The organism is Ventrimonas faecis (assembly GCF_040096075.1).
Lineage (GTDB): Bacteria > Bacillota > Clostridia > Lachnospirales > Lachnospiraceae > Brotaphodocola > Brotaphodocola faecis.
Genome location: NZ_JBBMFJ010000007.1, coordinates 57,672 through 111,623, shown reverse-complemented (window position 1 = coordinate 111,623; position 53,952 = coordinate 57,672). Strand labels below are relative to the sequence as shown.

At 49.5% G+C, this 53,952-nt stretch carries 50 protein-coding genes and 1 pseudogene (1 of these 51 cut by a window edge); 6 read left to right on the top strand and 45 right to left on the bottom strand.

Annotated features, from left to right (window positions below):
• Window positions 1–164: 164 nt before the first annotated feature.
• From WMO41_RS05400 to WMO41_RS05375, 6 genes are all read right to left on the bottom strand, one after another.
• Complete coding sequence (locus WMO41_RS05400; protein ID WP_349228880.1) at window positions 165–1,520, bottom strand: amidohydrolase; 1,356 nt, start codon at window positions 1,518–1,520, stop codon at window positions 165–167.
• A gap of 10 nt (window positions 1,521–1,530) precedes the next feature.
• Entirely contained in the window at window positions 1,531–3,249 is a 1,719-nt protein-coding gene (locus WMO41_RS05395) for an adenine deaminase C-terminal domain-containing protein (RefSeq protein WP_349228879.1), read from the bottom strand.
• Window positions 3,250–3,265: 16 nt separating this feature from the next.
• Window positions 3,266–4,378 (bottom strand): ABC transporter substrate-binding protein, encoded by a 1,113-nt coding sequence (locus WMO41_RS05390; RefSeq protein WP_349228878.1) that lies wholly within the window; start codon window positions 4,376–4,378, stop codon window positions 3,266–3,268.
• Window positions 4,379–4,627: 249 nt separating this feature from the next.
• Window positions 4,628–5,668 (bottom strand): ABC transporter ATP-binding protein, encoded by a 1,041-nt coding sequence (locus tag WMO41_RS05385; protein ID WP_349228877.1) that lies wholly within the window; start codon window positions 5,666–5,668, stop codon window positions 4,628–4,630.
• Between the two features lie 13 nt (window positions 5,669–5,681).
• Window positions 5,682–6,464 carry an ABC transporter permease gene (locus tag WMO41_RS05380; protein WP_015552827.1) on the bottom strand — a complete coding sequence of 261 codons (783 nt, stop codon included), beginning with the start codon at window positions 6,462–6,464 and terminating at the stop codon, window positions 5,682–5,684.
• The gene (locus tag WMO41_RS05375) at window positions 6,457–7,290 is read right to left on the bottom strand and encodes an ABC transporter permease (protein ID WP_015552826.1); all 834 of its coding nucleotides are present in this window, start codon (window positions 7,288–7,290) and stop codon (window positions 6,457–6,459) included. Before WMO41_RS05375 ends, WMO41_RS05380 begins: the two co-directional genes overlap by 8 nt.
• A 175-nt stretch (window positions 7,291–7,465) precedes the next feature.
• Here WMO41_RS05375 and WMO41_RS05370 point away from each other — a divergent pair, with 175 nt between their 5' ends.
• Window positions 7,466–8,389 carry a LysR family transcriptional regulator gene (locus tag WMO41_RS05370; protein WP_349228876.1) on the top strand — a complete coding sequence of 308 codons (924 nt, stop codon included), beginning with the start codon at window positions 7,466–7,468 and terminating at the stop codon, window positions 8,387–8,389.
• Between the two features lie 766 nt (window positions 8,390–9,155).
• On the opposite strand, the gene WMO41_RS05365 is transcribed toward WMO41_RS05370, so the two are convergent.
• Window positions 9,156–10,088, bottom strand: coding sequence for a GGDEF domain-containing protein (locus tag WMO41_RS05365; RefSeq protein ID WP_349228875.1), 933 nt, complete (start codon window positions 10,086–10,088; stop codon window positions 9,156–9,158).
• Between the two features lie 167 nt (window positions 10,089–10,255).
• Here WMO41_RS05365 and WMO41_RS05360 point away from each other — a divergent pair, with 167 nt between their 5' ends.
• The gene (locus WMO41_RS05360) at window positions 10,256–10,555 is read left to right on the top strand and encodes a helix-turn-helix domain-containing protein (protein WP_349228874.1); all 300 of its coding nucleotides are present in this window, start codon (window positions 10,256–10,258) and stop codon (window positions 10,553–10,555) included.
• A gap of 11 nt (window positions 10,556–10,566) precedes the next feature.
• Here the strand turns inward: WMO41_RS05360 and WMO41_RS05355 are convergent, their stop codons facing one another.
• From WMO41_RS05355 to WMO41_RS05305, 11 genes are all read right to left on the bottom strand, one after another.
• The gene (locus tag WMO41_RS05355) at window positions 10,567–10,839 is read right to left on the bottom strand and encodes an acylphosphatase (RefSeq protein ID WP_349228873.1); all 273 of its coding nucleotides are present in this window, start codon (window positions 10,837–10,839) and stop codon (window positions 10,567–10,569) included.
• Between the two features lie 9 nt (window positions 10,840–10,848).
• Window positions 10,849–11,427 (bottom strand): M48 family metallopeptidase, encoded by a 579-nt coding sequence (locus tag WMO41_RS05350; RefSeq protein WP_349228872.1) that lies wholly within the window; start codon window positions 11,425–11,427, stop codon window positions 10,849–10,851.
• A gap of 126 nt (window positions 11,428–11,553) precedes the next feature.
• A complete protein-coding gene (locus tag WMO41_RS05345; protein ID WP_349228871.1) occupies window positions 11,554–14,901 on the bottom strand; it encodes a TRAP transporter large permease subunit in 3,348 nt (1,115 codons plus the stop codon).
• On the bottom strand, window positions 14,898–15,389 hold the full coding sequence (locus WMO41_RS05340) for a TRAP transporter small permease (protein ID WP_349228870.1): 492 nt from the start codon (window positions 15,387–15,389) through the stop codon (window positions 14,898–14,900). The genes WMO41_RS05345 and WMO41_RS05340 overlap by 4 nt, the downstream gene beginning before the upstream one ends.
• A 627-nt stretch (window positions 15,390–16,016) precedes the next feature.
• Complete coding sequence (queF, locus tag WMO41_RS05335) at window positions 16,017–16,499, bottom strand: preQ(1) synthase (protein ID WP_022098312.1); 483 nt, start codon at window positions 16,497–16,499, stop codon at window positions 16,017–16,019.
• 15 nt (window positions 16,500–16,514) lie between these two features.
• Complete coding sequence (gene queC, locus WMO41_RS05330) at window positions 16,515–17,198, bottom strand: 7-cyano-7-deazaguanine synthase QueC (protein WP_349228869.1); 684 nt, start codon at window positions 17,196–17,198, stop codon at window positions 16,515–16,517.
• 12 nt (window positions 17,199–17,210) lie between these two features.
• A complete protein-coding gene (gene folE, locus WMO41_RS05325) occupies window positions 17,211–17,783 on the bottom strand; it encodes a GTP cyclohydrolase I FolE (RefSeq protein ID WP_349228882.1) in 573 nt (190 codons plus the stop codon).
• Window positions 17,780–18,445 carry a putative 7-carboxy-7-deazaguanine synthase QueE gene (gene queE, locus WMO41_RS05320; protein WP_349228868.1) on the bottom strand — a complete coding sequence of 222 codons (666 nt, stop codon included), beginning with the start codon at window positions 18,443–18,445 and terminating at the stop codon, window positions 17,780–17,782. Before queE ends, folE begins: the two co-directional genes overlap by 4 nt.
• A gap of 15 nt (window positions 18,446–18,460) precedes the next feature.
• Entirely contained in the window at window positions 18,461–18,880 is a 420-nt protein-coding gene (gene queD / locus WMO41_RS05315) for a 6-carboxytetrahydropterin synthase QueD (protein WP_349228867.1), read from the bottom strand.
• Between the two features lie 278 nt (window positions 18,881–19,158).
• Window positions 19,159–20,178 (bottom strand): glycosyltransferase family 2 protein, encoded by a 1,020-nt coding sequence (locus tag WMO41_RS05310; protein WP_349228866.1) that lies wholly within the window; start codon window positions 20,176–20,178, stop codon window positions 19,159–19,161.
• On the bottom strand, window positions 20,175–21,002 hold the full coding sequence (locus tag WMO41_RS05305) for a CPBP family intramembrane glutamic endopeptidase (RefSeq protein ID WP_349228865.1): 828 nt from the start codon (window positions 21,000–21,002) through the stop codon (window positions 20,175–20,177). The genes WMO41_RS05310 and WMO41_RS05305 overlap by 4 nt, the downstream gene beginning before the upstream one ends.
• Before the next feature lie 197 nt (window positions 21,003–21,199).
• Here WMO41_RS05305 and arcC point away from each other — a divergent pair, with 197 nt between their 5' ends.
• The gene (gene arcC, locus WMO41_RS05300) at window positions 21,200–22,138 is read left to right on the top strand and encodes a carbamate kinase (protein WP_349228864.1); all 939 of its coding nucleotides are present in this window, start codon (window positions 21,200–21,202) and stop codon (window positions 22,136–22,138) included.
• A 128-nt stretch (window positions 22,139–22,266) separates the two neighbouring features.
• Here the strand turns inward: arcC and WMO41_RS05295 are convergent, their stop codons facing one another.
• The 16 genes from WMO41_RS05295 to WMO41_RS05220 form a co-directional block, all read right to left on the bottom strand.
• Window positions 22,267–23,217 (bottom strand): TIGR03943 family putative permease subunit, encoded by a 951-nt coding sequence (locus WMO41_RS05295; RefSeq protein ID WP_349228863.1) that lies wholly within the window; start codon window positions 23,215–23,217, stop codon window positions 22,267–22,269.
• Between the two features lie 76 nt (window positions 23,218–23,293).
• A complete protein-coding gene (locus WMO41_RS05290) occupies window positions 23,294–24,544 on the bottom strand; it encodes a CobW family GTP-binding protein (RefSeq protein WP_349228862.1) in 1,251 nt (416 codons plus the stop codon).
• A gap of 147 nt (window positions 24,545–24,691) precedes the next feature.
• On the bottom strand, window positions 24,692–25,057 hold the full coding sequence (locus WMO41_RS05285; protein WP_349228861.1) for a metal-dependent transcriptional regulator: 366 nt from the start codon (window positions 25,055–25,057) through the stop codon (window positions 24,692–24,694).
• Window positions 25,058–25,176: 119 nt separating this feature from the next.
• Entirely contained in the window at window positions 25,177–27,267 is a 2,091-nt protein-coding gene (locus tag WMO41_RS05280; protein WP_349228860.1) for a heavy metal translocating P-type ATPase, read from the bottom strand.
• Between the two features lie 200 nt (window positions 27,268–27,467).
• A complete protein-coding gene (locus WMO41_RS05275) occupies window positions 27,468–27,788 on the bottom strand; it encodes a DUF6110 family protein (protein ID WP_177292666.1) in 321 nt (106 codons plus the stop codon).
• A gap of 216 nt (window positions 27,789–28,004) precedes the next feature.
• Complete coding sequence (locus WMO41_RS05270) at window positions 28,005–28,280, bottom strand: transcriptional repressor (protein WP_177292667.1); 276 nt, start codon at window positions 28,278–28,280, stop codon at window positions 28,005–28,007.
• A gap of 87 nt (window positions 28,281–28,367) precedes the next feature.
• Window positions 28,368–28,532, bottom strand: coding sequence for a FeoB-associated Cys-rich membrane protein (locus tag WMO41_RS05265; RefSeq protein WP_177292668.1), 165 nt, complete (start codon window positions 28,530–28,532; stop codon window positions 28,368–28,370).
• Window positions 28,533–28,619: 87 nt separating this feature from the next.
• Window positions 28,620–30,803, bottom strand: a complete 2,184-nt coding sequence (gene feoB / locus WMO41_RS05260) for a ferrous iron transport protein B (protein ID WP_349228859.1) — start codon at window positions 30,801–30,803, stop codon at window positions 28,620–28,622.
• 47 nt (window positions 30,804–30,850) lie between these two features.
• Window positions 30,851–31,069: a FeoA family protein gene (locus tag WMO41_RS05255; protein WP_118541053.1), complete on the bottom strand. Its 219-nt coding sequence runs from the start codon at window positions 31,067–31,069 to the stop codon at window positions 30,851–30,853.
• Between the two features lie 110 nt (window positions 31,070–31,179).
• Window positions 31,180–31,392 carry a FeoA family protein gene (locus tag WMO41_RS05250; RefSeq protein WP_118534225.1) on the bottom strand — a complete coding sequence of 71 codons (213 nt, stop codon included), beginning with the start codon at window positions 31,390–31,392 and terminating at the stop codon, window positions 31,180–31,182.
• Between the two features lie 517 nt (window positions 31,393–31,909).
• A complete protein-coding gene (locus tag WMO41_RS05245) occupies window positions 31,910–32,737 on the bottom strand; it encodes a metal ABC transporter permease (protein ID WP_349228858.1) in 828 nt (275 codons plus the stop codon).
• A complete protein-coding gene (locus WMO41_RS05240; RefSeq protein ID WP_349228857.1) occupies window positions 32,734–33,444 on the bottom strand; it encodes a metal ABC transporter ATP-binding protein in 711 nt (236 codons plus the stop codon). The genes WMO41_RS05245 and WMO41_RS05240 overlap by 4 nt, the downstream gene beginning before the upstream one ends.
• Window positions 33,444–34,646 (bottom strand): metal ABC transporter substrate-binding protein, encoded by a 1,203-nt coding sequence (locus WMO41_RS05235; protein WP_349228856.1) that lies wholly within the window; start codon window positions 34,644–34,646, stop codon window positions 33,444–33,446. Before WMO41_RS05235 ends, WMO41_RS05240 begins: the two co-directional genes overlap by 1 nt.
• A gap of 169 nt (window positions 34,647–34,815) precedes the next feature.
• Window positions 34,816–36,627 (bottom strand): subtype B tannase, encoded by a 1,812-nt coding sequence (locus WMO41_RS05230; RefSeq protein WP_349228855.1) that lies wholly within the window; start codon window positions 36,625–36,627, stop codon window positions 34,816–34,818.
• Window positions 36,628–36,960: 333 nt separating this feature from the next.
• The gene (locus tag WMO41_RS05225; protein WP_349228854.1) at window positions 36,961–37,386 is read right to left on the bottom strand and encodes a flavodoxin; all 426 of its coding nucleotides are present in this window, start codon (window positions 37,384–37,386) and stop codon (window positions 36,961–36,963) included.
• Between the two features lie 27 nt (window positions 37,387–37,413).
• Complete coding sequence (locus tag WMO41_RS05220; protein WP_349228853.1) at window positions 37,414–38,004, bottom strand: DUF3793 family protein; 591 nt, start codon at window positions 38,002–38,004, stop codon at window positions 37,414–37,416.
• A 245-nt stretch (window positions 38,005–38,249) separates the two neighbouring features.
• Between WMO41_RS05220 and WMO41_RS05215 the strand changes: the two genes are divergently transcribed.
• Window positions 38,250–39,083, top strand: coding sequence for a MerR family transcriptional regulator (locus WMO41_RS05215; RefSeq protein WP_349228852.1), 834 nt, complete (start codon window positions 38,250–38,252; stop codon window positions 39,081–39,083).
• Window positions 39,084–39,190: 107 nt separating this feature from the next.
• On the opposite strand, the gene WMO41_RS05210 is transcribed toward WMO41_RS05215, so the two are convergent.
• A complete protein-coding gene (locus WMO41_RS05210) occupies window positions 39,191–40,615 on the bottom strand; it encodes a cell wall-binding protein (protein ID WP_349228851.1) in 1,425 nt (474 codons plus the stop codon).
• 191 nt (window positions 40,616–40,806) lie between these two features.
• Here WMO41_RS05210 and WMO41_RS05205 point away from each other — a divergent pair, with 191 nt between their 5' ends.
• Entirely contained in the window at window positions 40,807–41,238 is a 432-nt protein-coding gene (locus tag WMO41_RS05205) for a DUF5684 domain-containing protein (protein WP_349228850.1), read from the top strand.
• A gap of 78 nt (window positions 41,239–41,316) precedes the next feature.
• On the opposite strand, the gene WMO41_RS05200 is transcribed toward WMO41_RS05205, so the two are convergent.
• From WMO41_RS05200 to WMO41_RS05165, 8 genes are all read right to left on the bottom strand, one after another.
• Window positions 41,317–42,348, bottom strand: a complete 1,032-nt coding sequence (locus WMO41_RS05200; protein WP_349228849.1) for a PfkB family carbohydrate kinase — start codon at window positions 42,346–42,348, stop codon at window positions 41,317–41,319.
• Window positions 42,349–42,377: 29 nt separating this feature from the next.
• Window positions 42,378–43,028, bottom strand: a complete 651-nt coding sequence (locus WMO41_RS05195) for a bifunctional 2-keto-4-hydroxyglutarate aldolase/2-keto-3-deoxy-6-phosphogluconate aldolase (RefSeq protein WP_349228848.1) — start codon at window positions 43,026–43,028, stop codon at window positions 42,378–42,380.
• Window positions 43,029–43,135: 107 nt separating this feature from the next.
• Window positions 43,136–43,900, bottom strand: a complete 765-nt coding sequence (locus WMO41_RS05190; RefSeq protein ID WP_349228847.1) for an IclR family transcriptional regulator — start codon at window positions 43,898–43,900, stop codon at window positions 43,136–43,138.
• Window positions 43,901–44,150: 250 nt separating this feature from the next.
• A complete protein-coding gene (locus WMO41_RS05185; protein WP_349228846.1) occupies window positions 44,151–45,161 on the bottom strand; it encodes a DUF308 domain-containing protein in 1,011 nt (336 codons plus the stop codon).
• A 101-nt stretch (window positions 45,162–45,262) separates the two neighbouring features.
• On the bottom strand, window positions 45,263–46,702 hold the full coding sequence (locus WMO41_RS05180; protein WP_349228845.1) for a carbon starvation CstA family protein: 1,440 nt from the start codon (window positions 46,700–46,702) through the stop codon (window positions 45,263–45,265).
• A 157-nt stretch (window positions 46,703–46,859) separates the two neighbouring features.
• Window positions 46,860–47,642 carry a LytR/AlgR family response regulator transcription factor gene (locus WMO41_RS05175; protein WP_349228844.1) on the bottom strand — a complete coding sequence of 261 codons (783 nt, stop codon included), beginning with the start codon at window positions 47,640–47,642 and terminating at the stop codon, window positions 46,860–46,862.
• 40 nt (window positions 47,643–47,682) lie between these two features.
• Window positions 47,683–49,386, bottom strand: a complete 1,704-nt coding sequence (locus WMO41_RS05170) for a LytS/YhcK type 5TM receptor domain-containing protein (protein ID WP_349228843.1) — start codon at window positions 49,384–49,386, stop codon at window positions 47,683–47,685.
• A gap of 44 nt (window positions 49,387–49,430) precedes the next feature.
• Window positions 49,431–50,207, bottom strand: a complete 777-nt coding sequence (locus tag WMO41_RS05165; protein WP_349228842.1) for a Cof-type HAD-IIB family hydrolase — start codon at window positions 50,205–50,207, stop codon at window positions 49,431–49,433.
• Window positions 50,208–50,549: 342 nt separating this feature from the next.
• Here WMO41_RS05165 and WMO41_RS05160 point away from each other — a divergent pair, with 342 nt between their 5' ends.
• A complete protein-coding gene (locus WMO41_RS05160) occupies window positions 50,550–51,437 on the top strand; it encodes an aldose 1-epimerase family protein (RefSeq protein WP_349228841.1) in 888 nt (295 codons plus the stop codon).
• 74 nt (window positions 51,438–51,511) lie between these two features.
• On the opposite strand, the pseudogene WMO41_RS16050 reads toward WMO41_RS05160, so the two are convergent.
• Window positions 51,512–53,118 (bottom strand): annotated as a pseudogene (locus WMO41_RS16050) (AAA family ATPase).
• Window positions 53,119–53,199: 81 nt separating this feature from the next.
• Window positions 53,200–53,952 carry the final stretch of an AAA family ATPase gene (locus WMO41_RS05145; RefSeq protein ID WP_349228838.1) on the bottom strand. Its footprint extends 834 nt past the window's final position, so 753 of the gene's 1,587 nt are visible here — the last part of the coding sequence; its start codon lies beyond the right edge, outside the window — the gene reads right to left on this strand; its stop codon occupies window positions 53,200–53,202.

Sequence of the window (53,952 nt, the reverse complement as noted above, 5' to 3'; positions counted from 1 at the left end):
TGTTTAATAGCATAAACTAATTATACCACGAACGCCGGGCTTTTCGAAGCTCGGCGTTTTGTGTTGGATATATAAAATGAGCTGCCGCACGTTAGTGCGACAGCCCCTTGTCCTATATTCAGAATTATATGTTCTTTTACAGTTTCCGTCAAGATATTTATCTTCTACACCAGATTCTTCATATCCTTAAACGCTGTCTGCTCCATCTTCTCGCGAAGGTCATTCCTGATCTTCGCGAAGTCCTCACGGACAAGCTTCTTTTCCTTTACGAGGCACTCACCCGCAACGTAAACATCTCTCACATTCGATGCAATCGCGCTGTACACAAGAGCCGAATACGGATCGTATACCGGGAACATATTCGGGGAGTCGGTCTCTACGAGGACGAGATCCGCCTGTTTTTCAGGCTCGATGGAACCGGTGATGTCACCGAGTCCCAACGCTCTTGCTCCCTCGATCGTTGCCATGGAAACAACCTCTTTTGCCGGGAATGCGCTGCGGTCACGGAGTTCATTTTTGTGGAAGTTCTCACACATCCGCATCTGGATGAACAGGTCTAACGTATTTCCGCTCGCCGGACCGTCGGTGCCGAAGCCGACGGATATGCCGTGCTTATGCATCAGTGACACCGGGGCTACGCCCTTTGCGGCCTTCGTGTTGGAGGCGATGCAGTGGGCCACGGACGCGCCATGTTTCGCGAGGATCTCCACGTCATGCTCCGTCGTGCGGATGCTGTGAGCCGTCAGCGTATTCGGACCGAGGACTCCGATATGTTCCATGAACTCAATGGGCGTCATGCCATACTGTTCCCTTAACTGGGTCATCTCGTAGTCCATCTCCGCCACATGAAGCGTAAATACGGTTCCCGCCTTTACATCCTCCTCATAGGCCCGCTTTAAGGTCTCCGGTCTGCAGGTCGTCGTTCCGTGGGGCGTGATCGCTCCGGAAACGCGCGGGTGATCTTTGTACGCTTCGATGAGTGCAATTCCACGCTCGATGGCCTCATCCGCGTTCTTACTGTCGCAGGAATCCTTTTCCATCACCGTCTCACCGGCGATTCCGCGGATCCCCATCTCGTCCATGACCTTCGCCACAGCTTCCTCGAAATAGTACATATCAAGCACCGTCGTCACGCCGGAAAGCAGCAGCTCACCGATGGCATATCTCGTGGAAAGACTGGCCATCTCCGCGTCCATTGCCTGATTCTCCATCGGAAGCAGGAACACCCGCAGGCGGTCCTTGCAGTCGTCCCCGAGACCGCGGAACGGGATCATTCCGAGGTGGCAGTGGGTGTTTACGAGACCCGGGATCACGATGGCGCGTTTCGCATCGATCTCTTCGAATGTCTCCCCGGGCTTTAAAATGCCCTGTGCAGTAAACTCCTGAAGCTTCTTTTCAAGGTCCTCCTCCGGTCCTGCTGCCAGGATCTTCGTGTCCTCAAACATTACATAACCATGATCCCAGACATCACCTGCCGCGTTCATTGTCACAATAATGCCGTTTTTGATAATCTTCTTCATCGTTCTAATTTCATCCTTCATATTTTTCAACCAACGGCACATGCTCCTGCCCCGGCACCGTCAGCAGCCCGTGATCTGTGAGCTTCAACTTCGGAGACACCGGAAGACAAAGCGTGGACATGGACATGATCACGTTGTTGTTCACATATCCAAGACCTTCCATCGCCGCCCGCACTTCCTTTAATTCCTGTCCAAGAACCTCGACTGGCTGATCCGACACGATGCCGCCGATCGTGAGTCTCGCCTCTGCCAGGGATCTTCCTTCAGAGAGCACCACATATGCCCCCTGGAGCTCCAGGACGCGCCTCTGGGCCAGTTTCATATCGTTCTCATCTGTTCCCAGGACAAACAGGTTATGGCTGTCGTGGGACCACGTAGTGGCCACAGCGCCCGGTTTCGTCAGCGCTCCTTCCACAAGACCATATCCGATATTTTCATTCTTGCTGTACCGCTCGAAAACGACTGCAAGGGAAAGTCCCGCCGACTTCCAGTCAAGCACACCGTCCTTCACCTCGACTCTGCGCTTCACCGGCGTGGTCGCCGTTCCGAAGGTGCCGATCTTCATGACATTGACTTCCGCCCATTTCGCGTCCGGATCTTCCGCCTTTAACACAAAGTCGGAGATCTCCGCCGGACGGCAGTTGATCGTGTGGTAAAAAGAAGCCGGGAAACTGCACGCCGCAGCTGCCACCGCACCACACACCTCATCAGCCTTACAGTACACGCACTCGCCTTTCTTATAAACCACAACCGGATCGATCCCATCCAGACTGTCCAGCAGCATAAAGTCTGCGATCTTTCCCGGCGCGATCATCCCTCTGTCATCCAGGTGCATCCGCCGCGACGGTGTCCAGGTCGCGCAGTAGATCGCCTTCTCCATCGGCATTCCTGCCTTCACAGCCGTCTCGATGATCTTGTTAAGATGTCCGGTCAGAAGCTTATCTGCCATCGTGTCATCCGTCACCAGCGCCACATTCTCATAGAGTTCATGGTCGCAGACGGTCTTCACGACCTCCGGCGTCAGGGATTTAAACTGCAGCTCCAGAAACATCCCAAGCTCCGTCTTCTCCATCACTGACTGCGGTGTCTGCTGGGTGTGGTCCGCGTCGACACCTTCATAGATAAAGCGGTTGAGGTCCTCCCCCGTAAGTCCCGGGCAGTGTCCCTCGATTCGGAGATTCTTCCCCGCGTTCCGGCACACATCAATGAGGTCCCTCGTCCGGCTCTCGCCTTCCGCTGAGAGGTCCTTATAGTTCATGATCTCTCCAAGGCAGAGAACTCCATCTAAGGATGCCATCTCAGAGATTTCCTTTACACCAAGTGACGCCCCGGCTGTCTCTAACTTCTCATTCGTCGCCGGTACACTGGACGGGATCGCCCAGAAGATATCCTGCTTCGTCTTCTGTGCCATAAATGCCCGGATGCCGTCCATGCCGAACACGTTCGCCATCTCGTGGGCATCGGCAACCACCGTTGTTACTCCATATGGAAGCGTGATCCTTGAAAACTCGCCCGGATATGTCATCGAGCTCTCGATGTGCATATGGATATCCACGAGACCAGGCAGCATGTATCTGCCTTTGCCGTCGATCTCCCGCACTCCCGGATATGAAATTGCAGGGGAAATGCAATAAAACTTTTCCCCTGCAACTGCCACATCCCGCTTTTCAAAACACTGTCTGAAGGTCTGATAGACCATGACATTTTTCAGAATGAAATCGGGTCTCATATAAAATTCCTCGTTATTAGTTGTTGATCGTTCTGTTCCACTGGTCGATCCAGTTATTTAAGATCGGGTTTACAAAAGCATAGTCAACAACCTTAACTTTTGCAGCCTTGTCGCCGTAGGTCATATCCTTGGACTCTTCCTCAGTGAATGTAACGTCCTTGTTTGTCGGTGCCTCGTTTAATGCCTTACCGGTCTTTGTCTGAAGCTCCTCGCTGATACGGTAGTTGATGTACTCGTAAGCAAGCTCTTTGTTCGCACAGTTCTTTGTTACGTTGATGGTGTTGAAGTTAGCGTAAGCTCCGTCCGGTGTAACGTAAACAAGTGTCGGGTTAGCGGCTACGATCGTCGGAACACCGAAGTCACCGACAACTGCTGCAGCAACCTCACCGGATGTGAACATGTTGATCAGGTCGGAAGACTTTGTGTAAGTCTTAACAAGATTCGGCTTTAAGTCCGCAAGCGCCTTGAAAGCTGCCTCGCCGTTGTCTGTTGTTACGTCAACGCCGGCGTGGTCGCTTGCAACGTAAACCATAGCCGGTCCGAATGTTGTTGTGATCTCCGGGATGGAAACCATGCCTGCAAGACGCTCGTCCCAAAGGTCATCAAAGCTTGTGAGCTCAAATCCTGTAAGCTCCGGGTTGTAGATGATGCCGATGCTGTTGATGGTGTACGGAACACCCTGTCCTGCCTCTGCAATCTCCTTTGCAGCCGGAATCAACTTCTCAGCGTTCGGGATCTTGCTTAAGTCGATCGTATCGAAAAGTCCCTCGTCAGTGCCCTTCGCTGTCATAGCCTGGGAGAGCTCGATCACATCGATGGTGGAGTTCGGGTCTGCCGCTAACTTTGTATAACGGTCGTTTGTACCGCCTGTCTCAGTAACGATCTCACAGTTGAACTCGTTCTCAAACGGTGTGTAAACTTCCTCTTCGGAAATGTCTTCGCTGAGGCCGTATGTGGATAATACGAGCTTCTGTGCGTCTCCGGAAGCTGTCTTTGTCTCCTCTGCGGAAGAAGCTGCCTCAGAGCCTGCTGCCTGGCTTCCTGCTGCTGTGGTCTCTGTTGTGGATGCGCCGCCGCAGGCGGTAAGCATCATTGCTGCGCAAAGTACAACTGCTGCTGTTTTTTTCATGGTTTTTCTCCTCTTTCTCTCTTTTTGAGATAATGTTTTGCAGCCACCCGGCAGGTCCGTGCATTCCGCACAGGCTGCACAAATGGGCAGTTGCATATTTTCCCGCATGAATATGGGTCTGTTCCGGAGCTTTCCGTCCATATCCCCCACATTCAGCGATGGTTCACTTATTTGTTTTCCATCCGGAGAACAATTCGATCTTTCCGGTTCTCCCTTCGGCGCATGACCTGCGCCCCACGATCTCTGTCCCTATCTTCTCACCAGGATCAGCTTATCCTTCGGCAGATACAGCCGGATCTCCTCGCCCTCTTTGTAAACATGGTCAGTTCCCATATTTACCTTCAGGACACCGGCGGAAGTCTCCACCTCATACTGGTAGCTCTTTCCGAGGAATGTGCGGACACCGATCTTACCGCTCAAGACATTCTCAGTCTGAACCTCATCAGCCAGGCAGATATCATCCGGGCGGATCGTTCCCGCGAAGTTCTCGCACTCGAGATCCATGGAAGTTAAGAACTCGCTTCCATCCGGTGCTGTGTAAACGCCGTCCTGCTTTTTCGCAAGCTCAAGGAAGTTCTCGAAACCGATGAATCTTGCGACAAACTCTGTCGCCGGTCTCTTGTAGATGTTCTCCGGTGTGTCGAACTGCTCGATGACACCGCCGTTCATAACGGCTACCTTGTCGGAGATGGAAAAGCACTCTTCCTGGTCGTGTGTAACAAATAATGTGGTGATTCCAAGGCGCTTCTGAAGTCTCTTGATCTCCACACGCATGGAAAGTCTTAATTTCGCGTCAAGGTTGGATAACGGCTCATCCAAGAGCAGTAACTTTGGCTCGATGACAAGCGCTCTCGCGAGGGCAACTCTCTGGCGCTGTCCGCCGGACATCTGCTTCGGGAAACGGTCGGCAAGCTCTGTGAGACCGCAGACCTCAAGGATCTCTCTGACCTTCCTGTCGATCAGGTCCTTATCCATCTTTCTTGTTCTGAGTCCGAACGCTACATTGTCATAAACACTTAAGTGCGGGAACAGGGCGTAGCTCTGGAATACCAGGCCGAATTGACGCTTGTGGACCGGGACCTTTGTCATGTCCTCACCATCTAATGTGAAGGTTCCGCCCTGCGGGTCGATAAAGCCTGCAACGACGCGGAGTGTCGTGGACTTACCGCATCCGCTGGGTCCTAAGAGGGATACGAGCTCGCCCTCCTCGACTTCCAGATTCAGCCCTTTTAAGATCTGTTTCTTTTTATCGTAACTTACATCGATTCCATTTAAACTCATAAAAGCCATGGTCATATTCTCCTTATTTCGCCAGGGCTGCGATACCCAGTGTGCGGTCTACGATCACCATGATGATCACGGTAGCTGCCATTAAAAGTACGGAAACCGCCGATACAGTCGGATCATAGTTGTATTCAATATAGTTCATCAGTGTCGACGGGAATGTCGAAACGCCCGGTCCGGATAAGAACATGGACACCGGAATGTTGTTGAAGGAATTGATGAACGCCAGCATGAACGCGGAAGAGATACCGGATGTTACATTTGGAAGAACGACCTTGAAGAACGCCGCTCCCTTCGGGCATCCGAGGCTCCACGCCGCCTCCTCGATGGAAAAGTCGAACTGTTCCATTGCGGAACCGACAACGCGGATCACATACGGAAGTGTTACCATAAAGTGTCCTGCCAGAAGTCCCGCAAATACCGGGATCCGGAGTGTCAGGATCAGACACTGGTACATGATAAAGCCGATTACAATTCCCGGAACGATGGTCGGGGAAAGGAAGATGGACTTTAATAACTGCTTTCCTTTTAAACCGGATCTCGCCAGCGCATAAGCCGCCGGGATTCCGACCAGAAGAGAGATGCATGTCGCGAGGAGCGCGACCTCAAGGCTGGTCAGGAATGATCTGCGGAAAGACTTTAACGCGAACACGTTCGCGAACCATTTCGTCGAGAAGGACTCGATCGGGAATGTGATGGCGCTTCCGCCGCCGAATGCCGTTACGGTGATGATCAGTAACGGGATCATCAAAAATGCAAATACGATCGCTGCCCATATGGTCAGCACTTTATTTTTACGCATAATCTTCACCTCTGCGGTCCAGCCGTGCGGCCAGAGCGTTAAATCCTTTGATCACAACCAGGGTTACAACGATCATGATGAGGGCGATCACGGACGCGCCGGTCCAGTCACTGACGGACATCGCTCTCTGATAGATCAGGGTCGCCATGACCATGTTGCTGTTGCCTCCCAATAACTGAGGCGTCGTGTAAGCGGTCAGGGTTCCGGTAAATACCAGAATACCGCCGACGATGATTCCCGGAAGACTCATTGGGAAAATGACTTTCATGAACGCTTCCGTTCTTGAAGCTCCGAGGCTCTGCGCCGCCTCCATCATGTCATCATCAATATTTTCCATAACACCGGCAACCGTCACGATCATCAGCGGAAGGAACAGGTAGACAGAACCAATGATGATGGAAAAATCAGTGTAGAGAAGCTTCATCGGCTTCTCGATCAGTCCCATAGCGATCATTGCCTTGTTGATGATCCCGTTGCTGCCGAGAATATTGATCCATGCAAAGCTTCGAATAACGGAGTTTGTCATCATCGGGAAGATCGACGCAGAGAGAAGAAGTCCTCTCCATTTCTTATCACAGCGGCTGATGAAATACGCCGTCGGGATACCCCCCACCATGCAGACGAAGGTGGTGATGACCGCGATCTTCACGGTTCTCAAAAAGATCTTTCTGTAATACTCGTCCTTAAAAAAGTCCACGTATGCGCTGAACGGGTAATCTCCCGTAAACACACTTGGAACCAGGACGCGAAGCAGCGGGATCATCAGGAACAGAAATAAGATCACCAGTCCCGGAACCAGCATGCACCATGCACTGCTCTTTTTCATTGGTTTGCCCCTTTCTTAACTGTGCGTGATAAATTTTAATTAGCGCTTCTTATAAATATTTATTTTTTTATCAATTACACTTATATTTTACATTCATTATAAAAAGTGATATACTATACGTCAAATACATATTATCTATAATTTTTATGCAGTAAAGCTATGAGGAGGCCCCTGTATGGAATTAAAAGAAGCCCGCTATATCCTGGCGATCGCCCGCCACCAGAGCATCGGCAAAGCCGCCGAATCCCTTTATATCTCCCAGCCATCCCTGAGCAAGTACTTAAAGAACCTAGAAGAGCGTCTCGGCGCTCCGCTGTTCAGCCGCCACGAAAATCGCTACTACCCGACCTACATGGGTGAACGCTACCTCCACTACGCCGAACAGATCGTTGCCTGCGGCGATGAGTGGATGCAGGAATACGACGATATCGCTCACCGCCAGCGCGGCCGTTTAAACATCGCCGTGCCGATCATGATGGGCAGCACGCTGATCGAACCGATGCTGGCACCGTTTCATAAACGATACCCCTATGTGACCTTAAATATCATGGAAGCAGTAAATTTCATTGCGGAGAACAGTCTGGAGACCTCATCCATCGACCTGACCCTCTACAATATCCATGAATTTCCCGAAACCATGGACTACCAGATCCTGCGCTTCGAGGAGATCGTCCTGGTCCTGCATGAAAACCATCCTCTCGCTGCAAAAGCCATCACCCGTCCTGGCTTCCGCTACCCGTGGCTGGATCTTTCCCTATTAAAAGAGGAAAACTTCATTCTCCTCTACCCGGACCAGAACACCGGTGGCATCGCCCTGGATCTCTTTAAAGAGTATAACATCAATCCACCGATCTCTCTCCACACGAGAAACTCCTCTATGTCGATCCATCTGGCTATGGACGGCGTCGGCGCTGCCTTCGCCCCGGAGAGCTATTTCCACCATGAAAACCAGTACACCGGAAACCGCGCCCTCTGTTTCTCCGTCGGCCACAGACCGGCCCTCACAACTACCATCGCCGCCTATCGGAAAAACCGGTATCTGCCGCAGCATGCGAGAGATTTTCTGGAAATGATCCGGGAATATTGCCGGGAGAAATAAAACGACCGCACACCATAAAAAAAGGCGGACACTATATTTGCATCTGCTCCTTTCGCAAAAAACAAGCAGCCACACACCGCAGCGCATGACTGCTATGTAAAAAGTTCGGAAAGGATTTTTGCAACCTGACACAATTTTCTGTTCTACAATCTCCGTCATAATAAAAATGGGGCTGTCGCACTAAGTGAAAATTAGTGCGGCAGCACTTTTTTGTAAATAGGGTAGAGGAAGAATAAATTTCTCGCCCCTCCCATTGAACCGTACGTACGGGTCTCGTATACGGCTCTACCATTACTGATACCGACTTGTGGTTCGCTACACTTGGCGGTAAATACCCGTGACTGGACTTGCACCAGCAAGATTAGTGCCATGCTTGGCACACAAATAAGAGCTATCTGACTTTCTCGTCATCAGATAGCTCTTTTAACAAATATCCCGAAGTTTCACTTAATAACCTCTCTTTCTTTTTATTCTTTTTTCAAAGTGCTATGGGCCTCTGCCTTTCATTGGAATCTCCCTCCTTCGATTACATCTATGTAAACTCGTTAAGAGATTTTTGTGTGGTAAGATTTAGTAACCCATTGGACCGTCCTCCGTTTTCTGAAGCTTTGTTTTTGTTGTCTTTATTGTACGATATTAAGTACAATTTGTCAAGCATTATTTCTAATTATTTTCTTGTTTTTCTTTTATTTTCTGAATATATTGTTTGTATTATTTATTTTTTAGATACAAAAAGGACATCTCATCCGAAATGCCCTGTGCCGTATCATATCTTCTCCGCTTTCTCCGCACTTTGTCCGCAGCGTCTAAGCAGGTTCTCCGCATAATCCGGGCATTCCTGCACTCTGCGCGCGCTGTCCTGATAATGCAGCTGCTTTTCCTGATACATCAGCCGTTCCGCCCGGTGAAGCAGCTCGTCCGCATCCGTGCTGCCGCCATCCCACAGATAGCCGAAGGCGGCCAGTTCCTGCTCTTCCTTTTTCAGGCGCTCCCTAAGAAGTTCTGCCTGTCGGATAAATTCTGTTTCCTGCATTTCCGGACAGATCACAACAAATTCATCTCCGCTGATTCGGTAAAGCTGGTCTTTCGCGAAATACTCCCTGCAAACCTCCGCCAGATGACGGAGTGCCTGATCCCCGTATTCATGACCGTAGGTATCGTTTAAATATTTCAGCCCGTTTAAATCCGCAAAGGCCACCCCCACTGGCACCGGATGTTCCAGAAGATGATTCATCATGCGGATATAGGAAGTATTATTCCGGATTCCAGTCAGCTGATCCTGATAACTCAGATGAAACAGGTAGTCCTGAACCTTCTTCTTCCAGATTTCCGCCGCAAGAACACGGGCAATATCCGAAAGCAGATCTCTGTCCGAAGCAACTGCGCTGCCGTGCACTACCAAAAGTTTTCCGTACAGTTTCTCTTCAAAAATAACAGAGGCCGCAAAATTCCCTGCTCCCCCCACGTTTGTTTTCTCTGATTCCGCCAATCTTCCAATACTGTCCGGCTTCCCGGCATCCGCGTCCCCGCACTCACAGAACTGCACCTGCTCTGCTGCATAATACTGACGCAGCAGTTCCAGTACCTGCGGCAGCACTTCCCGGTAATCTGCAGCCAGTGCCAGTAATTCTATGCATTTACTTTTTGTGCGGGCTGCCTGCAGCGCTGCAGACGGATCCGCCGCATTTTCGTGACTCATTCTTATGTTCTCCGTGTTTTTGTTCCTAAAAAAATAACGTTTTTCGTTTCAAATCAAGCAATTACCCTCATTATATCATTTATAGATATAATCATCAATCTTTATAGATGTAATTTTTTCAGAATAAATTTGTTATCCTATCTCTATATCTAAAGGGAGTAACTCGCATGGACATCGGAACAAGAATCAGCTTTTTCAGGAACAAAAAACAATACAGCGTAAACCGGCTCGCAACTCTGGCGGGTATTTCCCAGAGTTATCTGCGGGATGTGGAATTAGGAAAAAAGAACCCCACAGTCGAGGTTCTTTCTTATATCTGCGACGCCCTGGATCTTTCTCTGCGGGATTTTTTCGATGACACACTGGAATCCCGTTTCTGCCAGGATCCGCTGCTGACCCGGATCTACCGGATGAGCCCAGAGCAGCGGAACGCGCTTCTTCAGTTTTTAGACTGCATGGATCAATAAGACCTGCAGCATTACCGCACCGAAAAGCTCTTCTCCTCTGTCTCTAACGGAATCTCCTCCGTATCCATCCACTCGATGGTAATAAACTGGTTATGGTTCAATCCCACCAGCAGCTTGTTGATCATATATTCGCTTCCCTGAATCTCCAGGAGCACGGTTCCATCGTACTCATTGCGCACCCAGCCGGTCAGGCCCAGGGACTGGGCAAGGTATTTCGCGGTGTAGCGGAAGCCCACGCCCTGCACGCGGCCGCGGAAAATAATGCGTTTTCTTACATCTGCCATAATTCCCTCCTACAAAGAATATTCTTTCAGCTGTTTCCTTCTCTCCAGGTAATCCGGACAATACTTCTCCACCTCCGCCCAGAACTCCCTGGAATGGTCCATATGGCGCCTGTGGGCCAGTTCATGGATTACCACATAGTCCAATAGCTCATCCGGCAGAAACGCCAGCTGGTAGTTGAAATTCACGTTGCCCTTCGCGCTGCAGCTGCCCCAGCGGGTCTTCTGGTTCTTTACGGTAACATAACCGACTGTCACGCCCATTATCTCACAGTAGTGCCGCACCCGCTTTCCGATTTTCAACTGGATTTTCATCCGGTCCGTTTTGCTTAAAAGTTCCGGCGGCGGTGCCGGTGTGCTCTTCCGGTTCTCCTCACGCTCTGCCATGACCGCTGTTTTCTCCAGGATCCAGCTTCGGTGGTTTTCCACAAAAGCCTTCAGCTCCCGGTCGGAAACGCGGGTCGGAATCCGGGCCAGAACCGTATTGGCATCCCGCACCTCCAGGCCAAGGCTTTTTCTGGCGGAGCGGATGACCGAAATGCGGATTTCTCCCAGGCCAGCCGCTTCCTTTATGCTCAATTCTGTTATCATAATCTGCATCCCTTTCTGCTGCTCTTTCCATCATAACACAAATCCACAGAAAACAAAACACGGGCCGGGTGACAGTTCCATCACCCGGCCCGCATAATATCAGCGTAAAGCCATTCCCTATTAAATTTATTTCCGGAATGCTGCTACCAGTGCCTCAGCATCCTCATAGTTCTGTGCCTTCAGCTCACTGATGAACCAGTCGTCAATTCCGTCTACCGCGTTTTTAAAGGAATCAATGTCCAGATCCTCGTACGGAGTGATGGTCACGCCGTTTTTCGTGGTCCAGCGGCTCATGATCTCCTCGTCTCCGGCACGGTTGATCTCACGCTCGTAGCGGGTTGCCAGAGCGCCACACTCGTCGATGACAGCCTGCTGCTCCGGTGTCAGCTTGTCGTAGATTTCCTGGTTGATACAGAAGAACAGGCAGTCGTAGTTTGCGTTCCATAAGGAGCAGTACGGCTGTACTTCCTGTACGCTTGCGGCATCGATTGCCGGAAGCGGGTTCTCCTGACCCTCTACGGTCTTCTGCTGCAGCGCCGTGTAGGTCTCGGACCAGTTCATATTGGTGGCATCTGCGCCCCAGCGCTTATAGCACTCCATGAGCAGGTTGCTGCCCGCTACACGGATTTTCAAGTTTTTCATATCATCCACGGACTTGATCTCACGGACGCTGTTGGTCAGCTCACGGAAACCATTCTCCGCAATGCCCATGCAGTGCAGGCCATACTCGTTTAAGATGTCTTTTAACATCTCACCGGCCTCACCGTCTAACATGGCATCTGCGTCCTCCACAGAATCAAACAGATACGGCAGGGATACCACGTTGAAGCGCGGGTCAAATGCGGAGTAGATTAAGTTACTGTGCATGGAGATCTGAACCGGATCACCGTCGATCAGCGCCTGAATACCCTCGGACTGGTTTCCGTTGGTCAGCTGGTCTGCTGCGTATACGTTGACCTTGATCTTGCCGCCGGTTGCCTTTTCTACCAGCTCACCGAACTTGCGGCCGCCCTCAGCCCAGGTACTGGTCTCGGTGGTGGAGCAGGTGAAGTTCCAGGTCTGCTCTTCCCAGCCAAGATCGCTGTGATCCTCTACAGAATCCGCGCCAATGCTGCTGCCGGATTTCTCGGTAAATGCCGCGATCAGGTCTGCTGCATCCATATATCCCTGGTTTTCCAGCTCGTTCTGATACCACTCAGCCACGCCGGATACGGCATTCTTGAAGGAATCAATATCCATATTCTCGTACTTGGTAATGGTTACGCCGTTGTCATTCTGCCAGCGGCTCATAATTTCCTCATCACCGGCACGGTTGATGTAACGCTCGTAATCAACGGCCTTCATGCCAGCCTCATCCACAACAGCCTGCTGCTCCGGAGTTAAGCTGTCGTACAGTTTCTGGTTGATGCAGAAGAACAGGCAGTCGTAGTTTGCGTTCCATAAGGAGCAGTACGGCTGTACTTCCTGTACGCTTGCGGCATCGATAGCCGGAAGCGGATTCTCCTGGCCCTCTACGGTCTTCTGCTGCAGCGCCGTGTAGGTCTCGGACCAGTTCATATTGGTGGCATCTGCGCCCCAGCGCTTATAGCACTCCATGAGCAGGTTGCTGCCCGCTACACGGATTTTCAGGTTTTTCATATCATCCACGGACTTGATCTCACGGACGCTGTTGGTCAGCTCACGGAAACCATTCTCCGCAATGCCCATGCAGTGCAGTCCATAGTCACTTAAGATGTCTTTTAACATCTCACCAGCCTTGCCGTCTAACATGGCATCAGCCTCCTCGACAGAGCTGAACAGGTACGGCAGGGATACCACGTTGAAGCGCGGGTCAAATGCAGAGTAAATTAAGTTGCTGTGCATGGAAATCTGAACCGGATCACCATTCATCAGCGCCTGAATACCCTCGGACTGGTTTCCGTTGGTCAGCTGGTCTGCTGCGTATACATTGACCTTAACCTTTCCTCCGGTTGCCTTCTCCATGAGTTCGCCGAACTTGCGGCCACCCTCAGCCCAGGTACTGGTCTCGGTGGTGGAGCAGGTAAAGTTCCAGGTCTGCTCTTTCCAGTCTAAATTACTGTAATCACCGATCTCATCAAAATCTTTGCTGCCGCCGTCCTTTTCGCTATCTGCCTGACTGTCAGAGGAAGCCACAACGGTTCCACTGTAAGAACCCTCTCCTGCCAGTGCCTTCGGAAGGAAGGTGGAAACAGACGGTACATAGGTGATCAGAAGCAGAACCAGAATGGAAGCTCCGATCATCGGCATAACGGCACGGGAAATCTTCGGAATGTCCACTTCCATGCCTTTTTTCAGTTTTACGGAAATCGCAACAAACAGGTTTACGCCAACCGGCGGTGTTACCTGACCGATTGCCAGGTTTACCGTTGCCACGATACCGAACGCTACCACATCGTAGCCCAGGGCCTTACATACCGGCAGCATGATCGGGATGAAGATGTACATCGCGGAGTTTGCGTCGATGAAGCAGCCTGCGATCAGGAAGATCACGTTCACGATCAGAAGGAAGGTGAACTGGTTGTGGGCAATGCTTCCCAGCAAATCGGATGCCGCCTGGGCAATACCAAATTTAGTACATACAAAGGAGAACAGGGACGCGCTTGCTACAATGAGCATGATGCCGCCGGTGGTCTTTCCGGACTCCACCAGAAGTCCCCGCAGGTCCTTAAAGCTTACTTCCTTGTAAATGAAGATGCCGACAAACAGGCCATAGACTACGGATACGGCTGCTGCCTCAGTCGGGGTAAAGATGCCACCGTAAATACCGCCCAGAATGATGACCGGCATCAACAGTCCCCAGAACGCATCCTTGAATGCCTCCCAGCGCTCTTTGCCGCTGGCGCGCTTCTGGCTGGACTGAATGTTATTCTTGCGTGCCTCGATCATAACCACAATGACTAAAGCCACGCCCATTAAGATACCCGGAACGATTCCTGCGGTGAACATATCCGCAATGGAAACACCGGTGATGGATGCGTAAACCACGAACGCGATACTCGGCGGAATGACAATGGCGATGGAGCTGGCCGTTGCCATAAGCGCCGCGGAGAACGATGCGGGGAAGCCGCCCTGCTCGATCATGGCCGGGATCAGTACTGCACCCAGGGCCGCCACGGTAGCCGGGCCGGAACCGGAGATCGCGCCAAAGAAGCAGGCTACGATAACGCACACAATAGCAATGCCGCCTCTTCTGTGTCCGACACAGGTGTTAACGAACTTGATCAGGCGCTTGGAAATGCCTGCCTTCGCCATAATGTTGCCGGATAATACGAAAAACGGAATAGCAAGCAGCAAAAACTTACTGATGCCGGAATACATGTTGGTTGCAACGATCGTTAAGGATGTTCCGGAATACAGAATCGCGCATACGGAAGAAAGACCGAGGCAGATTCCGATCGGAATACCCATGATCAGGAAAATGAAAAAGGAAACAAACAATACTGCACTGATCATTTGTCATCGTCCTCCTTTCCACAGCTGTCAAGATAAAACTCAATAAAATGCAGGATCATGCAGGCTGCGCCGATCGGCACGAAGGACCAGAAGATCCACTCTGGCCAGTTCAGCACGAAGGTGCGCTTGCCGTTCTGCATCTGGGTGATGACCTTATCCAGGCCATACTTGAATAATACTGCGGTAAACGCTACGGAAAGAATGGTGCTGAGAAGCAAAAACACCTTTCTCACCTGTGCCGGAAGACGGTCTGTGAGAAGTGTCAGATTGACCAGTTCCCCTTCCCGGCATGCCAGCGCTGCGGCAAGCAGCGTGATCAGTACGAAAACGGCAACAACCAGTTCCTCGGTAAATGACCAGGACTGATGAATGACTTTTCGTGAAAATACATTTCCCACTGTCAGGACCAGAATCAGCACGGTTGCGATTTCCAGCACCAGCTTTTCCAGGCCTGCGAGGGCATTCATAAGTTTCTTGTAGGTTTTCATATACCCTTAACCCCTTTCCCTTTGATGTGATACCTCATAACAGGGCATAATTCCCCTGTTACAATTTTTCAGAGTACTACTTGTTCTGTTTTGTTTCGGAATTCTGGCATACAAAGAACCTGCTGTCGGCAGTCACTCAATGTATAGATTAAATTTAAGATTTTCAGACATCCAGAATGCGGAAGGCCTGCTGTCGGCAGTCGCCCCGCGCAATTGGAGATCAGGTAATCTGCAGATACGCCAATGGCGCATTCTGATATTCAGAATAAAAAATCCGCCCCTTTTCAGGGACGGAAATCTTCTCTGTTTTGAAACCACCCTGTTTCATGTAAGAAACAGATACAAACATGTGTACCGGTATCTTGCTCATTATTACTTTCATATCTGTTCAGTACCTTCTCAGATACGAGCAAAAATCCATTCCAGATCGACTTCGTCGATGGGATTTTTGCCTGCCCGCTTATGTTTTCTTACGGTCAGCGCAGCAAGTGCGCAGACCTACCGGACAGTTGTACTTTTTTCTCAGTAAAGCACTAACAGCATAATGATACACTATTTTAAAACTATCGTCAATTCTAAATTTTTTATAAATTCTTTGTGCATTGCACGAAATTTAGTAATGTTATTTTACCTATTATCCACCTTCTCCGGATACATATCATGATTTGCCATACGGTTGAATGCCACATCTTCCCACTTAGTTCCTGGCTTTCCATAATTGCAGTATGGATCAATGGAAATTCCACCACGGGGTGTGAATTTACCCCACACTTCAATATACTTTGGCTCCATCAGCTTAATCAAATCCTTCATAATCACGTTCACGCAGTCCTCGTGAAAATCCCCATGATTACGGAATGAAAACAGGTACAGCTTTAAGCTCTTGCTTTCCACCATTCTCTCGCCTGGGACATACGAAATAATAATGTTTGCGAAATCAGGCTGCCCTGTAATTGGACAGAGACTTGTGAATTCCGGGCAGTTAAACTTCACGAAATAATCATTTTCTGGATGTTTGTTTACAAATGTTTCAAGCAGGCCAGGGTTGTAATCTGTCTCGTAATTGTTCTGCTGGTTGCCTAATAATGTTAAATTCTCTTTTTCTCTCATAGCTTTCTCCAATTTTTAGTTTATTGCAGGGTCACTTACCCCATTTGCTGCAAATGCAGCCGCTCTGTCGATACAGGTTCCACATTTGCCGCAAGGCACATCCTTTCCTTCATAGCAGGACCATGTAAGCTCGTATGGTGCGTTAAGCTCTAAGCCCATCTTCACCACCTCCGCCTTAGTCATATTCACAAATGGCGCCTCCACCTTTAACTGATGTCCTGAGCCCTCAAAAATTGCCTGATTCATAGCATCATTAAACATCGGTGAACAGTCTGGATAGGCAAAACCGGCTGAATCATCTGCATGTGCGCCATAAAGAATCACGCTACAGTCCTTGCTTAGTGCAATGCTTGCCGCCGATGAAAGAAACAGTCCATTTCGAAATGGCACATAGGTGCTTACAGGCTTTTCGCCCTCCGTCTTTTCAATCTGCTTGGCATAACTCTCCTCTGGAATTTCCTCTGTAGACTGCTGCAATAAAGAGCAGTTGCTATATTGAAAAATCTTACTCAGATCCAAGAATAACTGCTCAACTCCGTAAAATGCAGAAACTGCCTTTGCCGCCTGAATTTCTTTATCGTGCTTCTGTCCATAAGAAACTGACAGAGCAATTACATTGTCCTTTCCATATCGGCTCACTGCCAATGCCAGTGCCGTAGTGGAATCCACGCCACCGCTTGATAATACTAATGCTTTCATAACTCATCTCTCCTATCTTAGATACATTTGTAATGCTGCATCCTCCTTAAAGCTTCCTCTTAACTCTACAGTCATTGTTCTCGTGTTGTTTTTCTTAATTCCTCTTGCCGACACACAGCTGTGATATCCTTCAAGCACCACTGCAACATCCTCGCTTCCTGTTATCTCTGCCATAATGTCCGCAATATCCTGACCGATTCTTTCCTGTAACTGCAGTCTTCTTCCAACCATATCGCATATTCTTGCAATCTTTGATAAGCCTATAACCTTCCCATTAGGAATGTACGCAACTGTTGCCTTCAAATCATACATAAGTGCCATATGGTGCTCGCAGTAAGAAAACAGGTCGATGTCCTTCATAACTACAACCTTTGAAGTATCAAGCTCCTCAATTCCATCCTCAAATGTCTTATCAAACATCTGCGCAATTTCGTGATTGGAGTAATTCATCCCAAGAAAGACCTCCTCGTACATCTTCGCGACTCGCTTTGGTGTATCCTTTAAGCCCTCCCTCTCGGGGTCGTCGCCCAACGCAACAAGAATCCCTCTAATATGCTCCTCAATCGCTTTCGTATCTATCATTATACGCCCCTTTCCTCCGGGTCCCAGATTACCTTATGCATCTGAATCTGAAGACGCACGTCATTCATCCTTTTACTGGTCATGAAATTCACGATTTCCACTGGCTCAATTGAACCAAATACTGGACTTATGAATACCTGGCACCTTTCTGTCAGATGAAATTTTCCAATTATTTTCTCTGCACATTCCAAATCCTTGACACTGCCCGAAACAAACTTGACTGTGTCCTGCTTTCTTAGAGCTTCCATATTGGAGAGAAGCATTTTCTCCTCACAGCCGCTGGATGGCAGCTTGTAATCCATAGTAAGGCTAAGCTTTTCTTTTGAAAATGCATTGGCAAGGGGAGCAATATCAACAGCCCCATTAGTTTCTATCTCTACTCTGATGTCCGATTTATTCAATAACTTTTCTACTAAACTTCTAATATCCTTCTGTAATAAAGGCTCTCCCCCTGTCAGCGTCACATTTTTAATGCCTGTCTCACTGACATATTCGCAAATATCATCCGGCGAAAGCTCCTCATAATCACAAGCTGGCTCATTGGCCCACTTTGTGTCACAGTAGGAGCAGTTTAAGTTACAGCCCTTGAATCTGATAAACACCGCCAATTCTCCGGCTCTTCTTCCCTCTCCATTAATACTTATAAATTTCTCAACAACTTTCATATTAGTTTCTTTCCTTTATTCTTCGTATGCTGCCAGGTTATTAGGTGTCTCATATACTTCCACCCTGTGGATTGGAAAGCCTTTTTCACTCATCAGCTCATAGAAATATTTTGAAAAATGCTCCGCAGTAGGTCTGAAACCAACTTCAATCATACGAAACTCCTCCGCCTGTAAAGCAGCAATTGTCGCACCTTTAAGAGAACCTTTTTCATAAATCAAGCTGTGGTCAAAATCATTACAGATATCCTTCAAGGCATTTTTTAAATCAGAGAAATCCACAAGCATTCCTCTTGTCTGCCCTTCATCCTTTAACTGGTCTGCTGCTATTTCAACAACAACTCTCCAACGGTGTCCATGAAGATTCCTGCATTTTCCGTCATACCCTTTAAGAAAATGTGCAGAATCAAAGCTGCTCTCGGTTTTTAAATAATACATACTAATATCTCCTATATAATCTGGGAATTATAAAAACAGAATTGCTTAGAAAAGAACGTGCCCCACTATGAGCACATATAGAAAGCCCTGTAAATGTATACACACCTACAGGGCTAAATTACATAAAAAGTCTTCTTAGCAGCCCTGGTTTTATTTAACGACAGGATGGTACAAACGAACTGTCGCGCATTTTTATGCGATATGTCTATTATAAGTATTTTTCTGGATATGTCAATCTAAATTTCCCCCAGCAGCTGCACTATTTAAAGTGGATTATACTAGTTAAATCCAAAGAACTTCTGGCTGATCTTGTAACCGGCAATGGATACGGTGCGGCCGCTCTTGCCCGGAAGGTTCATGCTCTGGCCTAAAAAGCCCCAGCGCAGGCGCATGTACAGAGCCAGATCCTGCTCTCTTAAATTTTCCCAGAGCTGCTTTTTCTTGGCCATGTTCTCATCCGTGCCGGACTTGATGGCCAGGATGGAAGAAATGGTCATCATGATCTCCAGGTAGCGGACCATGTAATGGCGGAGCTTATGATTGGTGATCTTTGCGCTGTGGTAGTAGCCCAGCATGAGGCGGGTTACCAAAAGCTGCTGGTCGATGCGGCCGATCATAACCTGCTCGTTGACGGACTGATCCTGTCTGCCAATGAAATAGCGGTAGAAGTTTACATCCAGGTAGTAGAAGGTCTTCACATACGGCAGCGGCTGGAATACGAAAATATTATCCACATAGAAGGTATGCTTCGGCAGCTCCAGTCCGCACTCCTTTAACATCTGGGTACGGTAGATGACAGAGTGCATGAGGATGTACTGGCCCAGCATAAACACCTTGACATCCTTCCAGGTGCAGAGCTGACGTTTCGGCAAGGCCGTGCGGTACTGCATGACGCGCTTGTGCTTTGCGCCCTGCTTCTCGTACACAAAGTTCGTGATAAGCATGTCCAAGGTCTGATTGCCCATCACAAAGCTGCGCAGGGTCTCCAGAACCTCTTTGTAGGCTTCTGCATTGACCCAGTCATCACTGTCCACTACTTTAAAGTAAATACCGGTTGCTGCCCGCAGGCCTGCATTTACGGCCTCGCCGTGACCGCCGTTCTCCTGATGGATGGCGCGGCAGATGCCCGGATAGCGTGCCTCATACTCGTCCGCGATCTGGGCAGTGTTATCCTTGGTGGAGCCGTCGTCCACGATCAGGATCTCCACCTCGTTTCCGCCCGGAAGCAGGGACTCGATGCAGTTTCTCATATAGGCCTCAGAATTATAACAGGGAATTGCAATGGATAATAATTTCATGATTTACAAAAAACCTCCTTGGTTTTATATAACGCTGCCGCGGTCAGAAGCATTCCTGCTGCCACGGCCAAAGCGGACTGTCCCCCGGATGCTGCCGGCATGCCGGACTCCAGAGCCGTAAAACAGATGGCTGCCCCATTGGCTCCCACGTGCAAAAACACTGCCGGAAGCAGACATCCGCTCCATTCACATACCGGTTCCAGACACAATGCCAGAAGAAACGCATAAATACCCTGGCTAATATTCCCGTGATAAAGGCCAAACAACAGGGCGCCCAGAAGGGCCGCCGCGCGCGGTTTCATATGGGTTCTCAGTTCTGTCCGGATCAGGCCGCGAAACAGAACCTCCTCAGTCAAAGGCGCAAGCACCACCGTCACCAGAACCTGTACAGCCAAAGAAGCGCCGTATACGGTCTCCCGTGTGCTGTCCCACCCGTCAGACGGCGGAAGCAGAAACTGCAAAAGCACGTTCAGGCACAGGCATGCACCTATGCCGGCCAGAGCTGAGCATACACAGCCTGCTAACAGACGTCTCCGGCGCTGCTGCTGACCTGTGCACGGCACCCTGCCAGCCCGCTGTGTCGGATCCATGTTCTGCACCGGCGCACGCCTTTTCTGTGCTTCCTCTGCTGCCTGCCTTTTCCGGTATGCTGCATACAGAAACGGAAGCGCCAGAAATGCCCCGCCTCCGGTCACAGTCAGGGCATTCTGTGTACCAAATAAAGAACATGCCACCCCCACAGCCTCTGTGCAAAGCTCATAAAAGAGGAGTGGGCCAAGCAGCCGAAAAGCCGTCCAAAGCGCCTGATTTTCTTTGTTTTTCATAGGGTATTCCCATAAATTTTCTTTCTATTTTTACATCAGCATACATTCTGATATAACCCTCTCACTATACCATAAACCGGTTGCAATTTTCAAGCAGAAACACTATAATGAACGCAAACACTGTTGTGCATATGTTACGATTGACACGCTGCGCAAACAGAATTATCCCCAATTACATACAGAAAGGATTCGATCATATGGCAAAGAAAAGAATTGTTATGGCGCTTGGTCACGATGCCCTGGGTACCAATCTCCCGGAGCAGAAAAAAGCCGTGGCTGCTACCGCAAAATTAATTGCAGATTTCATCCAGAATGGCTGGCAGGTCGCTGTTGTCCACAGCAACGCGCCTCAGGTCGGCATGATCCACACCGCTATGAATGAACTTTGTTCCAACCACGAGGGCGAGGGCTACACCCCGGCGCCCATGTCCGTCTGCTCAGCTATGAGCCAAGGCTACATCGGCTATGATCTTCAGAACGGCATCCGTTCTGCCCTGTTAAAACGAGGCATCTATAAACCAGTCTCTACCGTCCTCACCCAGGTCATGGTAGACCCATATGACGAATCCTTTTACAATCCGGTGAAAAAGATCGGCCGTTACATGACCCGGGCAGAAGCAGACGCTGAGGAAGCCAAAGGCAATTATGTGACAGAAGTTCCAGGCAAAGGCTGGCAGCGTATCGTGTCCGCGCCAAAGCCGGTCGGCATTGTCGAGATCGACACCATCCGTACCCTCATGGACGCTGACCAGATCGTTGTCTCCTGCGGAGGCGGCGGTATCCCGGTTATGGAGCAGGGCTGTGAGCTGCGCGGCGCCAGCGCTGTCATTGAAAAAGATTTAGTCAGCGGCCTTCTCGCAAAAGAGATCGATGCCGATGTGCTCATGATCCTCACCGACGTAGAGCAGGTTTCCTTAAACTATGGCAAAGCAGACGAGATCCCGCTCTCCCACATGACCGTGGAAGAAGCGGAAAAATACGCAGAGGAAGGCCAGTTTGGCACCTCTTCCATGCTGCCGAAGATTGACGCAGCCCTTTCCTTCCTGAAGGCAGGCAAAGGCCGCAGTGCCATCATCACCACCATGGTCAAAGCGGAAGAAGCTGTAAACGGCAAGGCCGGAACCACCATCGAATAACAGACGATTACAAAAAGGAGTTTTGCGTATTCTGTCCGCAAAACTCCTTTTTCTTTTATGCCTTATCTTCTTTTCCATGCAAGTATCATCCGGTGTGCATACATACACCATCGGAACCATAACTCCTTTTATCCGAACTGCACGACATCCTTGATCGGCTCAGCCGGTACCACTTCCTCTGCGTAAAGCACCGGACCCTCGCCGTTGTAATCCTGCCAGTATTCGATCTCAACCCGCGCGCGCACGGTTACCCACTGTCTGGTTTCCAGATTGCGGGCTTCTTTGGATTTACAGATATAACCCAGGAAGGTCATATCCTCCGCGCAGCAGGTCATGGCCATACGTCCCGGAACAAAGTAGTTTTTCGGGAAGTTTGAGGATTTCATGACCATAGCGGTAAACTCCACTACCTTGCCTTTGTAACGCTCCGGCTTGTCCATGCAGTCAATATACCAGATGCCGTATGCTTCCGGACTGATCTTGATGACATCGGCTTTCATGTCATACGGAAGATCTTCCTCAGAAATCTCGTCGATTTCACCATTCTCGTCCTCAAATACGATATCGCATTTGGTATTCATGGATTTGAGCATGCGTTTATAGCGGTCCAGATCCTCGATTCCATCACAGCGGTTGCAGATGATAAGCTCTGAATTCTTCACCATGGCATTGAGCAGTGACTTCATGTTCTTCACATACAGCTCAAAGGTAGACATGTCGATGATGGTGATCTGCTGGTAAATGGTCCAGTCCTTCGGAAGCTTTAAATCATCCTGGTTCCACATGCCATTCCACTCAATCAGCACACGCTCCGGCTGATGCAAAAGCTCCAGCTCGGTCAGGCGGTCCGGGGTAATCTCATCCAGACTGTCCACGTAGACAACAGAGGTCTTCGTATCTTTTAAGAGCGCGTCATCGTATTCGGTGTCACCCTCCTCGCACACGATCAGAAGGGTCTTTCCGTCCGTACGGAAGTAATCCTGATCCATGGTGAAGGATAAAAATTCGGTCTTTCCTGCCTCTAAAAATCCGTTGATCAGAAATACCGGCGTTACTTCATCGTCAATCATTGGTCCCATTTTTTGTACCTGTCCTTTTCTTTTTTCAGGAAGGCGCCGGTCTCATGCCGGCGCCTTCCCCCTTCTATCCGGGCAGTTAGTTTCTGCCGAATGCTTTCTTTAATTCATCTTCTTTTAAGTTTGCACCGATGACACATACCTTACCGGTGTAATCCGGTGCTCCGGTGCGGATCTCGTACTGCTCCGGAACCATATCGAAGTAGTACCACTCGCCCTCTTTCTCGCTCGGAAGCATGCCCTTGGCACGGAGAACGTCGCCGTACTCGTTGCCGTAGGCCAGCTCCTCCAGAATGGCAGTCAGCTGATCCTTGTTCACTGCGTCAATGGTCTCAAGACCCCAGCTGGAGAATACCTCATCTGCATGATGATGGTGATGATCGTGGTCATGGCAGCCACAGCCGCACTCATCGTCATGGTCGTGATGATGATGCTCATGGTCATGATCCTCGCAGCCGCACTCATCGTCATGATCGTGGCGATGATGCTCATGCTCGTGGTCATGGTCCTCATCATGGTCATGATGGTGGTGCTCGTGGTCATGATCCCCGCAGCCGCACTCATCATCATGGTCATGGTGATGATGATGCTCATGCTCCTCATGGTCATGGTCGTGATCCTCGTGGTCATGGTCGTGGTCCTCACAGCCGCAGCCACAGTGTCCGTCGTGGTCATGATGGTGATGGTGCGCATGCTCCTCTTTCACCTGGGCTAACAGCTCTTCCATCATGGTATCCGGCTTCTCGATGAGTGCTAAGAGCTGTGCGCCGGTCAGCTGATCGATCGGGGTGGTCACAATGCTTGCGTCCTTGTTGTGCTCACGCAGTAAATCTACATCTGCCAGAACCTTCTTGGAATCTGCCACATCGGTACGGCTCATAACGATGGTACCGGCATTCTCGATCTGGTTGTTGAAGAACTCACCAAAGTTCTTCATATACATTTTGCACTTGGTGGCATCTACAATGGTCACTGCGCTGTTTAACTTCACATCCAGGTTCTTAGCCACGTCGCGCACTGCGTTCATAACGTCGGACAGCTTGCCTACGCCGGACGGCTCGATGATCACGCGCTCCGGTTTGTACTTGGTCAGTACCTCCTCCAGAGACTTGCCAAAATCACCGACTAAAGAACAGCAGATGCAGCCGGAGTTCATCTCACGAATTTCGATGCCGGAATCCTTTAAGAAACCGCCGTCGATACCGATCTGGCCAAACTCGTTCTCAATGAGGACAACCTGCTCGCCCTTGATGGCCTCCTGTAAAAGCTTCTTAATAAATGTAGTTTTTCCTGCTCCTAAAAAGCCGGAAATAATATCAATCTTTGTCATGATGATCCCTTCTTTTCCTTCTTTTCCTTATATTCCTTTATGCTCTGTAATACGCGGCCGTTAGTAGCCGCTACCGTTTCCCATTCTGTCACAAAACGCACAGAATGTCAATATGCCGGGCAGCTCACGCCCGGCATATCATAATGTTTATTTTCTTTTTTCCATATAACTGCTGATCCCATCGACCACTTCCTGATCCAGGATGTGTTCCATACGGCAGGCATTTTCCTCGGCCAGTTCCTCGGAAACACCGGTTACTTCCTGCAGGAAAGCAGTCAGGAGAAGATGACGCGCGTAGATGGACTTAGCCTTGGCCATGCCCTCCTCCGTCAGCTGGATGTCACCGCCCTGTTCCATGGAAATGAACCCCTGGTCTTTTAAAAGGCCCATGGCCCTGCTGACGCTCGGCTTGCTGAAATTCAGCGTGCGCGCCACATCAATGGAACGGACAACTCCTTTCTTCTCTTTGATCATCAGTATTGTTTCCAGATAGTTTTCCCCTGATTCGTGCATACAACAACCTCCTGTCCCCATAAGGGAATTACTATTATCATAAACGATATTTCCATGCAAGTCCAGTAGTTTCAGAAAGTTGTTCTTTTATATATGAGAAAAGATTCTCAATTGCATCCCTATTCCGGAAGCAGGTTCTGCATGCTCTTTAAGCTGATGAGCAGTGTGGAGGTATTGTGCAGGAGTGCGGAGGTTGCCGGCGGAAGTACGCCCAGAACACCCAGCGCAATGAGGCCTGCGTTGAAGCCTACGATGGTGCGGTAGTTCCAGTGAATGCGTTCCATCAGGTGATTGCTGATAAGCTTTAAGGTTACTACCTCATACAGATTGTCCGCGCCAATGGTCACATCCGCGATCTCTCTTGCCAGTTCCGCGCCGTCGCTGATGGCAATGCCTACGTTTGCTGCGGAAAGTGCCGGAGAATCGTTGATGCCGTCGCCGATCATGATGACCTTGCGGCCCTCAGCCTTCTCCTTCTCCACGAAGCTTGCCTTATCCTCCGGCAGAACTTCGGAATAATACTCGTCCACACCGGCCAGGGCCGCAATGGCTTTAGCGGTACGCTCGCTGTCTCCGGTCATCATGACAACCTTGCTGATGCCAGCCTCTTTTAAGGAAGCAATGACATCGCGGGCCTCCTCACGCAGTGGATCCTGAATGCAGATGACTGCGGCCAGTTTGCCATCGATAGCCAGGTACAGGTGGGAGTATTCCGGCGGAAGGGAATCGAACAGCTCCTGCTTTCCAGCCGGGATGGTGCAGCTTTCGTCCTCGAATACAAAATGGGCGCTGCCGATGATGGCTTTCTTGTCTCCCATCTTATCTTCCAGTGTAGTGGAAATGCCATGGGCCACAATATACTCTACCTTGCTGTGCAGCTCCTCGTGAACCAGATGTTTCTTCTTTGCCGCGTCTACCACAGCCTTGGCCATGGAGTGCGGGAAATGCTCTTCCAGACATGCTGCGATACGTAAGAGTTCGTCACTGGTCATGTCATTGAACGCAACCACATCAACCACGGTCGGCTGAGCCTTGGTCAGGGTACCGGTCTTGTCAAAGACGATGGTATCTGCCTCAGCCATAGCCTCCAGATACTTGCCGCCCTTGACCGTAATGTCGTACATATTGGCTTCACGGATTGCAGACAGTACGGAGATCGGCATAGCCAGCTTCAGGGCGCAGGAGAAGTCCACCATCAGGATAGACAGTGCCTTGGTGGCATTGCGGGTGATGAGCCAGGTCAGGCCGGTACCAAGAAGGCTGTAAGGAACCAGGGTATCTGCCAGATGCTCTGCCTTGCCCTCCAGGGAAGACTTCAGCTTTTCCGACTCCTCGATCATGGTCACGATCTTGTCAAACTTACTGGAGCCACCGGTTTCTTTGACGCGGATGGTAATCTCGCCCTCTTCTACTACGGTTCCTGCGTAAACGGTAGCGCCCGCAGTTTTTTCTGCCGGAACGGACTCACCGGTTAAGGAAGCCTGGTTTACCATAGCCTCACCGTCTGTCACCTCGCCGTCAAACGGAATGACATTGCCCATATGAACGCGTACCAGATCCGATTTCTGGATGGTGTTGGTCGGAACCAGAACCTCCTGTCCATCGCTCACCAGCCATACCTTGCTGATATTTAAGGACATGCTGCGGGCCAGGTCGCCCACAGATTTCTTGTGGGTCCACTCCTCCAGAATCTCACCGATACCAAGCAGGAACATCACAGAACCCGCGGTATCGAAATCACTTCTGATAATAGAAACGCCAATGGCGGTTGCGTCCAGAACCGGAACCTCAATCTTTCTGGCTGCCAGCGTGCAGATTCCCTTCCATATATATTTTACGGATTTTACGGAAGTGATGACGGCGCGCACACCAGCCGGCAGGAACAGACAGTTTCCTGCACGCATAATGACGCGTGTCATCAGTTTTTCCCAGTATTCGCTGTTTAAGGCACGTCCGGAATTCTGGATATAGGACTCCGGCACTTCTGCCTTTGCATAGGAGAATGTCTGTAAATCATGAACAACCGTTTCCCGGTCACCATCATAATGAATGACGATTTCACTCAGGCGTTCCCGTACTTTTACGGAAATAGCGTATGGTTTTGCGTTAAAATAATACTGCAGGGTATCGGCCTGCTCAATGCTCATGCGGCCCTGCAGGATCTGAACACGGATTCTTCCGCGGATCTCATGTTTGATCACAAATTTCATGGTGTATTCCTCTTTTCGTTACGAAATTGTTTTTGTAACGTTTTCTATCAGTAATAAGTGCGCCAAACAACGCATTTAAGCCATTTCAGGCAATGAAAAAGGATGCAGAACATGATCATGCATCCCTTTTCCTGCTTCCTTTTCAAAACAGAGAGCATGCTTTTTCTGACCTTTGTCTCTGTCTGGTAAATAATCTGAGATTATGCTTCTACGGTCTCTTCCCCTGCCGCGGTCTCCTCAGCCTCTGCTGCCTCGTCAGCGAATGCTGCAGCCTCTGCTTTTGCTGCGCGCTCCTCGTTGATCTGCTGAGCCTCTGCCAGGATGTCCTCTGCGTTAGCCTGTACGCTTGCTGCTACATTCATTACGCATGTCTTTGCGCGAAGGACAGCTGCGGTGCAGTTGGTGTAAACTTTCTTAGCGTCCTCGCTTGCAAGAATCTTAACACCTGCGGTACCGAACAGAACACCTGCTGCAAAAATTCCAGATTTCTTAACATCTAATGCTTTTAAAACGTTTAACATGATTGGATTCCTCCTCATAAGTATTTTATTTTTTTGTTTAACGGGTATTCTAACGCATTGATTTCTAAATTTCAAGAGCTTTTTTGATAAAATTTCTTAATAAAGGCAGAAAAGAGCAGTTAATGATATTTTTTCTCATTAACCACTCTTTTCACGGTTTTTCCCCGCTAAAAGTTAGCTTTTGCTTCCTTTTTCCGTGAAATCACCGGCATCACTTCATGCAAATGCCATATTCTCACCCATGCCGTAATCAATGCGGTACATGTTCTTTCTCTGGATCAGTCCTGCTTCCTCCAGGGTCTTTACCATGCGGTAAACGGTAGCCATACCAATACTTGGATCACGTTTTGCTGCCTTGTAATAAATTTCCTTGCAGCAGCTGCACTCATCCTGCAAAATCACATCAATCAAAAGTTTTCTCTGGCTGGTAATCCGGCAGCCATTCTTCTTCAGTTCAGAAATAATAAATCCTTTTTTTGCCTCAGCTGACATAAAGTACCTCCTTTTGGTTGTTTTGGTTAGTAGTTGCTAACTCGGCTTTTTACAGAAAGGGCAGCGACACTGCCCTTCTGAAATTTGTTATTTTACTTTAGAATCCGGGGTGGAAGGATGGCAGCTTGCACAGCCCGCACAGCCGGCGCAGCTTCCAGTACATCCGCCCGACTTTTTCTGATCGTGATGCTTTTTGATCACATAGATACAATATCCGGCGATGACGGCCACTACAATAATATCTGCTAACACTTCGTTTCCCTTCTTTCAACACAGCCCCGGCCGGTGAAAACCGGGACTGCAAAATTCAATTTCAAAATGGATGTAAATTCAGATTGCTTATGAAGCAGCCTGTACAGATCTCTTTGCGTAGGTCTTCTGATCTTTGTACGGATCCGGACGGAACAGCATGAACAGCATGAACAGCAATACTACAAATGCGATCACGGTCCAGACACCGAAGGTACCATACAGTAAGAAGGAACCAATCTGGTAAATTACCAGAGTTACAGCGTAAGCGAAAATATTCTGGAATGCGATTGCGAACCAGAACCACTTACGGCTCTGCATCTCTTTTGCCATGGTAGAAATAGCTGCCAGGCACGGAGAGTCAAGCAGGTTGAACAGCAGGAAGCTGAAACCGGCAATCGCGGTTGGGAACCACATGCCAACACCTGCAGCAACGGTATCTGCATCCTCAACATCACCTGCAACATTAGCAAGTACGCCCATGGTAGAAACGATACCCTCTTTTGCGCTGAAACCGGAGATTGCTGCTGCAACCGGCTGCCACTCGCCCCATCCGAGAGGTGCGAACAGCGGAGCGATAGCGCCGCCAACGATAGCCATCAGGCTGTCTGCGGAATCCTCAACCATACCGAATGCGCCATCTTGAACACCGAAGGTGCTTAAGATCCACATAACTACGCAAGCCAGGAACAGTACAGTACCTGCTTTGATGAAGAAGCCTTTCAGTCTCTCCCATACATGCAGAAGCACGGTTCTTGCGGACGGGATGTGGTACTGCGGCAGCTCCATAACGAACGGAGCCGGTTTACCGGAGAACGGTTTGGTCTTCTTTAACATGATCGCTGCAACTAATACTGCAACGATACCTACAAAGTACATTAACGGGGTAATGAAACCTGCAATATCCCAGCCGGTTACATAACCAGCCATAACACCGCCCATAAGAGCGATAACCGGAAGCTTCGCGCCACACGGAACGAAGGTAGCGGTCATAATGGTAAGGCGTCTGTCGTTATCCTGCTCGATGGTCTTAGAAGCCATGATTCCAGGAATACCGCAGCCGGAAGAAATCAGCAGCGGAATGAAGCTCTTACCGGACAGTCCGAAGTGACGGAAGACACGGTCCATAACGAATGCAATACGTACCATGTAACCGCAGTCCTCAAGGATAGACAGGAACAGGAACAGGATTGCCATCTGCGGCATGAATCCAAGCACGGCACCCAGACCGCCGATGACGCCGTCAACCGCAAGGCTGATGATGAAATCGCTTGCGCCTGCATTGGTGAGGAAGTTGGTTGCAACATCCTGAATTGCGCCTACGAAGGTATCATTGGTCCAGTCGGTAACGAAGGTACCGACGGTGGTTACAGATATGTAGTAAACAACCCACATGATTGCGATGAAGATCGGAATACCAAGAATACGGTTGGTTACGATCTGGTCGATCTTATCGGATACGGTCATCTTGTCTTTGCCCTTCTTTACGGAAGAGGAAACGACTTTCTGAATGAATTTGTAACGCTCGTCGGTTACAATACTCTCCATATCGTCATCATGCTTTTCTTCAAGCTCTTTTCTTACAGAATCTACAACGTTCTTTGCAGATGCCGGAAGTGCTACGCTCTCAACGACCTTGCTGTCGTTCTCAAGGAATTTGACTGCGTACCATCTCTTCTTGTCAGCAGTGATGCTGTCCGGAAGAACTTCAACTACTGCTGCGACTGCCTTCTCCATCTCCTCAGAGAAGATTTCCTTCGGCAGGTCAACGTCTTTCTTGTGAGCAACCTCAACGGCCTTGTCGATCAGCTTGTCAAGACCGGTCTGCTTTAATGCGGAGGTCTCAACAACCGGGCAGTTCATTAACATGGACAGACGCTCTACATCGATCTTCATGCCTCTCTTCTCCAGAAGGTCGGTCATGTTTAATGCAATGACAACCGGAACACCGGTCTCGATGAGCTGCGTGGTTAAGTATAAGTTACGCTCGATGTTGGTGGAATCCACAAGGTCCACGATGACATCCGGGTTCTCTTTCAGCACGTAGTCACGGCTGACAACCTCCTCCAGTGTATATGGAGACATGGAATAAATACCCGGAAGATCGGTTACGATCACATCCTCATGTTTTCCTTTGGTTTTTAATTTACCTTCTTTTTTCTCTACCGTAACCCCCGGCCAGTTACCTACATACTGGTTTGCACCGGTGAGGGCATTGAACATGGTTGTCTTACCACAGTTCGGGTTTCCGGCAAGTGCAATCTTAATTGCCATTTTTTTCCTCACTCTCTTTCCTCATTGTTGTCGTGTTATATGGTTAATTATTTTACCTCTACGCACTGAGCATCGTCTTTTCTGACGGAGAGCTCATAGCCTCTGACGGTAATTTCAACCGGGTCTCCAAGAGGAGCAACTTTTCTGATGTAAAGCTCGCTTCCTTTCGTGATACCCATGTCCATAATACGACGCTTGTAAGCACCATCACCACTGATCTTGGTTACCACAACGGTACTTCCAACTGCTGCATCACCTAAAGTCATCGTCTTATTCTCCTTTCCCAAAGATCACTGCCATCCGCTTTGTATTGCTATGCCACAGCGGACTGACAGATAAATTTCATTTGTATATAGTTACGCACCTCACGGAAAGCTTACGCTACCATGATGTGACGAGCCATATCCTGGTTAATTGCAACTCTGGAATCTTTGATGTTCACGATCACGTTGCCTCCGATCGCGGAAATTACTGTTACTTCAGATCCAACTACAAATCCGAGGTTTGCCAGAAAACGTTTGGTTTCATCGTTTCCTCCGACTCTCTGAATCTTGCTTGCCTGTCCAACCGGCGCCATAGTAAGTGGCATCATCATTCATCTTCTTTCTTTTGCATAATATGTAACATTTCAAGTAGCTGTTCAGTAGGTCTGCGCATTCACTGCGCTGACCGTATGAAAACATGGGCTTGCAGGCAAAAATCCCATTGCCGAAGGCAATTTTCAATGGATTTTTGCCCGTAACTGTGAGGGTACTGAACAGTTACCATTTCAAGTTCTTATGTCAGCACGGCACTGATAATTAGTGCCCGCTAACTTTAGATTAGTATAGGCTAACTCCAGTTAGCAGTCAATAACTTTTCCGGATTTTTCTCATTTTTGTTAGGTGTTGCTAACTCGGTATTTTCTTATTGAGAAAAAATTATTCATATTGCGGAATTGACAACAGAAGGGGGATTTTGTGATATGATAGAATCATCTTTATAGAAAGGATGGAGTGTTTTTTGCATCGGTGATGCTGAATCCGCAGTAAACGATTATAAAGAAGCGAAAATGCCGGGCGGCGCCATTTGGCGCCTTCCCGGCATTTTCTGTGCTGCAATAAATTTTATTTTTTTGTTACCCTCATCATCACGCTCTGCACTACACTGAACACGATAAATGCTGCCAGATTCACCATCACCACGCTGGCACCGGCCGGGGTGGAGAATCCGTAGGAGAAGATAATTCCCATCAGAAAGCAGACGACCGCCAGCACACCGGAGCAGATGACCACACCGCGGAAGCTTTTGAAAATCCGCATGGAGGTCAGGGCCGGGAAAATGATGAGACTGGAGATCAGCATGGCGCCCATCATCCGCATGCCGAGGACAATGGTGACCGCTGTCAGCACCGCAATCAGCACGTTATAAAGCTCTACGTTCACACCGGTAGCTTTCGCGAAGTTTTCATCGAAGGTTACAGCAAACAGCTTGTTATAGCAGAACACGAACAGGCACAGCACGATAATGGAAAGCACGGCGCTTAAGATCACGTCTTCCCTGCTCATGGCCAGGATGCTTCCAAACATATAACTGCTGACATCGGTGGTCATACCGGTGGTCAGGGATGTGACGATAATACCAATAGCCAGGGAGCTTGCGGAGATCATGGCAATGGCCGCGTCGCTCTTGACTTTGCCGTGCTCCGTAATGCGGAGCAGAAAAAATGCTGCCAGCACCACCAGCGGAATGGATACCTTCAGCGGAGACCAGCCTGCCGCAACGGCAATGGAAAGCGCTCCGAAGGATACATGGGACAATCCGTCTCCGATCATGGAGTAACGCTTTAATACCAGACTCACGCCAAGAAGCGCACAGCACAGGGACACCAGGATACCGCCCACCAGGGCGCGTACCACGAAGGGATAGGAAAGCATTTCAAAGATCATACTCATGCCTCGTCACCTCCCAGAAATTCTTTTCCCGCCACGCTCTTTTTGTATTCCTCCGCGGTTCCGCAGAATACGACCTTGCGGTGCAGATGCAGGATCTTGTTGGCCTGGCTGATCACGTTGCCGATATCGTGGGATACCATGATGATGGTGATCCCGTCTTCTTTGTTCAGTTTCTTAATTAAATGATAGAAATCCTGGATTGCGGACGGATCCAGGCCGGTGATCGGCTCATCCAGGATCAGAAGCTGCTCGGTGGCACAGAGGGCCCGCGCAATGAGGACGCGCTGCTGCTGGCCGCCGGAAAGTTCCCGGTAGCATTTGTTTTTCAGATGCTCCATGCCAAGGCGTTCCAGGTTGTGAGCTGCCAGCTTCCGCTCTGCCGGGGAATAAAACGGGCGGTTTCCACGGCGGCTTAAGGTGCCGGAAAGCACCACTTCCTGCACGGTAGCCGGGAAATCTTTCTGGGCTGCGGTCTGCTGGGGCAGATAGCCAATGCCGCCGCGCTTTAACTCATCCGCCACGGTCAGGGTACCTCCGGTTGGCTTTAACAGGCCAAGCATGCCTTTGATCAGGGTACTCTTTCCTGAACCATTCTCTCCCACCACGCAGAGGTAATCTCCCGGATAAATTTCCAGGTTCAGATCAATGACCGCGTCGTGGTTTTCGTATCCAAAATCAGTGTGTTCGCATTTGATAATCGGATTCATCAGTCGATTCCTTTTCGTAAATTCTCTATATTCTGGCGCATCAGTTCCGCGTAAGTAATGCCTGCGTCAAACTGCGCACGGGTTACATTGTGACAGGAATGTAAGAGCAGCGGCTCCGCCCCGGTCTCCTCTCCGATGATCTCGGAAACCCGGTGGCTGCTCAGTTCCAGGTAATACACTGCCGGAATCTGCTCTTCCTTTACCTTATCGATCAGGTAAGCAATGGTCTTCGCGCTGGGCTCTGTGTCGGAGCTGCAGCCAGAGAAGGCCGCCCGGTAATCCAGCTGGTACTCATCTGCCAGATAGCGGAATGGGAATTTGTCTCCCATGACGATCATGTTCCGCTTACGGTTTGCGGAAACCTCGCGAAAGCCCGCGTCAATCTCTTCCAGTTCCTTTTTGTAATTTGCCGCACCCTGGTGATACGTGTCCGCATGAGCCGGATCTGCCTCGGCCAGTGTATCACCGATCACATCCACCAGCTTCATGGCATTAACCGGGGAAGTCCAGATATGCTCGTCATATTCAATTTCTTCCTCATGACCATCATGATCCACGTAATCGTGGGGATCTGCCTCATAGGCATGGGCCGCATGTTCTTCCGGCGTCTCATTGCTGTGGTCGTAGTCATCCGCTTTGTGCGCATGGGCCGCATGATCCTCCGGCGTTTCATTGCTGTGGTCATGATCCTCTGCCGCATGGACATGGGCGTGATCATGATCGTGTTCTGCATCTTCCATGCCTTCCACAATTTCCTCCTGCACCGTGTCCACATAATCCATCATAGTGACAATGGTCATGTTGGTGGTATCCAGGGCCGCCAGCGTCTCGTCCAGCCAGTGTTCCATGGTGCCGCCGTTGCTGATGAGGACATCGGCATGCTGGATGGTGCGGATATCAGCAGGAGTTGGCTCAAAGGAATGACTGTCCATCCCCGCAGGAATGACCATCTGCAAGTCCACCTGGTCTCCGGCAATCTGACGCACAAAATCATAATAGGGGAACAGGGTTACCGCCACTTTCAGCTTTCCGCTTTGTTCGGAAGATGCATCAAAAGCGCCCTGGTTGCCTCCCGCCTGTGCGCATCCACTGAGAATCAGGGATACACCAAGAAACGCGGCTGCCAGGCGTGTGCCAAAAACATGACTGCTCCAAGAGCCCTTTTTCTGCCCAACAACTGTGTTTAATCTTCTTGTTCTCATATTCATTTCTTTCTATTGCTATAACACTGTATCGTAACAAACTGTTCAATACCTTCACAGTTACATAGTAACATTCAAACAGCTCCAGTCATCATGCATCTGACTGAAGCTGTCCATTTGGTTGCATATTTAGTTTTAGTATATCACAATCTTTTTATTATGAAAAGATTCATTCTTTACAGATTTTCTCAATCCACTGTACCAGTTCCCCGTCATAATCGGCATTTCCGTGAGGCTGATCCCATACCAGCGCATAATCCACATCGACATCGGTCTTGTTTTCCAGACTTAGGGCAAGAACCGCGGAGGTAGAAAGAGAGGTGTCCCCGTCCTGGCTGCCTACGCGGATACGGATGTGTTCTGCGGTATCCACAGAATCCGAACCGATATAATTTAACGGATTCAGAAGTTTTTTGCGTTCCGCAAGAGCCTTGTCCCCAATGACCGCATCGTAGCCCTCCGCATACTTCGCATATTCTTCCGGGTAGTCCGCCTTCAGATTCTCCAGTACATCCGGCATATAGGAATCGAAGTGCAGGTACTGGTGGGTCTCATCGCCAAATTCCAGATTCTCGCCGGAGTTCTCGTTCATCTCCAGATTATCAAAAGCCATAACAGATTTCATGCGCGGGTTGTAGTCTGCCAGATAGTCGTCCAGGCTGGTGATTTTCGCGCTGCTGCCATCCCAGCTGAGGAAACTCGTGAGATCGGTGCCCTGCTCCGTCTTTACATCTCCGCCCTGCTTTCCACCGCTGCTCTGCTTTGTATAATTCCCCTTCAGGTAATCATTCAGCGTATACGGCACGTTCAGGGAACCTTCAGAAAGTTTATTCAAATAAACAGAGGCCGCATCTTCTACCTCCTGAACCATATAATCATAGAAGCTTCCACTGCGTCCGCCTTCATTCAGGGTAAGCGGTTCGCCAGTCTTTGTATTCACCAGCTTCAGACTGTTGATGTAATCCACATAGCCGGAGGCCATCTGTGCGGACACGGCCTTCTCAAAATCCGTGGATTCCCCGCTTTCCCCACTCCGGCTGTTATTGTAGGTCTGAAGATTCTGGTACATCCACTCATAGGCCTGATCCGCATGATCCAGATCGGTAATCGGGCAGTAAGCCTGGGCTGCGTACACATCATCTCCCTGATCCATAACCGCGCCGATTTCCCGCAGATACGGCTCATAGTTCTTCGCGTTTCCGGTGCTTGCCAAAAGCGCACTCATGGCTCCGCCTGCGCTGATTCCAATGGAAATGATCTTGTTGGCGTCTCCTGCCATCTCAGAGTCATTCGCTTTCAAAAACCGGATTCCTGCTTTTAAATCCACAAGACCAGCCGGAGATTTTCCAATATAAGTCCCATCCTCGCTCTGAGTTTCCTTGCCGCGGCTGGCCGGAGAGACAAAGATGTAGCCTTGTTTGATGTAGTCACTGTTGCGGGCAGAAATCTTGGAAGCATCTGCCTCAGCATAGCCGCCGATGCCATTCTGGTAAATGATTGGCGCGGTAGCTGCCGTATAACCGTTTACCGTCCCCTTTTCATTGATGGTGCCGTCCGCGTTCATATAAGCGGCAGGCACATAGATGTTCATGCACTCCTTCACCGGATCTGCCGGATTATCGCAGTACACAATATATTCCAGGCCGTAGCAGTCGTACTCATCATAGTAAACCCACTTGTCCCGAAAATCCTTCAGATCCAGGCTTCCCTGCAAAAGCTCGGAGACATCCGGTGTCTGGCTCATGGACATGCCCGCGTAAAACGGCTTTCCATCCTGACCGGTGCCTCCCTCTCCGGCTTCTTTTCCATCCGGCGCCTGACCGTCCTTTGCAGAACCCTGGTTGCCATCCGGTGCCGGTTCTGCTCCATGTTCCGACGCAGGCACATCCTTCGCCGCGTTCCCGCACCCGGAAACCGATGCCGCAGCCACCGCCGCCGCGAACAACACACCACCCTGATAAAACCGTTTCTTCCACATCATATAAAAAGTTCTCCTCCAGCATTTTTTGATGCCATTGATTCTATGCAGAAAATGTGGTCTCAAAATGGAAAATCTGTGTTTTTTCTGTGAAAACAGCAATTCTAAGAATACTGCCGCACAGCCAATAAAGTAGGGCGTGCGGGGAATTGGATTCTGGAATTTTCTGCATATCCAGGTGTTTGCATCTTTAGCACACGCGTCCGAATGTGGCGGATGCTAATCCGACACAGGCGAACGCGTGTTAGCGAAAGCAAGCAAACAACGGATATGTGAAAATGTAAGAATGCAATTCTCCGCACGCCCGGCCCTTTTATTGAATCTGCCCTTATATTTTTATTTTGCCAGAGCTGCGCCCAGTGCCTTGCACTCTGCTACTGCGTCATCATCCGGAGTCAGGTTTGCGATCACGCCTTCCCCATTTACTACGGTTGCGCCTGCAGCGGTCATGCGGTCTACCCATTTGCGCATCCACTCGCCATCGCCCCAGTCATAAGAACCAAAGAGGCCAACGGTCTTGCCGGAGCAGATTCCCTCTACTGTGGTTACGAAATCATCCATCTCTGCGTCCAGCTCCTCGTCGCCCATAGCGGAAGCACCCAGTGCGAAGCTGTCTGCATCCTTTAACATGGAAGCATCTGCTGCGGATACCTCGATTACGTTTGCCTTTCCACCTGCTTCCTCTACGCCTGCGCCTACAGCCTCAGCCATAGCCTGTGTGTTTCCGGTGCTGCTCCAGTAGATTACGTTTACTTCTTTCATGTTCATGTTCTCCTTTCTATTTCCGCCTTATGATACTGCCACGTGGGCCAGAGTCCGTCCGCACATGATTTCTCTTAAGGCCTGCTCCTTCACCCGGTCATAGAGGTCAAAGATTCTCTCTGCCTCCTTCGGATTCTGGTACACTTTCCAGTAACGGGAGGTCAGGCTGTTTTCTCCGCGGTTTGCGATAAACCCCTGCACATCTCCCACCGGATATCCCAGAAGGACACCCAGCTCATGAGGAAACTCCTCCGAAATTCCGGCATAACGCTGATATCTTCTTCTCAGTCTGGCCAGAACCGATGCCACATCAAAACGGTCATACCCACAGCTTCGCAAAAACTCCAGCACTTCCCGGTTCTTTAGATGCCGTTCCAGCTGTTCGTAGCGATACAGGAACAATACTTCCTTTTCGGCATCTGCGTAAAGCGGAATGCAGATGATTCTGCTCTTCTTTAAATAAGCCCGGATTTTGCGCCACCCGCCCGGCTTCATGGTAATGAGGTTAGAAATCTTCACACCTTTTAGCACCGGTGCGCACTGTGTCACAACGCGAAAACCGAACTTTTCTTCCGGTGTACAGTGATTCAGAAAATGAAGCATGGTCTCTGCCGACATACGCCGTTCCTCCTGTGAAATCCTCTCGAGTTACCTTTCGCTAACCCGATGCGTTTATGTTAGCATATGCTAACCAATTCGTCAATCCGCTCATCTGATGGAAATTCTCAGTAACCGTCTTATTGAGAATTTCTTATGATTTTTCCCCGATCTCTTGATTTATTTTTACTCATTATTACGATTTCATTACACCAATTGATTTTTCCCGCTTCTCCTGTTACCATCATTTCCGGAGGCAAACGATCATGAACAAAGACAGATATCTCATTGGAGACGTGGCAAACCTTATGGGCATGAGCCGCGATACACTCCGCCACTATGAAAAACGCGGTCTGGTCACAGCCAAAAAAGCCGAAAACGGCTACCGCTACTATACAGAAGCAGACATTTCCAGACTTATCGGTATCCTTTACCAGAGAAAAATGGATATCGGACTGGATGATATAGCAACACTCTGGGATGAACATGGCTCCGAAGATTCCCCGGAACGCTTTCACAGCATTATCAGCCAGCGTCTGGAAGAGGAGGAAGAGGCCATTCTCCAGCATAAACGCACCATAGCAAAGCTTCGCATGAGCCAGAAAGACTGCGAAAATCTCCGAAACTATACCGGAAAGGTCATTCAATGTCCGCTGCCGGATTCCTACATCATTGATCCGGATCTGGATTTTCATGACGGGCTGGAGCAGTGGTTCCAGTACACCAGAGAGCACGCCGGACTGGAGAATATGTACCTGTTCGACGAATATCGGATCTGCCGGGAGACAGAAAAACACGGCTGCTCCCTGAACTACCAGAAATCCCAGCTGCTTCTGCACTGTGACATGGCAGAATATACCGATTATCCCCTGACAAAGGATATTCCCTGCACCGATTCCAGTGTCCGGTATCTATCCGCTTTCTGCACATCCCAGGACCGGATTCCGGACATGAATGTGGTAAATCCCATGCTGGCCTACGCCAGAAAGCAAAGTCTTCCGACAGAGCCAAAACTTTTTTCTACTTTTCTCATGCAGGGCATGCGCAATCAGATACAATGTTATTATCTGCAGTTATTCCTTCCGCTATCCGAATCTTAAACAACCATATTTGAAAAGGACGCGCCGCATCCGGCACGTCCTTTCTTCTATGCAGAGAGTTTTTTCATTATGTGATGGTATTTCTTGTTATTTTTGTTTATTTCTGATTATTTTTCGCTGTATTTCTCCGTCCCTTCATAAGTAACCACACCCTTGCTGTCGGTGCAGTAGTAACGGTCATCGCCGTCCTTGGCGTTCTTCTTGTTCTTCTGGATCTTGCCGGAGGTGTTGACCAGATAAGTCTCGCCATCCCACTCTACTTTCTTCAGCTTCTCATCCTTATCCGCCTCGATACGTTTGCCCTTCTCGTAGATCACGCCGTCCTCAATGCCATTGCAGCCCTGGCCAAGCTCATCACCGGACTTGCGGAAATTGTAGGTGTAACGCTCGCCGTCAATGTCCAGGGTCACAGTGCCGGTCTTCATGGCGCCATCCTTGGAGGTTCCTCCAAAGTAGTATACTTCCGCGCTGTCCCCAGCCTCCGGCAGATCACTCTCACCTTCAATCTCAGTACAGGACAGAATATCCTTATCGGATACTTCCAGCTTGTAGAGACCTTCCAGCATCTTGCCGTACTCATCAAACGCATACCAGGAACCATTGATCTTCTTAATGCGGCTCTTTACGACATCGCCATCCTTCTCCGCGTAGTACCAGCGCTCCTCACCGTCAGAGTATCCATCCGGATCCGTATTCTCTCCCGGTACGGTCTTGAACCAGCCTACCGACATCCAGCTGTCCTGGATCGGGCTGTAGAAGCTTGGGGTTGCCACAGAAGCATTGCTGGAGCTTGCGTACCAGCTGAATCTGGCGTTTCCGTACTCCTCAAAATAATATTTCCGGCCGTTGATGGTCTTTTTGGTATCTGCTGCCTTCTTTCCGTTGGCATTGAAGTAGAACCAGTACCAGTCCTGAAACTCGTCATTGGTCTGGTCGTCATCCACCACGTCCAGGCGCTCCCACTGATGGCTTCTCATGGCACCGTCATCCGCGCCACCCAGATAGTAGACGCCGGTCTGCCATGCGTCATCACCGGTCTGACGCTCACCCTGTTCATCAATCCATCCATAGAGCATCTTTCCTTCCTCATCGAAGGCATACTTTTTCGTCACGCCATCCGCCCGGACAATGGACTTAAAATTCACCCGGCCTGAATCCTTCGCCTTGTAAGCTTTTCCGTCTGCTCCGAAATAATACCAGACGGTATCGGACTCGTCATCATCCTGCGGATCATCATTTTCCAGTTCTCTCCACTGGTTTCTCACCATGACGCCACTCTCATTCACGTAATAATAATTGTCGTTGTCCTCCACCAGCTGGCTGGTGGCCATCTCGCCGTCCTCATCCAGCCAGAACCAGTCGTTTCCAGATTTCTTCCAGGAGGAAGTAACCTCATCTCCGTTTTTGTCATAGTAGCGCCAGGTTCCGTCTTCTTCCTGCCAGCCAGTGGCTGCAAAGGCCATCATGGAACTTCCAATGGTCAGCGCTGCTGCCGCGCAGGGAATCAGGAATGTTTTTGTATGTTTTTTCATAGTATGTTCTCCTTTCAGGTGTCTTTGTTTCTGACATCCTGACTCTACACCCTGGAACTGTTCCAGGGTCAAGGGAAGTAAGAGAACCGTAATCATCCGTAATTTTTCAGAAAAAACTGTTATATTGTTGACTGTTTTCTTAAGGACCTCTATACTAGTACACATACAAAAGGGAAAGGAAGGTAAGCACTATGAATTCTTTTACAGCATTACTGCTTGCAGGACTCGGAACTGTTTTCATTCTGGTAATCGGCTGGTACATTCTTCAGGTTGTCGCTTACTGGAAGATTTTTGAGAAGGCAAACGAACCCGGCTGGAAGGCAATCGTTCCATTCTACAACACCTACACCCAGTACAAGTTCACCTGGAACACCCAGGCATTCTGGATTGTCCTGATTGGCGGCATTGTGGGCGGAATCTTACAGGAAGCAACCGAAGGCATTCCATCTCTGCTCGGAACCCTGATCATGCTGATCGTAGCAATCTTTAACATCATTTCTTTAAACAAGCTGGCAAAAGCATTCGGACATGGTGTTGGTTTTACCATCGGCCTGTTCTTCTTAAATCCGATTTTCATGCTGATCCTTGGATTCAGTGGTGACGAATATATCGGACCACAGTAAATTTAAAACAGCAAAAATGCCATTCGTTTCTGCGACTTTCACAGGCGAATGGCATTTTTCTGTTCTGTTATAAAAGTTTTAACGCTGCACTCTTCCGGAGCTGTCCCCGCCGGCCAGCTTCTCCACCTCCGCGCGGGTCACCAGATTGAAATCTCCCGGAATTGTATGCTTCAGAGCCGCCGCCGCGGTTCCAAACTCCAGAGCCGTCTTCATATCCTTTCCATCCAGGAAACTGCAGATCAGGCCGGATGTAAAGGCATCTCCACCACCCACACGATCCACGATTGGAGCTATGGTATACTTCTTGGAATGATAAAACTCCTTTGTCTTTCCGTCCATAATGCAGGCAGACCAGCCGTTGTTGGATGCGCTGTGGCTTTCTCTCAGGGAGCTTGCAATGTAACGGAAACCAAAACGGTCCGCCATCTGGCTGAATATGTTCATATAACCGGCCAGCTCCAGATTGCCGGACATGACATCACTGCCCTCCGGCTTGAAGCCCAACACTTTCTCCGCGTCCTCCTCGTTGCCAATACAGATGTCCACATACTGCATGAGGTTGGTCATAACCTCACGGGCTTTTTCCTGGGACCAGAGCTTCTTACGGAAGTTTAAGTCTACGGAAACCGTAAGGCCATGGGCTTTTGCAGCCTTTAATGCCTCCTCGGTCAGCTTTGCCGCGCTGTCGGAAAGTGCCGGAGTGATGCCGGTAAAATGAAACCAGTCCGCATCCGCGAAAATGGCGTCAAAATCGAACAGATCCGCTGTCGCGCAGGCAATGGAAGAACCGGCGCGGTCATACACAATATTGGACGGGCGCACTGCGGAACCCGGCTCCAGATAATAGATTCCAAGACGGTCTCCACTGCGGGAAATAAACTTTGTGCCAACGTTATACTTGCGTACTGCCGCAACCGCGCAGTCCCCGATGGGATTGTCCGGAATTGCGGTCACAAACTCCGTGTCGTATCCGTAATTGGCCAGCGACACCGCCACGTTGGCCTCGCTTCCGCCGTAATTGATATCAAACTCATCTGCCTGTATAAATTTTTCATTGCCCGGGGTGGATAATCTGAGCATGATCTCCCCCATGGTCACAATCTTTGCCATATTCTTCTCCTCCGTCTTTCTCCGGTTATTTACCTGCGGGCTGCCTTTACCGCTTCTACAAATTCCTTTGCTTTGGCAGTTACTGCCGCGAAATCTCCGGTCTTTGCGCCCTTTGTCAGGCTGCTTCCGGTTCCCACCGCGTAGGCTCCGGCCTTGATCCACTTGTCTACATTGTCCACGTCCACACCGCCGGACGGCATAAAGTCGCCCTGCGGAAGCGGTCCCTTAAAGGAACTGATGGCTGCCGGTCCCAGAATATTGCCCGGGAATAATTTGATAACATCGCAGCCCGCTTCCAGCGCGGTAATGGCTTCGGTCGGAGTCATGACTCCCGGAAGCATCGGTACACGGTAGCGGTTGCAGAGCTTAATCGTATCCAGATTCAAGCCCGGGCTCACCACATAATTGGCGCCCGCCAGAATCACCGCTCTTGCGGTTTCCGGATCCAGTACGGTACCGGCTCCAATGACGATGCGGTCATCGTTCCGGTATTTTGCCGCCATGGCAGAGATAAATTCCACCGGATTTCCCTCGTCCATGGTCATGGTAATCTCAATAAAATGAATGCCACCCGCAATGACCGCCTCCACGATTTTTTCCCCCTGTTCCGGGTTCTTCGCACGGATTACCGCAATGAGACATTCTTCTTTCATTCTGGATAAAACCTGTTCTTTTCGCATGTCACTCTCGTCTCCTTCTCCTGAACATTTTTGTTACTGCTCACACCCTGCACGTGTTCACCTGATATGATCCTTCAGGCCAAATGCGTTTTCCGGTTCCGCGCTTTTTATCCGCGTCCCCGGATATACCCCAGCATCTCCGAAAGCTTCTTTGCCTTTCCCGATACAATCTGCCCCAGTTCCTCATAATTCACGGCATCTCGGTACAGCGTAGATACACTGACTGCCCCCACAAGGTTTCCATCTGCCCCAAACACCGGCGCTCCCACACACTCCGCATGTTCCTCCATCTCCCGGGCATCCAGCGCGTAACCCTGCTCCCGCACCTGTTCCAGTTCCTCCATAAGGCGGTCCGGATCGGTGATGGTGCGCTCCGTGCGCTTCACAAAATCCATGCGCTTTAAGAGCTGCTGCAGAATTTCCGGTTCACTGTAGGCCAGAATGGCCTTTCCCAGCGACGTACAGTACATGGGGATGCGGCTTCCCACCGTTGCCGTGGTGATGATAGGGTTTTCCGGTTCAAACTTACAGATATAAACGACCTCGCAGTCTGACCGTACCCCGAAAAACACAGTCTTTCCAATTTCATGGGCAAACTTTTTTAACTCCGGCTCCATGACATTCATGATATTTAAGTTGTTGGTGTAATTGATGCCAATGCGGTATGCGGTAAGCCCGATGGTGTAGCGCTTTTTCTGTCCCCAGTCCGCATGCACCATGCCAAGTGTTTCCAGTGTAGTCACAATGTCATATGCGCTGGTCTTTGGAAGATCCAGGCGGCCGCACAGCTCATCCAGGGAAGCTCCCTCTGGTTTCTGGGAAATAATTTCCAGAATCTCTATGGTCCGCTGAGCTGTACGATTTAATTTCATGAATGTTACACACCTTTCTGTCTCGTAAAAATCTGCCTGTTCTGATTTGCATATAGTATCATTTTACTGAATACGTTCTGATAAGTCAAGGTATTGACAGAATTGTCACGGAGTTGTAAGGCGAATGAAATTTCCATAACACAAATAGCGCAGAGGGAATCCACATTCCACTCTGCGCTATCTGTGTTTTCTGACTATGAAGCTTTTTCGTAACTGTTCAGTACCCTCACAGTTACGCTTTTTCACGATTTTACTGATAATCATGAATCAGAAACAGCGGCTTGACCGCCATAATCTCATCGTACTCTTCCTGGGAGACCTGCACGCTGGCATTCAGCTGCTTCAAATCTTCCTTTACCTGCTCCAGTGCCTCTTTCTCGTCATTGGCCCGTCCTTCCCGGATCAGGCGGATCATGCGTGACAGGGTAACCGGATGCAGATAGCGGGACGGAACCGCAAGCTCTTTGGGGCAGTGGCTTTTGCACTCTGCCACCTGCGCCTCGGCCGTCTCCAGACGTTTTTCAATGGCCTTCCGGTTATTCCGGCTGGTCGGCATGACGTTGGCGCCGGAGAAAAGGAAGATACCGGCTATACCAAACAATACAAACCAGACCGCAAACGGTGCCTGGGATTTCAGGGAAGCCAGGCCAGACACAAGCGCTGCAATGCCAAGTACGGTAAAGAGAAGCGCACCCCATTTATAATAAGGCTTTGTCTGCTCATAGGTCCGTTTTTTTCTGGCTGCGTTGGAAAACTCTGCAAAGAGAACCGGCTGTTTCTCCAGATACTCTTTTGCGCATTCCAGCCGCTCCACTTCTTTAAGAGCCATGCCACAAAGCGGCACCTCCGGCTTCTGCTCTCTGGCTCTTTCTGCTTCCTCCAGACGTTTCTCCGCCGCTTCGCTAACGGTTTTGATCTCTGGGAATTCCTGCTGAATGCGCGCCAGAAACAGATCTACCTGGTCCTCATACTTAAAGTTGCACTGCTTTTCCTGCCCGTTGTCATAGACAACAACCAGATACGGGATTGTGGCAAACAGGCCCTTGCCGCTGAATCCGCCCTTGCTCATGGCCACGCGCTTAAATACACGGGAGACGGATTCCACCGGAACATAATAGCAGCGGTCGATGTAAAAGCTGTTTAAATACAGTGCTTTTTTTCCGATTCCGCAGGGACCGATCTTTCTGCAGCTTTTTTTATCTGCCGCCAGTTCCTGTTCTGTCAGTTCTTTCGCTCCAAGTTTTTTCGGCTTCCACAACATGATGGATCCGCCTCCCTTTCCTGATTTTCTCTGTTTTCATACGGTCAGCGCAGTGAATGCGCAGACCTACTGAACAGTTACTCTCGTTCAAAAATAAATTTCTACGCGGTCTGCTGCTTTCTGGTTGCATGGATGAAGATTCCAAGGAATACCACAGCCAGAACGATACCAACCGGATAAGCCACTGCGGTGCCAAGATTCAGACACTCAGATGCACAGAAGAAATAAGTCATGGATACGGCACTCATAAAGGTAGCCGGAACTGCGGTGATCCAGTAGTTCTTCTTTGCTTTATACAGATACATGGATGCGGTCCACAGAACGATCATCGCCAGAGTCTGGTTGGTCCAGCTGAAATATCTCCAGACAATGCTGTAATCCATATGTCCGACAATGGCACCAACGCCTAACAGCGGAACGCACAGAAGCAGTCTGTTCTTCCATGCCTTCTGGTCAATCTTGAACCAGTCTGCCAGAGTCAGGCGGGCACTTCGGAATGCAGTATCACCGGAAGTGATCGGGCAGGCGATAACGCCCAGCATAGCCAGGGCAATACCGATGCCGCCCATGGTCTTCTTACATACATCGTAGATTGCTGCGGACTGACCATTCTTCATAATCTCTGCAAGACCAGTGTTCAGACCGCCGGTTACCTCGTACAGGGAACATCCTGCTGCTGCCCAGATCAGGGCAATCACACCTTCACAGACCATAGCGCCGTAGAATACGAAATGACCCTGTTTCTCAGATTTCATGCAGCGTGCCATCAGCGGGGACTGAGTTGCATGGAAACCGGAAATTGCGCCGCAGGCAACGGTGATGAACATGAAGCTCCATACCGGTGTTGCGCTCGGGTGCATATTCCGGAAGTTTGCCCAGATCTCCGGAATGACATATTCCGGTTTGGTAAAGATACCGAAAGCAACGCCCAGTGCCATGATGATCAGGCAGATACCAAAGAGCGGATATACCTTACCAATGATCTTATCAATGGAAATAAAGGTTGCGATAAAGTAATAAGCCAGAATGATCCACAGCCAGAACTCCTTGTTGGTGAGCAGGCCGCTTACACCGCTGTTGCCAAACAGGGTGACGATCAGGCCGGCCGGTCCAACCGCAAATACAGTACCAACCATGACCAGAAGCACAACACTGAACACACGCATGACATTCTGCATCAGGTGTCCTAAATAAATACCGCATACCTCGGAAATGGATGCGCCATCGTTTCGCTCAGACATCATGCCGGAGAAGAAATCGTGCACACCTCCTGCAAAGATTGTACCAAACGTAATCCATAAAAATACTACCGGACCCCAGAGTGCTCCCTGCAGGGCACCGAAAATCGGTCCCAGGCCGGCAATGTTTAACAGCTGGATCAGAAACAGCTTCCACTGCGGCATAACGACATAGTCCACGCCATCGTTGATCCGGACTGCCGGTGTCTCACGATCGTCCGGGCTGAAAATGTTATTGACAAAATTGCCATAAACAAAGTAGCCGCCGATCAGCAAGAGCAGACAAATGATGAAACTTAACATACAAACCCCTCCTCTTATTTGTGTAAATTGCTGAACCATTCCTTTCAGACGGGGTTATTGTACACCAATAAATACAATTTTGGAATAGTTTTTGCGTGAACAGCAGAATAGGGCGCATGAACAGCATGCTCCGCTGCATGAACGCCCTATCCTTTTGTTATATATTCAGGATCTGTTTTAATGTTTTCAGCCGTTCCCTTCCTACCGGAAGGATTGTATTTTCATAGCCCTTTAACTTCATGGCAAGACCATTGCCGGTCCAGGGAAACAGTTCGGTAATGCACTCCAGATTCACCAGATAGCTCTTATGGATCCGGAAAAAGCCATAGGGCTGCAGTTTCTTTTCCAGATCTCCCAGAAGCTGGTTTACTTCGTAGCTTCCCGTTCTGGTATGGAGCAAAATTCCCCGTCCCTGGGTCTCCGCGTAGACAATCTGAGGCACATCCAGAAAGCGGATGCTATGGTTTACCGGGACCGGAATCCTTGGGGCCGTGACAGCAGCCTGCTGCACTTCCGTTTCCGGCTTTTCCGTGTCCTTTGCTCCGGTTTCCTGCGGTTCATCCATCTCCTGGTTTTGCGCAAGTCCGCGCATGCATTTTTCCAGGACATGGCGTACCCGGTCCGGGGCAAAGGGCTTTAAGATATAATCATCAATCTCCATCTCAAAAGCCTTTGCCGCATACTGGGAATACGCCGTGGCGAAGACAATCTTGACCTGAGGCAAAAGCTTCTTTGCCGTAGCAGCCAGAGTTGTTCCCTCCATATCGTTTAAATTGATATCCACAAACAGGATATCAAAATCATCTTCCTCATTCAGCAGCAACAGCGCTCCCGCACCGCTGTCTGCTTCCCTGATCTCGCAGTCCGGCACCACCTCCTGAATCTGCCGGATCAGTTCTCTTCTGGCCGGACGCTCGTCATCAATCACCGCAATTTTCATGTACTCTCCCCCATTGTCTTCTTATTGTAATTTTCGATTGTCAGGACGGACCGTTCTCCGGAATGAGAAACGAAACGCAGGCACCTCTTCCCGTATTTTCAATCCGCAGTCCATGGTCATTTCCATAAACACTCTTTAAGCGCTCATGCACATTTTTCAGGCCTACCCGGTTCCAGTTATCCCCGTGGTAAAACTGCTCCAGCACTTCCTGCGAAAAACCTTTGCCGTGGTCCTGCACCTGAATGCAGACCTGCCTCTGCCCATCCTGCTTTCCATCCGGCATATAAAAGGCCCGGATCAGCACCGTGCGGATTCCTGCTTCATCTGCCCCGTATCGGACCGCGTTTTCCACCAGCGGCTGCAGAATAAAGGACGGCACCATGCAGTCCAGATCCTCCTCAATTTCCATATCCACCTGAAGCTTTTCCTCAAAGCGGGCCTTTTCCAGCTCCAGATAGGTGTTCACATGGTACAGCTCTGTGTGAAGGTTCAGCATATACTGCTCATTCTCCAGGGTCTGCCGGTAATAGGAAGCCAGGGTCAGCAAAAGCTCTCTGGCCCGCTCCGCGTTCTCCCGGCAGATATAGGAAATGGTGTTTAACGCATTGTACAGAAAATGCGGATTGACCTGGGACTGCAGTGCCTTCAGTTCCGCCTGCCTGCGCAGCTTCTTCTGATATTCCAGATTTGAAAGCTCCAGCTGCGTAGAAAACAGCCGCGCCAGCTCCTCCACAAACTCCAGGTCCACCCGCACCGCATGACGGCGTTTTTTGATCATGATCGTCATGCCGCCCACCGAATGCTCATTCTCCAGAAGGGGCGCCGTCACGATGATCTGGTCTTTGAGTGCCTTTCCCAGTTTCTTCGGAAAATCTGACTGATGGAAATAGGTCGGCTTTAAATCCATCACCGATTCCAGCACCGGCACCAGAAAGGCCGGGTCAGCCAGCTCTTTTTTGTACTTTTCTGTCTCTACCGCCAACACCTGTTCCATGTCCGTAATCATGACAGCAGAACAGGAAATGGAGTGATAGATGATCTGCGCCGCTGCTTCCATGTCTTCCCGGCTCTGAAGTCCTTTTCTCAGATGCGGGAGACTCTGCTCCACGATTCCGATGCAAAGCCGCATTTTCTCCGCGAACTGTCCCTCTTCCCGGATGAAGATCATATCAAAGGCCTTCAGAAAGATCAGCATGCCGCAGGAATTCATGAGGATCATGGGAACTGCAATGCGCTGCACCAGATGCACCGCGTCCACAAAGGGCCGCGAGATCAGAAGAATGATCACCATCTGGGCTACCTCGGCCACCGCCGTCAGAGCAAAGATCCCAATCTGCTTCATTTTTCCGGATTTGAAACGCGCGGAAAACACAGACCCCAGAATGCCCTCAAACAGCGTGGAAACCGCGCAGGACACCGCCGTAAAACCTCCGATATCAAACAGATACCGGTGAAGTCCCGCGATCAGGGCCGCCAGCATCCCCACATAAGGACCGCCCAGAAGACCGGCCGCCAGCACGCCGATGACACGGGTATTGATGATAGCCCCGTCGGTCCGCGTTCCCGTGTATGTGGAAACAATGCTGATGACGCCAAAGATCACCGCCAGAGCCGTCTTGGAAAACAGACTGCCCTGCTCCTCCAGAAACAGATCCCGCACGAACTCCAGGTTCGTCAGGAGTGCCGCGATCAGTACCAGGAGGCCGATGTTTAAAAGCATGTTAAAGTAGGTTTCGTATGGCATAGGTTCTATATCCTTATCTTCTTTTCTTATCCGTAACTGCCGGTTCAGATCAGGCCGTGTTCCATGCAGTAATGGTACACGCCATCTTCCGCCACATGGCCGCAGGCATCCGCGGCCACCGCTTTCAGGTCATCCGACGCGTTTTCCATGGCAATTCCCATATCCACGGCCTGAAACATCTCAATGTCGTTGTTTCCATCCCCAAAGGCCATGGCTCTGGAACGGTCAATGCCGTAATATTCCAGCATCTTCGCAATACCGGTTCCCTTTCCGCCATCTGCCGGGATGATATCCACCGCCCGGTCCCACCAGGACGTGATCTTGGCTCTATGAGTATTCTGCAGTACCTGAGCGTATTCTTCCCTGCGGCAGGCCATCAGAAGCTGATAGACCTCTCCCCTGGAAACCTCGTCAAAGTCCTCGGAAATCGTGACTTTCTGGTTTCCGAACGCATAGTATTGTTCCAGATCCGGATCCGTTCCATTGGAGATGAGCCGGTTCTTCGTAGCCACCGACATGGCCCGCCCCATGACAGCCGCGTTGCGGATAATGGTCTGTACATCCACCTGGGGCATGGGATTACTGTAGATCGTTTTATTGCCCTCATAGCAGTAACAGCCATTGTACGTCAGGTATGCGTCAAACTCCACGCCTGCAAATTTCGGCACCGCCAGAGGTGCTCTGCCGGTGGCGATGCAGATGCGGATGCCGTTTTCCCTTAATTTCAGCAGCGCTTCCCGGGTCTTCGGAGAAAGATCTTTCTTTCCGAAGTCCAGAAGCGTACCGTCTATGTCAAAAAAGATGATATCTGGTCTGTTCATGTAATTCCCCCATTTTCCAGCTTTTGCCAGTGCTTCCTGTGCAAAGCCTATATGTCATGATTTGTAACTGTTCAGTAGGTCTGCGCATTCACTGCGCTGACCGTATGAAAACATGGGCTTGCAGGCAAAAATCCCATTGCCGAAGGCAATTTTCAATGGATTTTTGCCCGTAACTGTGAGGGTACTGAACAGTTACCATGATTTTATCATTCTGTCCGGCAAATAGCAAGTTGACAGTTTTTCCTTTTCTTTTTTCCGGCTTCCTGTATAATGAAACTATCAACAGCATACTTTTTCATGCTGTTTGTACTCAACAAACAACCTTATACAGGGGGACTTACCATGATCGTAACCTTAACAAACCACAGCCTGACCGCTCAGATCGATTCCATCGGAGCACAGCTCATTTCTCTGAAAAACACAGCAGCCGATACCGAGTACATCTGGCAGCGGAATCCCGCGCACTGGAAAAGCTGCTCTCCGCTTTTGTTCCCAACTGTTGGGAACTGCCGTGACGGTAAATACACACTGAACGGTCAGACCTACACCATTCCCAAGCACGGCTTCTGCCGGAACGCGGACTTTGCCGTCTCGGTGTTGTCGGACCAGGAAGCAGCTTTCACCCTCACCGACTCACCGGAGACTCGCGCCTGCTATCCCTTTGCGTTCCAGCTGAAACTGACTTACACGCTGACTGAGGACAGCATCCGCATTCACTACACCGTAACCAATCCAGGCACGGAAACCATGTATTACCAGCTTGGCGCCCATCCCGGCTTCAACTGTCCGATGCAGTCCGGGGAACACTTTGAAGATTATGTTCTGGAATTTGAGCAGGAAGAAACTGCCGGGTATCACTCCTATGACCTAAACCGCATGGAATTTGACATGAATTCCTGTACCCCGATTCTGGATCACGCATCTGTCATCCCGCTGACCCACGAACTATTCGCCAATGATGCCATCTTCTTTACGGACCTGCGTTCGAAAAAAGTCGCGCTGAAAAATCCGGCCACCGGATGCGGCGTGGAAGTCTCCTACCCGGATTTTTCCACCGTTGCCTTCTGGACCGCAGCCGCCACCAAAGCGCCCTTCCTGTGTGTAGAACCCTGGAACGGATCTGCAATCCGGTCCGATGAGGACGATAACTTATTGAACCGGCATTTTCTGCAGAAGGCGGAAGGCGGGGAAAGTAAGGAATATCGGCTTGGAATACGGATTGTAGGATAAAATCGTCAAGACATAGTAAAACCCCGGGCTGAGATAAAAATCAGACCGGGATTCTTATTTATCAAATCGTGATGTTAAAATAATTCCTCTACCTTACAGCAATGCTCTTTCGTTTCTTTATCATAACTGATTCCTACCGCCAGAATCCTTCCGGTATACCTTTCCGCTTCTGACATTTTTCCTTTAAAACGTAAAGCATACTGTTTTTCTTTAATCTGCGCAATGGCTTCTTCCGGAGTATGATCCACTTTCAATTCCAGTATGATGCAGTCCTGATCATGACGGATCGGATAAAAAATGAAATCTACATACCCTTTTCCTGCCTTATCCTCACGCTCTACCCGATACTGATCTCTCGCTGCCAGATATACAAGATTAATAATGGCCGAAAGTTCCACCTCGTTATTATAGGATAAAATCGGAACTTCTATATTATGCGCATACTGAATGATCTGCGTCATGGTATCTGTATCGCCTGCAAGAGTAGCCTGCAGCATCTGTGAAGACGCATTGGCCAGACGATAAACATATCCCAGTGATGTTTCCTTTTTCATCATTGCTGCGTAACTTCCCATGAGCTCCCGGTTTGGAATAAACACCCTTCCGTTGTCATAGGTCAGTAACCCATAAACAACCATAGCAGAATATATTTCCTCTTTCGTTTTCAATTCCTGCGCAGTCGCTGCATATTCCTGAATGCCAGATGATATCTTTTCTCCCGCGAACATCAATGCCAGATCATTCTGTATCTGATCCACATTGTATCGGATGTAAGTAAAAATCGAATCATATTTGCCGGAACTTACCCAGTAATTAGATAACTGATTATCCGTCAGTGCGCATACCACTGAGCGTGGATTATATAACCGTTCTCCGGATGCCGTGTGATATCCGTCATACCACTCACGAAGATTTTCCCGCGTAATCTGCGGCTTTTGGTTCTGCTCAGATAACGCTGATACAGCATATCAACCTCTTCATCCGTAAAACCAAAATACTCACTGAACCGAATTCGCGTTGCCATATTATATTCCAAAAACATATTCAATTCAGAACCATCCGAATATTTTGCAATCGGAAGGACACCTGTCATGTAAGCCAGCTCCACATAGCTCTTTCCCTTCAAAAGAAGTTTCAGAAAAAGTAAATAGTTTTCCCGATCCCGTTCTGTGATAAAAGACATATGGAAAACCGCATCCCACTCATCCATCACAAAAATAAACTTATGCCCGGTCTTATCAAAAACCAATGAAAGAATATCCCAGACCGCTTCGCTCTTTTCTATCATAAGTTCCGGATACACTTCCTGAATATCCCGCACCAGACCATCCTGGATTCTGCTTATATATTCCTCATACGCATGGCATTCCCGTGGCATCTCACTGAAATCAATATAAATCACATCATGATGTCCAACATGCTTCCGATACTGTTCCTGTTTTGCTACTGACAGGTTTTCAAATAATGACGGCTTCTTTGTATTCGAAAAAAATGCCGCAATCATATTGGCCATAACTGTTTTTCCAAAACGTCTCGGACGTGTAATGCAGAAGAAACGCTGCTCCTGTTCCAACGCTGGAATCAGTTCTTCCAGTATTTCCGTTTTATCCACAAAGTAAGGCCCATTCATAACCGTTTTATACTGGTCGTATGGTTCTTTACTGTTCAAATACTGTCCCATGCTTTACGTCCCTTTCCAAAGCTTCTGCTCCCCTGAAATCAATTGTATTCCGTAACTGTGAGGGTACTGAACAGTTACAATTTACTTTTGATATCCCTCAATTTGGCATTGGTGCTCTTTTGTTTTTTTATCGTAATTGATACCCACCAGCAAAACATCACCCAAAAAATGCGCAATCGACTCTGGATATTTTTTATCTTTTATCTGCTGCATAGCTGTTTCTGCTGTTTTATTCCATTTCAATTCCACCACAAGTGCCGGATAATTTTTTGCATACTCTGGTTTTGGAAGAAACACAAAGTCTGCAAATCCACGCCCCGACGGCATTTCCCGTACTGGTTTGAAATAATACCGCATTGCACTTAAATAGGCAATTGTAAGTACACTGCTCAAAGAGTTTTCATTGTTATATTGAATCGCTGACGCATATTCCATATGGATTTTTTCTATTTTCTCCGCTACCGTATCCGAATCCAGATCCAGCGTTGCATCCAGCAATTCCTCCGATTCTCGTTGAAACGAAAGAAACTCATTCCACTTTGTACTCTCCACCGCCGCTGTAAGTTCCTGTCGGATTTCTTCATTTGGAACAAATGCCATTCGCTTACTCTGATCATACCCCAAATACCCAAGATGGATCATATAAGTAAGCACATCATCCTTGTTGGCAAAGCTTACCGTATCATTCTGAAACGATTTTACATTGACATTCACATAGGCCCCGGACAACATTTCGATAATCGCAGTTTTCAATCCATCAAAATCCATGTTAATCAACGGCACGACCACTTCGTAGGAACTGGTGTCAGACCAGTAACTCTGGAATTGTTTCCA

Bases quoted from the DNA above. Each gene is read 5' to 3' on its own strand.
- WMO41_RS05400 (WP_349228880.1), bottom strand. From the start codon at position 1,520: ATGAAGAAGATTATCAAAAACGGCATTATTGTGACAATGAACGCGGCA.
- WMO41_RS05395 (WP_349228879.1), bottom strand. From the start codon at position 3,249: ATGAGACCCGATTTCATTCTGAAAAATGTCATGGTCTATCAGACCTTC.
- WMO41_RS05390 (WP_349228878.1), bottom strand. From the start codon at position 4,378: ATGAAAAAAACAGCAGCAGTTGTACTTTGCGCAGCAATGATGCTTACC.
- WMO41_RS05385 (WP_349228877.1), bottom strand. From the start codon at position 5,668: ATGGCTTTTATGAGTTTAAATGGAATCGATGTAAGTTACGATAAAAAG.
- WMO41_RS05380 (WP_015552827.1), bottom strand. From the start codon at position 6,464: ATGCGTAAAAATAAAGTGCTGACCATATGGGCAGCGATCGTATTTGCA.
- WMO41_RS05375 (WP_015552826.1), bottom strand. From the start codon at position 7,290: ATGAAAAAGAGCAGTGCATGGTGCATGCTGGTTCCGGGACTGGTGATC.
- WMO41_RS05370 (WP_349228876.1), top strand. From the start codon at position 7,466: ATGGAATTAAAAGAAGCCCGCTATATCCTGGCGATCGCCCGCCACCAG.
- WMO41_RS05365 (WP_349228875.1), bottom strand. From the start codon at position 10,088: ATGAGTCACGAAAATGCGGCGGATCCGTCTGCAGCGCTGCAGGCAGCC.
- WMO41_RS05360 (WP_349228874.1), top strand. From the start codon at position 10,256: ATGGACATCGGAACAAGAATCAGCTTTTTCAGGAACAAAAAACAATAC.
- WMO41_RS05355 (WP_349228873.1), bottom strand. From the start codon at position 10,839: ATGGCAGATGTAAGAAAACGCATTATTTTCCGCGGCCGCGTGCAGGGC.
- WMO41_RS05350 (WP_349228872.1), bottom strand. From the start codon at position 11,427: ATGATAACAGAATTGAGCATAAAGGAAGCGGCTGGCCTGGGAGAAATC.
- WMO41_RS05345 (WP_349228871.1), bottom strand. From the start codon at position 14,901: ATGATCAGTGCAGTATTGTTTGTTTCCTTTTTCATTTTCCTGATCATG.
- WMO41_RS05340 (WP_349228870.1), bottom strand. From the start codon at position 15,389: ATGAAAACCTACAAGAAACTTATGAATGCCCTCGCAGGCCTGGAAAAG.
- queF (WP_022098312.1), bottom strand. From the start codon at position 16,499: ATGAGAGAAAAAGAGAATTTAACATTATTAGGCAACCAGCAGAACAAT.
- queC (WP_349228869.1), bottom strand. From the start codon at position 17,198: ATGAAAGCATTAGTATTATCAAGCGGTGGCGTGGATTCCACTACGGCA.
- queE (WP_349228868.1), bottom strand. From the start codon at position 18,445: ATGAAAGTTGTTGAGAAATTTATAAGTATTAATGGAGAGGGAAGAAGA.
- queD (WP_349228867.1), bottom strand. From the start codon at position 18,880: ATGTATTATTTAAAAACCGAGAGCAGCTTTGATTCTGCACATTTTCTT.
- WMO41_RS05310 (WP_349228866.1), bottom strand. From the start codon at position 20,178: ATGAAATTATTATCCATTGCAATTCCCTGTTATAATTCTGAGGCCTAT.
- WMO41_RS05305 (WP_349228865.1), bottom strand. From the start codon at position 21,002: ATGAAAAACAAAGAAAATCAGGCGCTTTGGACGGCTTTTCGGCTGCTT.
- arcC (WP_349228864.1), top strand. From the start codon at position 21,200: ATGGCAAAGAAAAGAATTGTTATGGCGCTTGGTCACGATGCCCTGGGT.
- WMO41_RS05295 (WP_349228863.1), bottom strand. From the start codon at position 23,217: ATGGGACCAATGATTGACGATGAAGTAACGCCGGTATTTCTGATCAAC.
- WMO41_RS05290 (WP_349228862.1), bottom strand. From the start codon at position 24,544: ATGACAAAGATTGATATTATTTCCGGCTTTTTAGGAGCAGGAAAAACT.
- WMO41_RS05285 (WP_349228861.1), bottom strand. From the start codon at position 25,057: ATGCACGAATCAGGGGAAAACTATCTGGAAACAATACTGATGATCAAA.
- WMO41_RS05280 (WP_349228860.1), bottom strand. From the start codon at position 27,267: ATGAAATTTGTGATCAAACATGAGATCCGCGGAAGAATCCGTGTTCAG.
- WMO41_RS05275 (WP_177292666.1), bottom strand. From the start codon at position 27,788: ATGTTAAACGTTTTAAAAGCATTAGATGTTAAGAAATCTGGAATTTTT.
- WMO41_RS05270 (WP_177292667.1), bottom strand. From the start codon at position 28,280: ATGTCAGCTGAGGCAAAAAAAGGATTTATTATTTCTGAACTGAAGAAG.
- feoB (WP_349228859.1), bottom strand. From the start codon at position 30,803: ATGGCAATTAAGATTGCACTTGCCGGAAACCCGAACTGTGGTAAGACA.
- WMO41_RS05255 (WP_118541053.1), bottom strand. From the start codon at position 31,069: ATGACTTTAGGTGATGCAGCAGTTGGAAGTACCGTTGTGGTAACCAAG.
- WMO41_RS05250 (WP_118534225.1), bottom strand. From the start codon at position 31,392: ATGCCACTTACTATGGCGCCGGTTGGACAGGCAAGCAAGATTCAGAGA.
- WMO41_RS05245 (WP_349228858.1), bottom strand. From the start codon at position 32,737: ATGAGTATGATCTTTGAAATGCTTTCCTATCCCTTCGTGGTACGCGCC.
- WMO41_RS05240 (WP_349228857.1), bottom strand. From the start codon at position 33,444: ATGAATCCGATTATCAAATGCGAACACACTGATTTTGGATACGAAAAC.
- WMO41_RS05235 (WP_349228856.1), bottom strand. From the start codon at position 34,646: ATGAGAACAAGAAGATTAAACACAGTTGTTGGGCAGAAAAAGGGCTCT.
- WMO41_RS05230 (WP_349228855.1), bottom strand. From the start codon at position 36,627: ATGATGTGGAAGAAACGGTTTTATCAGGGTGGTGTGTTGTTCGCGGCG.
- WMO41_RS05225 (WP_349228854.1), bottom strand. From the start codon at position 37,386: ATGAAAGAAGTAAACGTAATCTACTGGAGCAGCACCGGAAACACACAG.
- WMO41_RS05220 (WP_349228853.1), bottom strand. From the start codon at position 38,004: ATGTCGGCAGAGACCATGCTTCATTTTCTGAATCACTGTACACCGGAA.
- WMO41_RS05215 (WP_349228852.1), top strand. From the start codon at position 38,250: ATGAACAAAGACAGATATCTCATTGGAGACGTGGCAAACCTTATGGGC.
- WMO41_RS05210 (WP_349228851.1), bottom strand. From the start codon at position 40,615: ATGAAAAAACATACAAAAACATTCCTGATTCCCTGCGCGGCAGCAGCG.
- WMO41_RS05205 (WP_349228850.1), top strand. From the start codon at position 40,807: ATGAATTCTTTTACAGCATTACTGCTTGCAGGACTCGGAACTGTTTTC.
- WMO41_RS05200 (WP_349228849.1), bottom strand. From the start codon at position 42,348: ATGGCAAAGATTGTGACCATGGGGGAGATCATGCTCAGATTATCCACC.
- WMO41_RS05195 (WP_349228848.1), bottom strand. From the start codon at position 43,028: ATGCGAAAAGAACAGGTTTTATCCAGAATGAAAGAAGAATGTCTCATT.
- WMO41_RS05190 (WP_349228847.1), bottom strand. From the start codon at position 43,900: ATGAAATTAAATCGTACAGCTCAGCGGACCATAGAGATTCTGGAAATT.
- WMO41_RS05185 (WP_349228846.1), bottom strand. From the start codon at position 45,161: ATGTTGTGGAAGCCGAAAAAACTTGGAGCGAAAGAACTGACAGAACAG.
- WMO41_RS05180 (WP_349228845.1), bottom strand. From the start codon at position 46,702: ATGTTAAGTTTCATCATTTGTCTGCTCTTGCTGATCGGCGGCTACTTT.
- WMO41_RS05175 (WP_349228844.1), bottom strand. From the start codon at position 47,642: ATGAAAATTGCGGTGATTGATGACGAGCGTCCGGCCAGAAGAGAACTG.
- WMO41_RS05170 (WP_349228843.1), bottom strand. From the start codon at position 49,386: ATGCCATACGAAACCTACTTTAACATGCTTTTAAACATCGGCCTCCTG.
- WMO41_RS05165 (WP_349228842.1), bottom strand. From the start codon at position 50,207: ATGAACAGACCAGATATCATCTTTTTTGACATAGACGGTACGCTTCTG.
- WMO41_RS05160 (WP_349228841.1), top strand. From the start codon at position 50,550: ATGATCGTAACCTTAACAAACCACAGCCTGACCGCTCAGATCGATTCC.